We start from the raw sequence: 47284 nt of genomic DNA, 5'->3' as shown, positions 1-47284 counted from the left end.
TCTTTCGGGTCGTGTGGGCGCGCAAATGTGGGCTGGAGGCGCGGGAAAAGCGCATGGGGGTCGCGCTTTGTCAAGGCAAGGGAATGCCTCGACAGAGCGGCCTCTTTCTGCATTCTGAGGGCCGCGAAGGGACCCGACGGAATCAATGCCGAAACCCACAAAGAAGACCGCCGCCCGACCCAAATCCAGCGCGCAGGCGGTCCGGATGACCACCGGCCAGGCGGTGGTTAATGGGCTGCTCGCGCATGGAATTGACACGGTCTATGCCCTGCCCGGCGTTCACAACGATCATTTCTTCGACGCCCTCTACAAGGCCGGCAACCAGGTCCGGGTGGTCCATACCCGCCATGAGCAGGGTTGCGCCTATATGGCGCTGGGCGCCGCGCTGGCGACCGGCAGGCCGCAGACCTATTGCGTGGTCCCCGGGCCGGGACTCCTGAACACCGGTGCCGCCCTGCTCACCGCCTATTCGATGAATGCGCCGGTACTGGCCCTGATCGGCCAGATCCCGCAAAGCACGATCCGGCGCGATCTCGGCCAGTTGCACGAAATACGCGACCAGGCCGGCATCATCGAGCGGCTGGTGGACCACTCCGGCCGCATTCCGCGCGCCGCCGACGCGCCGCGCATGGTCGCGGCTGCGGTGCAAGCCATGTTCACGGACCGGCCGGGCCCCGCGGCGCTGGAATGCGCGATGGATGTCTGGGGTCGGGCCGAGCCGGTCGCGGACCATGCGCCGCTCGCCGTATTCGAGCCACCGATCGACGATGATGCCGTAACCGCCGCGGCAAAGCTGCTCGGCGCCGCGAAAAATCCGATGATCGTCTGCGGCGGCGGCGCGCAGGATGCCGTGACGGAGGTCCAGCGCCTCTCGGCGATGTTGCAGGCCCCGGTGCTGGGCTATCGCCGCGGCCGGGGTATTCTCTCAAGTCACGATCCGCTGTCGATCACGCTGCCGCTGGCGCACGAGATGTGGCGGGAGGTCGATGTGGTGATCGGCGTCGGCACCCGCCTGCTGCAACAGCTCACGGTCTGGGGCGCCGACAAGGACTTGAAGGTCATCCGCGTCGAGGCAGATCCCGATGAGCCGGAGCGCGCCGGCAAGCCGGACGTAGCGCTGATGGGCGATTCAGCCCGCGTGCTTCGCAAGCTGATCGCGGCCCTCCCCGCTCACAATGCGCGGCGCAAGTCGCGCAAGGCCGAGATGGAAGAGCGGCAGGCGAAGCTCGCCAAACGCATGGCGAAGCTCGTCCCGCAGATGGCCATCCTCGGCGCGATACGGGCCGAACTGCCCGAGGACGGCATCTTCGTCGACGAGGTGACCCAGATCGGCTTTGCGGCACGCCTTGCGATGCCGTTCTACAAACCGCGCACCTTCATCTCGCCCGGCTATCAGGACAATCTCGGATGGGGCTTCGCCACGGCGCTTGGCGTGCAGGATTCCCGGCGCGATGTTCCCGTGATCTCGATCACCGGCGACGGCGGTTTTCTCTATACCGCGACCGAGATGGCTTCGGCGGTACGCCACAAGATCCCGCTGGTGACCGTAGTGTTCAACAACAACGCCTTCGGCAATGTGAAGCTGATCCAGCAGGAATGGTATGGCGGCCGCACCATTGCAAGCGACCTGACCAATCCGGATTTCGTAAAATTCGCCGAAAGCTTCGGCGCCGCCGCCGAGCGCGTGGACAACCCGACGCAATTGCGCGCGGCACTGAAGCGCGGCTTCAAGCGCCGAGACGGGCCGACCCTGATCGACATGCCGGTCGATGCGATGCCGTCTCCCTGGGAATTCATCATGATGCCGCGCGTGCGCGGGTGACCTGCACGACATGGACTTGATCACAAGCACTCAAGACCTTCGCGCCGCCTGCGAGCGGATGGCGAAGCACCCCTTTGTCACGGTCGACACCGAATTCCTGCGCGAGTCGACCTATTATCCGCAACTTTGCGTCGCCCAGCTCGCCAGCCTGGACGAAGCAGCCGTGGTCGATGCGCTGGCTCCCGACATCGACCTGCAGCCATTTTTCGATCTGATGGGCAACGAGAGCGTGGTGAAGGTGTTCCACGCCGCGCGGCAGGACATCGAGATCGTCTGGCATCGCGCCAACCTGATCCCGCATCCGATCTTCGATACACAGATCGCGGCCATGGTCCTCGGTCACGGCGATTCGGTGTCATACGATCAGCTCGTGCAGCGCATCACCGGCGACACGCTCGACAAGTCGTCGCGCTTCACCGACTGGACGCGGCGTCCGCTGAGCAAGCAGCAAGTCGAGTACGCAATTTCCGACGTCACGCATCTGCGCGACGTCTATCTCAAGCTCAGCACCGACCTCGAGAAGCGCGGTCGCTCCGAATGGCTCAGCGAGGAAATGGACGTATTGACCTCGCCAGAGACCTACCGGATGGACCCGGACAATGCCTGGCAGCGGCTTCGCACCCGGGTCCGCAAGCCGAAGGAACTTGCGGTCCTGATGGAGGTTGCGGCCTGGCGCGAACGCGAGGCCAAGGCGCGCGACGTGCCGCGCGGGCGCGTCCTGAAGGACGATCTCGTCGCCGACATCGCGATCCAGGCGCCGACCACGATCGAGCGGCTCTCGTCGCTGCGGTCCTTGCCCAAGGGATTTGAGCGTTCGCGCTGGGGCCTTGAAATCCCGGACGTGGTCAAGCGCGGCCTCGCCCGTGACTTCAAGTCATTGCCCGTCATCGAGCGCGGCAAACCGCAACAGAACGGTTCGGCGATCGTCGAGCTCCTGAAGGTTCTGCTGCGGATGACCGCCGAGAAACACGCGGTGGCCGCCAAGGTCATCGCCACCGTCGACGATCTGGAGCGGATCGCCACCGAGGATCACGCCGACGTTCCGGCGCTGAAGGGCTGGCGACGCGAATTGTTCGGCGATAAGGCTCTGGCGCTGAAATCCGGCAGGCTCGCACTCGCGATCGAAAAGGGCCGCGTGTCGGCGATCGAGCGGGATTGAGAATCGTTTTCCGGCGCCCGACGGGTTCGGCTCAAACACAGTCACGGAACATGACGGACACACCTGCCGATCCCCCCACCGCCAAGCGCGTACCGCATGCATTCACGCACCACGGCATCACGCTCGAAGACCCGTATGCCTGGCTGCGTGATCCCGGTTATCCCGAGGTTACGGACACCGAAATCCTCGGCTATCTCCATGCGGAGAATGCGTGGTTCGAAGCGGCGATGAAGTCACATCGCGGATTGGTCGATGCCGTGTTCGCGGAAATGAAAGGTCGGATCAAGGACGATGATTCCAGCGTGCCGGTGAAGGACGGAGATTTCGTCTACTGGTACGCCTTCGACGCCGGCGGCGAATACCCGAAATGGTATCGGCGCAAATTCACCGGCGGTGCCGATGAGATCATGATCGACGAACCCGCGCTGGCCGCGGGCCACGATTATTTCCGGCTTGGCGGGCAGGCTGTCAGCCCGGACGGACGGTTGCTCGCCTATGCGGTCGATACCAGCGGGTCCGAGCGCTATGTTCTCAAGGTCCGCGATCTCACGACGGGTGACGAACTCCCCGACACGATCGAGAACTGGCGCTACGGCCTGATCTGGGCCGCCGATTCCAGGAGCTTTCTCTATACCGACGCCGACGAAAACTGGCGCTCAAAGGCGGTCTGGCACCACAAGCTCGGCGATCCACAGGGCGCCGACCGCGAAATCTATCGCGAGCAGGACCCGAAATTCACCGTCAGTCTCGGCCGCACGCAGTCGCGCCGCTTCGCGACCTTCACCACCGGGGATCACGCCACCAACGAAATCCATCTCATTCCGCTGGCTGACTTCTCCGCCGGGCCCGTCCTCGTCTCGCCGCGCATCACCGATCGCCTCTACGATCTCGACGAGCGCGAGGGCACTCTCTTCATCCGCACCAACGACACGCACCTGAATTTCCGCGTCGTCACCGCGCCGGTTTCGGAACCGGCGCAATGGACCGAGGTCATCGCCGGCAGCGACCGCCATTACATTCTCGGCCTCACCACCTTCCGGAACCTGATGGTCATCGAGGAGCGCGCCGACGGGCTGTCGCAGATCAGGCTGCGCGATTACGGCGACGGGAAGGAGCATTATGTCGGCTTTCCCGAAGCAAGCTTCGTCGCAGGACTTGGCAACAATCCGGAATATGCCGTCGACCGGCTCCGCATTCAGTATCAGTCGATGGTCACGCCGAACACGGTGTACGACTATCATCTGGCCGACGGCCGGCTCGAAACACTGAAAGTCCGCGAAATTCCGAGCGGGTATGACGCCTCGCAATACGTCACCGAGCGCCTCGTGGCACCGGCGCGGGACGGCGTGATGGTGCCGGTTTCCGTCGTCTATCGCCGCGATTTCGTCAAGGACGGCACGGGCCTTCTGCATGTCTATGGCTATGGCGCCTACGGGCACGCGATCCCGCCCGGATTTTCGACCAACCGGCTCTCGCTGCTCGACCGCGGCTTTGCCTGCGCGATCGCCCATATCCGTGGCGGCGACGATCTCGGCTATCAATGGTATCTGGACGGCAAGCTGTTCAAGCGCACCAACAGCTTCAACGATTTCGTGGATGTGACGCGCTATCTGATCGAACAGGGCTTCGCCGCTCCGGGTCGCGTCACCGCGGCCGGCGGCTCGGCCGGCGGCGAATTGATGGGCGCGATCGTCAATCAGGCACCGGACATCTACGGGGCGGTCGCCGCGCATGTCCCGTTTGTCGACGTGCTCAATACCATGCTCGACGAAACGCTGCCGCTCACACCCGGTGAATGGTCTGAATGGGGCAACCCGATCACCGACAAGGCCGCGTTCGACTATATTTTGAGCTACAGCCCCTACGACAATGTGTCCGCGCAGAATTATCCGGCGATGCTGGTCACGGCCGGGCTGAACGATCCCCGCGTCACCTATTGGGAGCCGGCCAAGTGGGTGGCGAAACTCCGCGCCACCGGGACCGGCCGCAAGACGTTGCTGCTCAAGACCAATATGGGCGCGGGCCATGGCGGCAAGTCGGGCCGCTACACAGCGCTGGAAGAGGCCGCCGAGGAAGTTGCGTTCTTTCTCGTTCAGGTGGGAAACGAAAGCGACGCAGTCGCCTAGACGAAGGCGAAGTCGCTCGCATCCAGGAGCGACACGTCCTTGATCTTTTTGAGCGTGATTGAATCGCTTCCTGCGGCGATCACGAGGTCCTTGCCGGTATCGGTGATCGCCGCCAGCACCGCGCTGAAATCCGCAAAGCGTGCCGATTCGAATTCGATCACGTCGCCTTGCCCCGCGCCGTTGCCCTGGAAATCCGTCACCACATCGTCGCCGAACCCGCCCTTGAAGACAAACCTGTCCAAGTCCTTGCCGCCCGTCAGCACGTCGTTTCCTCCCCGGCCTTCGAGCCGATCGTCGCCGCCCTGCCCCTTCAGCACATTGCTGCCGGCATTTCCGATCAGCGTATTCGCAGTATTGCCGCCGGTGCCCGAGAGTGGAGCCGTGCCGACCAACTGCAGCACCTCCACATTGCTTCCGACCTTGCAGGACCACGACGCAATCACGGTGTCGAAACCGCCCTCGGCGCGCTCGATTGTCTTGTCGCCCTTGCTGTCGACCAAATAGAGGTCGTCGCCCGTACCACCCGTCATCTTGTCGTTGCCGGGGCCGCCGTCGAGAACGTCGTTGTCGGCTCCGCCATCGAGCGCGTCGTTGCCCAGACCACCGCGCAACTCGTCATAGCCCTCGCCGCCCCGAATGACGTCGTTGCCGGCGCCGCCGAACATCATGTCGTCCCCGCCGAAGCCGTCGAGAACGTCCTTCCCGTCTGCCGATGTGACCTCCGGCGTCAGCCGGAACACTTCGCCGTCACGGCCATCGATCACATAGAGATTGCCCAAGGCATCCTGTCCGAACGAGGTGATGAAGCCGATCGATCCTGCGTCAGGGACGATCTGCCCGGTCCGCTCCGTTGCAACCCACGCGGTGCCATCGAAGCGCAGGGTGAATATCCGGCCCGACAGATCGGCGAAGAAATACTGCCCTTGCAGGCCATCACTGCCGCCGCGATACGCGTATCCGCCGGTGATCGAGACGCCGATGCTGTGGTTATAGGCGTGGATCGGATCGGTCAGAGCACCGGGACCCGGCTCCTCGCCGGAAAAGATCGCAGGCCCCTCAAATGCCCGCCATCCGTAGTTGGCCCCAAGCTGGCCCAGATTGATCTCTTCCCACGCGCCCTGACCGACATCCGCGATGTAAAATGCGCCCGTCCCGCGGTCGAAGCTGTCGCGCCAGGGATTGCGCAGACCGGTGGCGAAAATTTCGTCGGCGCCCGCAATGCCGACGAACATGTTGTCCGGCGGGATCGCATAGTTGCGGTTCGGATCGCCCGGGAAGTCGTCGTTGTTGACATCGATGCGCAGGATTTTTCCGAGCAGCGAGTCGGGGTTCTGCGCGTTGTTGTTCGGATCGCCGCTGCTGCCTCCATCGCCCGTCGCGATGTAGAGATAGCCATCCGGCCCGAAATCGATCCAGCCGGCCTTGTGATTCGTGAACGGCTCCTGCGGGATACTGATGATCAGTGTCGCACTGGACGGATCGGCAACATTGACGTCGTCGGCCGAGACCTGATAGCGGCGAATCTCCGTCGCGCCACTCGCGCCGATGACGTTGACGTAGAAGTATCCGTTGCTGCCATAGTCAGGGTCGAAGGCAAGGCCGAGGAGACCGCGCTCTCCATTGGTGAGAATGTCCGAGATCGCAAGGAAGGGACTAGCGGCAACCTCACCGGTCGCTAGGTTGATGATCTTGATCGTGCCGCCCTTTTCGACCACGAACAGGCGGGACGGGTCGCCTGCGGGCGCCACCGCGAACAGAGGAAGGCTGAGGCCGGACGCGACTCTCGTTGCGATGATTGCCGTCACATCTCCCTGAGGGCCGTCCGGGTCGAAACCGTAGATCAGGTCCGCCTGCGCGGTTCCCCCGATCGTTTCCGCCGCATCCGTTCCCGCGATAAGAGCGCGCACCGGCATGTCACAGCCTCCATATCGCCCTCTCAACGGCTGTTCGGTGGCAAATCGTTCCGCCTCCATGCGGAAAATCACCGTCGAGGATAACGCTCTGGAAGCCTGGTCCGCTCAACGTACGGAAAATTGAGTGAAACGCGTCAAGGAGCGCGCATGAAGCGCGTCACCTTTGACCTATCGCAAATCGGTGCGAGCCCGCGTTCCTAAGCTGTTTTTTTGAAACTGCTTCCGGGAGCGCCGCCGATGGGCGAACTGGTTCTGGCCGCCAAGATCACGCATGTGCCGTCGCTGATGCTTTCGGAACGCATTGAACCGCTCAAGGGCACGCGCGATGGCCCGATCAATGCGCTGAAGCTGACCGGGCAGCGCGCGCGAGAGCGCGGCGCCGACACTTTCGTGGTGTTCGACACGCACTGGATCTCGAATTTCGGCTTCCATATCAACGCCAATCCCTGGCATCGCGGCAGCTATACCAGCCCGGAAGCGCCGCACATGATCAACGATGTGACTTACGACTTTCCGGGCAATCCGGACCTCGCCGACATGATCGCCGCGGAAACAGCCAGGGACGGACCGCTGGCGCTTGCCCACCAGATTCCGACCATGCCGGTTGAATACGGCACCATCGTCCCGATGCATTACATGAATTTGGACAAGACGCTGTCGGTGGTGCCGATTGCCTCTCCGGTATTTGCATCGGTTGACGAGAATCGAAAATTTGGCGCCGCCGTGCACCGCGCGATCAAGCGGTCCAGGCACAAGGTCGCGGTGCTGGCCAGCGGTTCGCTGTCGCATCAGCTGTTCGAAAATGCAAAACTCGGGCCTGAAGCCTGGAACCGCATTTCCAGCGAGTTCAACCGGCAGATGGATTTGCGCGTGCTGGAGTTATGGCGCGACGGGCGGTTCGCGGAATTCTGTGCAATGCTTCCGGACTATACCCGCAAGTGCAACGGCGAAGCCCTGATGGCCGATACCGTGATGCTGTTCGGCGCGCTGGGCTGGGACCGCTACGACGGCAAGGCCGAGCAGCTTTGCGACTATTTCCCGTCGAGCGGCAGCGGACAGGTCGCTGTCGAATTTCATCTGAACGCGTAAGACCACGTCGGGCCCGCTGCTCCGGGGCCGGCCGCGCATGGCCGCCCCCGGGGGGCATCAGGATAGCATCAGCGCCCTGCGCCTCTGCACCTCTTGCAACTCATGAATGGGCGCGAGGCGCTGAAGAATGCCCTTTGCATCCGCCAGCGTAGCCGCGCTGGCGAGTGTTATTCCTCGATCACCAGCGGTTCGCGTCCGATCAGCCGCGCCAGCGTACGCATCCGATTGGCGACGCGCTCGCCGTTGAGCGCAGCGTTGGGGCCCCGGAGCCGCAGGACCAGCGTGCCGCGCTCCACCCGAAGCGGAGTCTTCGGCAACACCCCGGGCGTCGATGCCGACACCATATAGGCAACCCGCATCGCCGCACCGAGAATACGCGCACGATCGAGCATGCGGGTCGAGGCGAGTTCCCTCAGCCGCGGCGACAATTCGTCGTCATGGGTGATGCCGACATGGCGGAAATACACGGCGAGCGCGAGATAAGCGCGTCCGGCATGATCAAGCGCCACGAAATCCGCGTGCGCGATCAGGTTCAACGATTGTTCGCCGCGATAGTCCGGATGCGTCCGCCAGCCGACATCTGCAACGAGACAGGCGGCATGGCGCAACCGCCGTTCATCCGCGGTCTCGTCGATACCGCTCGAATCCATGAAGCGGTCGGTCCATGTCACCAGTTCATCGCCGTGTTGCGGCGAGCGCGAACGCAACAGATTGAGATTGCGGGCGGCGTCGATCAGTGCGTCCTTCCTTCTCTCACGGTCACGGAGCAGCGAATAGAGCAATCCCTCCCGGACGCCGAGCGCCGACACGACGACGCGCGCTGGCCTGACCTTGCGGATCAGCCGGCCGAGTACCACCGCGGCATAGCCGAGCAGCGGACGCCGTGCTGTTGCCACCACCTCGATGTTCGACAGGGTCTCGGGATCGACGCGCTCCACCAATTCGCAGAATTCGAGCGCCTCGCGTGCGCGCAGCGTATAGCCGTGCATGACGTGCAGTGGATAGCCGGTCTGCGCCATATGCAGGCTGGCAAGCGCGCGCCATGCGCCGCCCACGGCATATAGCGTTCGCGCCTTGCCGGACTTCAGAAACGGTATGTCCGACAATTCCTTCGCGACGATCTTCTGGGCGCGTTTCAGCGATTGGCCTGAGACGTCCTTCAGGGCGAGGCCGCCGAGCGGAAGCGTTACACCGCGCCTGATCTTCTGGCCGCGCACGTCGATCAGTTCGAGCGATCCTCCGCCGAGGTCGCCGGTGATCCCGTCCGGCTGATGAATCCCGGACACGACGCCAAGCGCGGCAAGCTCGGCTTCCCGCTTGCCGGACAGAATGTCGATTCTGATCCGGCAGATTCGCTCAGCCTCTTCGATGAAGGCCGGTCCGTTCTGGGCGTCGCGGCAGGCGGCAGTGGCAATGCCAAAGACGCGTCCGACCCTCAGGTTGTCACAAAGTGCGCGGAACCGGCGCAAGGCCAGCAGGGCCTCGGTCACCGCATCGGGGGCGAGCAGACCGGTGGATTGCACCTGGCGGCCGAGGCCGGCCAGTACCTTTTCATTGAAGATTGGCGTCGGACTGCGGGTCAACCCTTCATAAACCACGAGCCGTACCGAATTCGAGCCGATATCGATGACCGCGACAGCCGGTCCGTGATCGAGCCTGCCTTGTGCGGTCTCCGCCAGCGGAAAGGCCTCGATCGGCATTTTTTTCGGTTTGCGGGGTTCCGCCCGGCCCCGCGCAGACCGGGCCTCCTTGTTGCGGCCGGTCCCGCCGGCGGCGGTCCTGCTAGCGGCGGTCCTGGCGGCGGCTGAGGCGGCGCGGCGTTGACTCTTTGAGCGATTTTCCACGGCCCGACAGGCTCGGATTGGTCATGAAGTATTTCTGAGCATTGAAAGGCTCTTCGCCTTTCGCGGGCCTTATGCGGGTTGCGGTGCCGTCAGGCAAGACTTTCCAGCTCTGCTCGTTGTCGTTGAAATTGACCACCATGATCTGGTCGAGCACCTGCTCATGCACGGTGGGATTGGTGATCGGGCACAGAACCTCGACCCGACGGTCGAGATTGCGCGGCATCATGTCGGCTGAAGAAATATAGACGACAGCCTTCGGGTGCGGCAGCCCATGGCCCGCCCCGAAGCAATAGATGCGCGAATGCTCGAGAAAACGTCCAACGATCGACTTGACACGGATATTGTCGGAGAGGCCCGGCAGTTCAGGCCGCAGGCAACAGATACCGCGCACCACGACGTCTATGGCAACGCCGGCCTGCGAGGCCTGATACAGCTTGTCGATGATGCCCGGATCAACCAGCGAGTTCATCTTCAGCCAGATCGCAGCGGGACGTCCGGCCTTTGCATGTTCGATCTCGGCGTCGATATGCTCGTAGATTCTCTTGCGCAGCGAAACCGGCGAGACCGCCATCACTTCGAGTTCGGCGGGCTCCGCATAGCCGGTAATGAAATTGAAGATGCGCCCGACGTCACGCGCGATCACAGGATCATCAGTGAAGTAGGACAGGTCGGTATAGATGCGCGCGGTGATCGGATGATAGTTTCCCGTCGCCACATGCACATAAGTCGCGAGCTTCCCGCTCTCGCGCCGCACCACCAGCGACAGCTTGCCGTGCGTCTTCAGTTCGATGAAGCCGAACACCACCTGCACGCCGGCGCGTTCGAGGTCGCGCGCCCAGCGGATATTGGCCTCCTCGTCGAACCGCGCCTTCAGCTCGACCAGCGCGGTGACCGACTTGCCGGCCTCGGCTGCCTCGGCGAGCGCCTTCACGATCGGCGATTCCGCAGAGGTCCGATAAAGAGTCTGCTTGATCGCAATCACATCCGGATCGCGTGCGGCCTGCTGCAGGAACTGCACGACCACATCGAATGACTCGTAGGGATGCTGCACCACGAAGTCCTTTTGCCGGATCGCGGCAAAACAGTCTCCACCGTGATCGCGAATGCGTTCCGGAAACCGTGGATTATACGGGACGAACAACAGATCGGGCCGGTCGATCGAAACCACTTCCTTCAAGTCGTTGAGCGCCAGCATGCCCTCGACCAGAAAGGTTTCATCCTCGCTCACGGCCATCGCGCGCCGCACGAAGCGCCGCAGGTCTTCCGGCATCGCGTGTTCGAGTTCGAGCCGGATCACCGAGCCGCGGCGGCGGCGCTTGAGCACGGTCTCGAACGAACGCACCAGGTCTTCGGCTTCTTCCTCGATTTCGATTTCCGAGTCCCGGATGACCCGGAACGCGCCGACGCCGTTCATGGCGTATCCCGGGAATAGCTGTCCGATATACAGACACGCCACCTGCTCGAGCGTGATCAGCCGCAGCGCCCCGTCGGCAGAGCGCGGCAACGCCACGAAGCGTTCGATCTTGTGCGGGACGCGTATCAGCGCGTTCATCGCCTTGCCGTCGCTGATCCGCGACAGTTGCAGAGCCAGGGTGAAGCCGAGATTTGGGATGAACGGGAACGGATGTGCCGGATCAATCGCGAGCGGCGTGAGGACCGGGAAAATGGTGGACAGGAACTGCTCTTCCAGCCAGTCATGCTCCTGCTTGTTCACGCCCTGCGCCTCGACGATGACGATGCCGTTGGCGGCAAGTTCCTCGCGCAGCTCGCGCCAGCGTGTCTGCTGATCGCTGGCCAGCACCGAAACGACTTCGGCAATCCGCGCGAGCTGCTCGGAGGGCGTCAATCCGTCGGGGGAGCGGTCGGTAACGCCCTCACGCACCTGCCCCTTGAGGGCAGCGACGCGCACCATGAAGAATTCGTCAAGGTTGTTCGCGGAGATCGAAAGGAAGCGCAGCCGCTCAAGCAGCGGGTGATTGGGATTGGCCGCCTCGTCGAGAACCCGGCGGTTGAAGTGCAGCCACGACAATTCACGGTTGATGAAGCGCTCGGGGCTTTCCATCAGGCTCTGAGCCCGGACCTCGGGGGGCCGCGTGGAAGCAGAGGATTCCTGTGTCAGAGCAATGGCTTCCGCGCGATCTTGCATGGTAATGATCCGAAAAGACCGACCCTAAGACGAATTCGTGACTATGCCGTGACGCATGGTAGGCGAAATCGCCTGGGATGGTTAGGAGGGTGGATCCCGGAACAGCGTGGCGGCAAGAGCGCGGTTGACTGGCCTTTTTCGCTGCAACGCCTCCCGGTCCAGCGTCTGCACCGCCTCCTGCACGGCGGCGAAGGATCGTCCGACGCGGGTGAGCAGATAGCTGACAAGATTTTCGTCCACCGCGAGCTGACGGTCTGCGAACAGTTTGACCATCACCGCACGCAACAGCGCATCGTCCGGCATGGACAGCGGAATTGCCGGCATGGCGCGGAGCCGTGACGAAAGGTCCGGCAGCGCAACCTCCCACAAGGTGGGCACCGTCCGCGCGGTCATGAGCAGATAGCCCTTCTGTTCGCGCACGAGATTGAGCAGATGAAAAAGGGCCCGTTCGTCAAAGCCGCCAGGCGCGCAATCTTCAAGGACGAGCGCGCCGGTCGCCAGCGCGTCGGGCAGCATCGGCGTCTGCATGGCACGGGCCGACAGAATGCGGGCGCCGGACAGAGCTGCCCAGATGGACGCAACATGGCTTTTGCCACTGCCTGCCGGGCCGGCAATGGCAAGCATGCCGACCGGCCAGTCCGGCCAGCGCTCGATCGCGGCAAGCGCGACCTCGTTCGACGGACCCGACAAGAAATCTTCGCGCGACAGCCTTTCACCATGATCGAGCGCGAGCGCAAGCTGTCGCGGCGGCGACGCCATGGCCTCAGCCCAGCTTGCCGCCCGTGTAATAAGAACTCGCCAGATATTGCCGCAGCAGGAACCGGATCAGGACGCCGATCGCAGCGGCGACCGGAACCGCGACCAGCAGCCCGACAAAGCCGAACAGATAGGCGAAGGCAATCAACGAGAACATCAGCCAGACCGGGTGCAATCCGATTTCCTTCCCGACCAGCTGTGGCTGCAGGATGTTGCCCTCGACGAATTGTCCGATCAGGAAAATTCCCGCGGCCAGGGCGGGCATGTGCCAGTCCGGCCAGAACTGCGCGGTTGCCACCCCGACCGCCAGCAGGAAGCCCGTAATGGTGCCGACATAGGGCGCAAATCCGAGAATGGCTGCGGTGATACCGATCAGCAGACCGAAATTCACGCCGATCAGCATCAGTGAAATGGCATAGAAGGTGCCGAGGATCATGCAGACGATGGCCTGGCCGCGGACAAAACCTGCGATCGCCCGATCCATCTCCCGCGCAAGTCCGCGAACCGTTTCACGGTGATGGACCGGCGTCCAGTTGTCGATCGTCTTGAGCATGCGCGGCCAGTCGAGCAGCAGGTAGAATGCAACAATCGGCGTAATCACCACAAGCGAGATGACCGAGATCAGCGCCCTTCCACCGGTCCAGATCGATCCAAGGACCGTGCCGGCCCAACTGGCCGCGGTGGCAGCCACATTTCCGGCAGAGGCTTGCGACTCCGGCATTTTTTCGCCGAGATATTTGCCGATCCAGCCCTGGCTCGCCTCGCTGATCAGTTGCCTCAGTCTTTCGACATAGGTCGGAATGCGCGCTACGAAATCCGCAATCTGCTCGGCGAGAACCGGCAGCAGCAGAATCAGCGCCAGCGCGATCAGACAGATGAAGACCATCACCACCACGACCGACGCGATCGCGCGGTTGAGGCCAAGGCGCTGGACCTGACGTACCAGCGGATCGAGCAGATAGGCCAGCGCCATGCCGGCGATGAACGGCATCAGTACATCGCCAAGGAGCCAGAGCAGCGCGATGAAAACCACCAGCGCGCCGGTCCAGAACATGAGCTGGCGCCGCAGCGTGAGCGGGCTACCGGTCAGTTGCGGCGGCGGACCATCGGTCGGACCCGTCGTCGTGGTGTTCATGTGATGGCCGTCCCTGCCCTGGCCGCTAGTGCGCGGTCCCATTCGTACCGAAATGGCGTATCCATTCGGCGACATAGAAGCCGATCGAAAGCAAGGTCAAGATCGTGACCAGCCCCATCAGCACCGGCAAGACCATGCCGGCGTCGAAATTCAGCCCGAGCGAGCCCAATGCCACTCCCGCGAGGAGGATTTGGGCAACGGTATTGAGCTTGGAGACCGGATGCGGCCGGACCGCCATCGGGCGATTGATCAGCATGGCCAGAAGGAAGCCGCCGACGATCAGGATGTCCCGCGACACCACCAGGATCACGATCCAGCGAGGCAGTGCCTCCGTGAAGCCCAGCGCCACATAGATCGACACGATCAGCGCCTTGTCCGCCAGCGGATCCAGCAGGGCGCCCAGTTCTGTCGCCATGTTGAAGCGCTTGGCGAGGAAGCCGTCGACCGCATCGCTGATCCCGGCAGCCAGAAACAGGAGAAAGGCCGGTAGCATGTGACCGGACGTGATCGTCCAGACGATCAGGGGCACGCACAGAATGCGCGCCATGGTAATCAGATTGGGCAGACTCAAGGCGATAGGTCCCGGCAGGAATCAGGCCGGTGCAGCCGGCCATTTCGGACAGTATAACCGCGCTCAAGGCATTGCGCATAATGCGATTTCCGCGCTACCACGCGGCGAAATCAACGCACCGATGCGACGGGGCTCGATAAGCATGTCCGGCAACAAGCGCGGCCTGACCTATGGCGAAGCCGGCGTCGATATCGATGCCGGCAACCGCATGGTCGATCTGATCAGGCCGTTGGTCCGCGCCACCGCTCGCGCCGGCGCCGATGCCGAAATCGGGGGCTTTGGCGGCCTGTTCGATCTCGCGCGCGCCGGTTTCAAGGACCCGATCCTGGTCGCGGCGACCGATGGCGTCGGCACCAAGGTCAAGATCGCCATCGAGACCGGCCGGCATGACACCATCGGCATCGATCTGGTCGCCATGTCGGTCAATGACCTCGTCGTTCAGGGCGCCGAACCCTTGTTCTTTCTCGACTATTTTGCCTGCTCCAAACTCGACCCGGCGGTCGGGGCGAGCATCGTTGCGGGCATCGCCGAGGGCTGCCGGCTCGCGGGCTGCGCCCTGGTCGGGGGTGAGACCGCCGAAATGCCGGGGCTCTATCAGGCGGGCGATTACGATCTGGCCGGATTCGCGGTCGGCGCCGCAGAGCGCGGCTCGGTGCTCCCGCGCGCCGATGTCGCCGCGGGCGACGTAGTGATCGGACTTGCCTCCTCCGGCATTCACGCCAACGGATTTTCGCTGGTGCGGCGCGTGGTCGACCTGTCGGGACTGAAATGGGCCGATCCTGCGCCATTTGCACCGGAACGGCCGCTCGGCGAAGCACTGCTGGTGCCGACGCGGCTCTATGTGAAGAGCTGTCTTGCCGCCATCCGTCAGACGCGAGCCGTGAAGGCTCTCGCCCACATCACCGGAGGCGGCTTTCCCGACAACATTCCGCGCGCGCTTCCGCCGTCCCTCGGCGTGGACATCGACCTGTCGCAGGTGACGGTCCCTGCGGTGTTCAAATGGCTTTCGGAAATGGGCGGAATTCCCGTCCACGAAATGCTGCGGACGTTCAATTGCGGAATCGGGATGGTGTTGATCGTCGAGCCTGACAAGGTGGAAGCCGTGCTGGCGATCCTGCGCCAGCACGGTGATTCCGCGACGCAGATCGGCAAGGTCGTGCCGGCCCAGCCTGACGCCCGCGTGACCTACGAGGGCGTGCTCGACCTGTCACTCTAGCCGATCGGGGCTCGGAGAGCCACGTATGACCCGCAAACGCACGGCCATCCTGATTTCCGGCCGCGGCTCCAACATGTCAGCGCTGATCGCGGCGGCCAGCGACGCCGGCTACCCAGCCGAAATCGCCCTGGTCGGGTCGAACCGGCCGGAGGCCGCCGGCTTGCAGCGCGCGGCGGAGGCCGGAATTCCGACGGCGATCGTGGATCACACGATTTACGGCAAGGACCGCACGGCCTTTGAGCGCGCGCTCCACGACGTCCTGCTGCAGCACCGCATCCAGATCATTTGTCTTGCCGGTTTCATGCGGCTTCTATCGCCCTGGTTCATCGCGCAATGGCCGAATCGGATACTGAATATTCATCCTGCGCTACTGCCGTCCTTCAAGGGTCTCGACACGCATCGACGCGCGATCGAGGCAGGCGCAAGCGAGCACGGCGCAACCGTGCATTTCGTCGTTGCGGAGATGGATTCCGGGCCGGTCGTGGCCCAGGGTCGCGTACCGTTATTTCCCGACGACACCGAAACGGCACTCGCCGCACGCGTGCTTGCGGTCGAACATCGAATCTATCCTCTGGCATTGAAACTCGTTGCTTCGGATCGGGTGCGCGTGGACGACGGACGATGCATTGTCTGCGGCGCCGTCAGCGCGGAGGAGGCAACGCTGCTTCCCCGGCACCCGGCGCATTAAAAAAGCCCCGTATTCCGGGGCTTCGAAGCAAGTCAACGCGGACGCGCCGCGCTCATGAAAATGGACTAAGCCACTTTGAGATTTTCCGCGGATGCCTTGCCGCGGTTTGTCACGAGTTCGAACTCAACCGTCTGTCCCTCGTTCAGGGTCGAAAGCCCTGCACGCTCGACAGCCGAAATGTGAACGAAAACGTCCTTGTCGCCGGTGGTCGGCTTGATGAACCCGTAGCCTTTGGTCGGGTTGAACCATTTGACGGTACCCTTCGGCATCGTCTGTCTCCTGGGTCTGGTCAGTCAGAGATGACGCCCGCAACTTCAGCCGCACCGGCGCCACAACCTAAGCTTTTGGGGGATCCGAACGATCACGTCGCGACGAGGCGGAGCGGGAGGCGAAGGAACCAAAGTCAGATTGCCGCTTGAGCCAACCGAAGAAATGCGGCTGAAGCAAGACAGTGGCAGGTGCTGATCTTTGACCAGCGGTCGCACATGTTGAGCCGAATCTTAAGGAAAGGCGACCCTGCGGATCATGACCGGCCCGCGATCGGGCGCAGGCGCCACCGTGCAAGCTTTTCGATTTCGAGCACAACGAAGAACACGACACCAAGCATCACGATCGCGACGCCGTCCGCGAGCGAGACCGGACGTGTCTCGAAGATCCGCTGCATGAACGGCGCATAGGTGAAAACGAACTGCGCTGCCGTGATGCTGCCGATCCCAACCAGTACCGCCGGCGTGCCGGCAATTCCGGTCCAGGTGAAGGAGGTGCCGTGCAGGTAGCGGACGCTGAACAGATAGAAAATCTCGAGCACAACGATCGTGTTGACCACGATGGTGCGTGCCTCCTCGATCGGCGCTCCCCGCGCACGGGCGAAGAAGAACATCCCAAACGCGCTGACGACGAACAGCAGCGACACGAAGATCACCCGCCAGACCAGCAGCGCGGACAGGATCGGCCGATCGGGCAAACGCGGCGGACGCCGCATGGCATCGGGTTCCGTCGGCTCGAAGGCCAGCGTCAGGCCGAGACCCACGGCGGTCACCATGTTGATCCACAGGATCTGAACCGGTGTCATGGGCAATGCGAGGCCAAACAGGATTGCGATGACAAGCGCCATCGACTCCCCGCCGTTGGTCGGCAATGTCCAGCCGATCACCTTGCTCAGGTTGTCGTAAACCGTGCGACCCTCGCGCACCGCCGCGACGATCGAAGCGAAATCATCGTCGGCGAGCACGACTTCGGCGGCCTCCTTCGCCGCCTCCGTGCCCTTGCGGCCCATCGCAATGCCGACATCCGCGCGCTTCAGGGCCGGCGCATCGTTGACGCCGTCCCCGGTCATCGCAACCACGGCGCCATCTGCCTGCAGCGCTTCGACCAGATGCAACTTGTGCTCGGGGGTCGTTCGCGCGAATACGGTGGTGTCGTGCGCGACCTCGCGGAAGCTCGCCTCGTCGAGCCCCTCGAGCCGGTCCCCGGTAACCACGGCGCGATGGTTGGGCAAGCCGAGTTGCGCCGCGATGGCGCCGGCTGTGGCCGCATGATCGCCCGTGATCACCTTCACGCCAATTCCGGCTTCGGCGCATTCGCGGATCGCCACGATCGCTTCCTCGCGCGGCGGATCGATCAGGCCGACGAGGCCAAGCAGGACAAGGCCTGCCTCGGCATCCTTGAAGGTGAGATCGCGACTGCCTTGCGGCATGGTCTTCATCGCAAGCGCCAGCACGCGCTGGCCGCGCGACGCCAGCGCCTCAATTTCACGATCCCACCGCTCGCGCACGAGGGCCTGGGTGCCGCTGGAGCAGAGCGCGCTCCCGCACATGCCGATCACATTCTCCGGCGCGCCCTTCAGATACAGCACCGCACCGCCTTCATGGCCGTGATGCAGCGTCGCCATGAAGCGATGGCGCGCATCGAACGGGATTTCGTCGGTGCGCGGATACTGCTTGCGGGTGACGGCAACGTCGTAACCTGCCTTCGCGGCGAAGCTGACGAGGGCGCCCTCCATGGGGTCGCCGTCGACGATCCAGCCATCCTGCTTCCGCCGCAAGCTCGCATCGTTGCAGAGCAGCGCCGCGCGCACGAGTTCACACAACACTGCGTCTTCCATCGGATCAATCGTGCCGCCGTCGCGTGTGAATGTGCCTTTCGGCTCATAGCCATTTCCGCCGACCTCGATTTCGCTCGATGCGATGACCGCCGATCGCACCATCATTTCATTGCGCGTAAGCGTGCCGGTCTTGTCGGAGCAGATGATCGAAACCGATCCAAGCGTCTCCACGGCGGGCAACTGGCGGATGATCGCATTGCGCGCCGCCATCCGTTGCACGCCGATGGCGAGCGTGATGGTCATCACCGCCGGCAGCCCTTCGGGAATGGCTGCGACCGCGAGCCCCACCATCGCCATGAAGGCCTCCGCCCAGGCGTAGTCGCGCACGAACACCGCGAACACGAACACCACTGCGCAGATCGCGAGGATGACCGCGGTCAGCTGACGCGCGAACCGGTCCATCTGCCGAACCAGCGGCGTGGTCAAGGTTTCGACCGCTCCGAGCATGGCGCTGATGCGACCAAGCTCGGTTGAAAGCCCGGTCGCCACGACAACCCCGAAGCCCTGTCCGGCGGCGACCAACGTGCCGGAAAACGCCATCGAGATGCGGTCTCCCAGCGCAGCATTGGCATCGACCGGCATCGCGCCCTTCTCCACCGGCAAAGATTCGCCGGTGAGGATCGCTTCCTCCATTGTCAGATTGCGCGCGCGGATCAGACGCAAGTCCGCAGGAACGCGATCACCCGCTTCGATGATGACGATGTCGCCTGGGACGATGTCGTCGGCCCGGACCGTGGTGCGGTTTGAATCACGAAGCACCGAGGCCTGAGCCGTGATCATCGTGCGGATGGCGTCGAGCGCCTGTTCGGCGCGCCCCTCCTGAACAAATCCGATCGCGGCGTTGAGCAGGACAACGGCGAAGATCACTGCGGCGTCGACCCAATGGCCAAGCAGCGCAGCCATGATGCCGGCCACCAGGAGGACATAGATCAGAAGATTGTGGAATTGCGCGGCGAACCGCGTCAGCGCCGAGCGCGGCCTGGAGGTCGGCAGCCGGTTTGGCCCAAATTTCGCGAGCCGCCGCGCGGCTTCGTCCGACGAGAGCCCGTCTGACTGCGTATCCAGACGGTGCAGACAATCCTCAACCGTGGCGGCGTGCCAGGCGAAGGGACCGCCCGCGCCGGACAGGGCGGATGTTCTAAGCGGCGTGGTATCGGGCGAAGCGGTCATCGATCCTCGGGTCAACTCGCCGGGCCATGAACCGCGCTTCTATCTGCCACTCGACAGGCGCGCTTGATGCGCCGCAAATCAGACCTGCGACAAACGAACCCACACCTTGTTGTCATGAAACGCCGCCCCGCCGAACGGTGCGATGGCATCCGCACCGGTCAGCGAGTTGATGCCGCAGCCGTCCTCGTAGGCGGAATTCGGCCAGATCGATTCCGCGATCACGACGCCTCGCCGCACGCCCTCGAACAGCTTCGCGTGGAGTTTCACCTTGCCGCGTGTGTTTCCGACAATAATGCGGTCACCATCGGCGATGCCGTGAGCCGTGGCGTCTTCCGGATGCATCATCAGCGTTGGACGCCCTTCCCGCTTCACCGACACCGGCGTCTCGTTGAAGGTCGAGTTCAGGAATTGCCGCGCCGGCGAGGTTGCCAGCCGGAACGGATGCTCGGCGTCGGCGCTCTCCGTCACCGCCCAGTGATCCGGCAGAACCGGCATCTGCGCGACCGGACCCGCGGTCCAAGGCGACTTGAACGGCACCGTCGGCCAGTCCGGCTTGAAGCGGAACTTTCCATCCGGCCACTTGAAGCCGTCGAGGTAATGCGCCTTCTCGAATGGCGGCTGGCAATCGATCCAGCGCTCACGTTCGAGCCGCTCCAGATCGCCCCAGCCGGATTTTTTCAGCGTCCAGTCGATGATCTCGCGCGGCGTCAGGTCGAAGCCTTCATGCTTGACGCCGAGTCGCTGCGCGAGACCGCAGATCACTTCGTGATTGCTGCGGCACCCGCCGGGCGCGTCGACCAGCTTCGGTCCGAGCAGAATGTACTGGCTGCCGCCGGCCTGATAGACGTCGTCGTGCTCCATGAACATGGTCGCGGGCAGGACGATGTCGGCCATCGCGGCGGTTTCCGTCATGAACTGTTCGTGCACGCACGTGAACAGGTCGGCGCGCGCAAAGCCGCGCTTCACCACATTCTGGTCGGGTGCGACCGAGACCGGATTGGTGTTCTGGATCAGGAGCGCCGTCACCGGCGGCCCGCCGAACAGCGCGTCGCGGTCGCCGTCGAGGATCGGGCCGATCTTCGACTGATCGAGCATGCGCACCGACGGATCGGTCAGCTCCGGCGCCTCGATCATGTCCTTGTTCCAGTGATAGATCGCGCCGTTATTGTGGAAGGCGCCGCCGCCCTCGTATTGCCAGGCGCCGGTCACCACTGGAATGCAGCTCGCCGCATGCATGTTGACCGCGCCGTTGCGGGAGCGCGAGAAGCCGTAGCCCAGCCGGAAGAACGCGCGCCTGTTCTCTTTCACCAGCGCTGCGAATTCCTCGATCGTCTCGACCGGACAGCCGGTGATCGCGGATGCCCATTGCGGACTGCGCGACTTTACATGAGCTTCCAGTTCGCGCGGCGCGTCGCTGTAGCGGTCGAGATAGTCCCAGTCGGCGGCGCCGTCGCGAAACAGGCAATGCATGATCGCACAGGCCAGCGCGCCGTCGGTGCCCGGCTTCACCAGCACCGGCAGGTCGGCCTGCTCCATGGTGCCGTTCATGTAGATATCGATGGCGACGATCCTGGCGCCGCGCTCCTTCCGCGCCCGCGTCGCATGCGTCATCACATTGACCTGCGTGGACACCGGATTGGTGCCCCAGATCACCACCAGGTCGGACTTCGCCATCTCGCGCGGATCTGCGCCGGCGAGCTTTCCGGTGCCGGCGATGAAGCCGGTCCAGGCGGGGTTGACACAGATCGTGGTCTGGAAGCCGGAATATTTCTTTGCATGCCGCAGCCGGTTGATACCGTCACGCATCACGAGGCCCATCGTGCCGGCATAGAAATACGGCCACACGGTCTCCGAGCCGTAGCGCGCTTCCGCTTTCAGGAACTGCTCGGCGACGATATCGAGCGCGTCGTCCCAGCCGATCTCCTCGAACGCGCCCTGGCCTTTCGGGCCCGTGCGCCGCAGCGGCTTCGTCAGCCGGTCGGGATGATGAATGCGGTCGGCATAGCGCGCGACCTTGGCGCAGATCACGCCGGCGGTGTAGGCGTTCTTATCCGCGCCCCGCACCCGGCCGATGCGCACGCCGTCATGCACCTCGACCTCCAGCGCGCAGGTCGAGGGACAGTCATGCGGACAGGCCGAAGCCCGGACGGCCAGGGAGACAGGGTGATGAATGTTCATTTGTCCTCAGCCTAGAACGACATCACACAATGAACCAGTTGCACTTTTGTGCACCTGGATATCCGCTCGCACAACAAGGTGTACAGTGTTGCTTGACATTCTCGAGGAGTTGTCTAGTATCACTAGACATGATCCGCTCGTTCAGAAGCAAGTCCCTCCGGCGGTTTGCCGAACGTGGAGATGCTTCGAAATTGAGCGTCCAGAACCCGGACCGCATCCGGCGCATTCTTGCCAGACTGGATGCTGCGATGAAGCCGGAGGATATGGACCTTCCCGGTTTTCGCTTTCACGGTCTCAAGGGCAGGAACAAGGGCCGATATGCCGTGGACGCCAGCGGAAACTGGCGGATCACATTCGGATGGCTGGATGGCGATGCCGTCGACGTCGACCTGGAGGACTATCACTGATGAGCGGCAACCCTCTCCTGAAAGGTCTCAAACCGACCCATCCCGGGGAATTCCTGCGGGAGGATGTGCTCCCTGCCCTCGGTATTCCCAAGACCGAGTTTGCCAGACGGCTCGGCATTTCGCGCGCCATGCTTTACTCAATTTTGAACCAGCAAGCCCCCATCACCCCGGCGATGGCGCTTCGTCTTGGCAAACTACTCGGCACCACCCCGGAATCCTGGCTCAACATGCAGCGCGACTATGATCTGCGTTTGCTGGAACGGGAGATGTCCGACGAGTTGAACGAAATCGATCCGGTCGCCGCATAGTCCGACGTGGGCTGCGCGCGCCCCGCCGCAGAAAGCGGCCCGCAAGCGAAACGCGGCGCTTCCTGGGGAGGCGCCGCATTCAAACTCACCGCTTGTGCGGAAACTCCTCGGGCCCGGGCGGATCGACCACCAGCGGCGCCTCCAGCATCTTCTTGTGCTGGTATTGCCGCAGCCAGAAGCCGAACGCGACCACGAACAATGCGCCGGCCGCCGCGGCCCAGTAGTGCAGCGCATGCATCTGATCCGGCGTGAGGATGCGCGCCAGCGCCGGATCCTTTGCCATGATGTCGCCGGCGACCCAGCCGAGCAGAGCCGCGCCGGCCCAGACCAGGATCGGGTACCGGTCCAGCAGCGACATCAGCAGCGCCGAGCCCGCGACAATCAGGGGGATCGAGGTCACCAGACCAAAGATGATGAGCGCGGTCTTGATCTGCTCGGCATGCGCCGGATCGACCCGGATGCCGGCCGTTTCCGCCGCCGCGGCGATTGCGATCACGTTGTCCAGGCTCATCACGATGTCGGCGATGGCGACGATCCGGACCGCGCGCCAGAGATTGTCCGCCGCCGCGACCTTGCCCTCGCCGTGATCCTCCTCGGGAACCACCAGCTTGATGGCAACCCAGATCAGAAGAATGCCGCCGATCAGCTTCAGGAACGGGTAGCCCATCGCCTGCGCCACCACCAGGGTGAAGAGGATGCGCAGCAGCACCGCGACCCCGGCGCCGAGAATCATGCCCCAGAACCGCTCTTTGGGCGGCAGCATCCGGCAGGCCAGCGCGATCACCACCGCGTTGTCGCCGGACAGGATGATGTTGATACCGATGATCTGCCCCGCCGCGACCCAGAAGGCCGGCGACAGCATGTCCGCCCACAGCGATCCCACCCCAATACCCCATGTTGGCCCTGACGATCGCGGGTTCTACGACCGTATTATTACAGGGGCAACAGGGCGCGCATGTCAGGCGATAGAAAAGTCCTATCAGCCGACGATCTCGTTTCCCGAAAAGAACTGGGCAATTTCCTTGGCCGCGGTGTCGGCAGCATCGGAACCGTGCACCGAATTCTCGCCGACCGACTTCGCAAACAGCTTGCGAATGGTGCCGTCGGCGGCTTTGGCCGGGTCGGTCGCGCCCATGATCTCGCGGTATTTCGCAATGGCGTTTTCGCCCTCGAGCACCTGCACCACCACCGGCGCAGAGGTCATGAAGGTCACCAATTCGCCGAAGAACGGGCGCTCTCGATGCACCCCGTAGAAGGTCTCGGCCTGCGCCTTCGACATGTGGATGCGCTTCTGGGCCACGATCCGCAGACCTGCCTTTTCAATCACTGCGTTGATGGCACCGGTCAGGTTTCGCGCAGTGGCGTCCGGCTTGAGAATCGAAAAGGTGCGCTCGATCGCCATGAGTGACGTCCTCTGAAGGTGCAGGGAATGAAGCCCGATATGGGCGCGAGCGGCTTATAGCCATGCCCTTCCGCCGCGGCAAGGCGGAGCCGCGTCGTCCGGCCGCACCCTTACAAATCCGTAACACTATGAATTCGCGCGGCTTTCCGGCGCACCGCGGATCGAACCTTTTGCGGATGGGGCGCGACTGACGAACAGGATGTGAGGATCACATCCGTCACAGGAGAGAAACCATGTTCCGCAAGACCATCCTTGGCCTGGCTGCCGGTGCGGCGCTCGTGACTGCTGCGCTCGCCCCGACTGCCGCTTCGGCCCACTATTACGGCGGTTACGGCTACAAGTCGTACTACAAGCCCTACTACGGCTATCGCTACTACAAGCCGTACTATGGCTATCGGTCGTACTACCGTTCCTACCGCTATTACTAAGCACGATGCGCCTTCCGGCGCCGTGCTGAACCCGGCCTCGCATCGAGGCCGGGTTTTTCGTGTCCGCACCCCGGCGCTCGACCGCAGGCGTGGTGCCAGGCGCTTCAAGAATGCGACTTTGCCGGGATGCAATCTGCCGGAACGCAGGCCTGCTGGAATGCAAGTCTGCTGGAATGCAAGTCTGTGAAGAGCGCGTTCGGTCGAACCTTTGCACACATGTCGCAGCATTCATTGCACAAGTTTAATCGGCATCCGCGAACGCCCAGCTCTCGATACGCGACTGATCTGCACAGGATGCACTCAAGCATCCGACTGAAGGAGAGTTGAAATGCTTCGCATGACTGCCATCGCATTCGCCGCTGTCGCCACCGTCGGCATCGCGTCGCTCGCGACCCCCTCTTCGGCCGAAGCCGGCTGGAAGGGCCATCATCATCACCGTCATTGGCACGGTCATCGCCACTTCCGCCCGATCCATTATGGCTGCTGGCGCAAGGTGTGGATCAACCTGCCGTATGGCGGTGGCTTCTTCAAGCGCGTTAACGTCTGCTACTGATCTCACCTCAGTGCGGACTTTATGCCGGGAGGCAGAGAGCCCCGGATCCCGCAAGGGACCGGGGCTTCTTTCTTTTCGGCAGGCGCGCGCTGCACCAGCGTGGTCGGCAGCAGCCACTTTCAATTAAAGACCGAATGGTCTATATATCGTGGATGAGCCGCCAACCCGCAACGCAGCCGGCCCGCGGCCGCCCCCGGAGCTTCGACACCGAAGCCGCTGTCGAACGTGCGATGAATGTGTTCTGGTCGCACGGTTATCACGCCACGGCGCTGCCTGACCTTCTTCGTGCGACGAAGCTCTCGCGTGGCAGCCTTTACGCCGCCTTCGGCGACAAGCACTCGCTCTTCCTGCGCGCACTCGATCGCTACATCGCCGATGCCCTGACACGGATGGATATCGAACTCGCTCCCGGCAGAGATCCGGTCGACGGCCTGCGAGCCTACCTTGCCGGCTATGTCGAGCGCACCAGCGGTGCCAAGGGCCGGCGCGGATGCCTGCTGGTGGCGACAGCCATGGAAATGGCCGGCCACGATCCCGAAGTCGATCGCCGCATTGCGGGCTTCTTCAATGCCATGGAGTTGAGGGTGGCCGATGCTTTGTCCCGCGCGAAAGCTGCGGCCAAGCTGGCCGATGGTGTCGAGCCTTCGAGCGCCGCCCGCATCATCGTCTGTTTCGTCGAGGGACTTCGGGTGACTGGCAAAACCGGACCGGCGCGAACCACGTCGCAATCCACCGCCGACGCCCTTCTCGACCGCTTCATCAAGTAGAGACAACAATGGACGCCAGCGCCCTCAGCTCGACTATATCTGGACCAAATGGTCTTGAAAGAAGGATATCATGACCGCTCTCCAGATCGTCTGCGCGGTGGCCGTGCCCTTGCTCTGGGGCTATCAGTTTGTGGCCATCAAGGTGGGCGTTGCGGAGTTTCCGCCGCTCTTCTTCCTTGCGCTGCGTTTCCTGGTCATCGCACTTCTGCTCATCCCGTTCGTCAAGCGGCCCACACGCCGACAATTCGGCCCTGTCGCAGCGATTTCGGTGTTCCTTGGCGGACTGAACTTCGGACTCTTCTATGTCGGGCTCGGGCTCGGCTCGGGAAGCATGTCGGCGATCGCCTATCAACTCGCCACACCCTTCACCATCCTGCTGGCCTGGCCGCTGCTCGCGGAACGGCCATCTCTAACGACATGCGCCGGAGTGGTGATTGCATTCGCCGGCGTGGTCGTGCTGACGGCGGGGCCCGGACTTACGGCCAACGCGCTTCCGCTGCTGCTTGTGGTGGGAGCAGCCTTCGCGTTTGCGATGTCCAACGTACTGACCAAGCGCTACGGCCCGTTCGACCCGTTGATGCTGATGGGCTGGTCGTCGCTGCTCACGGTGCCGCAGGTCATGCTGATGTCGCTGGTCCTTGAACAGGGACAGACCGCGAGCATGGTCACGGCGGACATGCGTGGCTGGCTGGCTCTCGCCTACACGATTTTCATCGGTGGAATTGTCGGATTTGGCCTCTGGTTCTGGCTGATTGGCCGTTGCTCCATGAGCCGCATTGCACCGTTCGGCCTGCTGCTTCCGGTATTCGCCGTGATGTCGAGCGTTTCGTTTCTCGGCGATCCTGTGACCTCAGCCCTGATCGTCGGCGGGCTGCTCGCGATCTCGGGCGTCGCGATGACGCAGTTCGGAGCCAGGGCGCCATCCATCTGAGCCCGACGGACCCGTTGTGACCTCTGGGTCGCGCTACACCAGCGCGATCAGCCGCACCGGTCCGCCGGTCGCATCCTTCACTTTCGGCATGCCGACGACGAGCGTCGCGCCCGCCGCTGGGACCTGGTCGAGATTCGCGACATTCTCCAGTCCCCAGCGGCCGGACGGCAGCCACAGGTAATGCGTCCTGAAGTCCTTCGAGGCACCGTGGTCGAGCGACAAGGTATCGACCGCAAGTCCGATGGCCTTGCGCTCGGTCATGAGCCATTGCGCAGCATCCGGCGAGAAGCCGGGAAAGTGAAAGACTCCTGCCGCGTCCTTGCCGGTGTATTTCGCGCCGTCGGCAGCGTAGCGCGCCCAGCCGGAATGCATGGCGACGCAAGCATTCTCGGCAATGCGCCCGTGCTTCTTCTCGTAAGCCTCGAGGTCGGAACGCGTCACCTGATAATCAGCATTTTTCGCCGCCTGCTGTGACACATCGACTACGGCGAGCGGCACGACGAACGACGCCGCATCGATGCGGTCCGCGGTCGCGCCGCTTTCGGAAAAATGAATCGGCGCATCGAGATGCGTTCCGGCATGCTCCATGACGTGCCAGACATAGGCGTTGAATCCGTCAGGCTTGAGCGAGGCCTGCCGCTCCATCGCGATACCCGGCTTGCCGAAGAAGGTCGGGAAGTCTGCCGACAACGTGTGTGTCAGATCGACCACGCCCTTGAAGCGGCGCTCCTGCGCGCGGCCTTGTTCGGGCACCACGGCCGTCGCGGCAAACGCGGTCGCCGCCGCGGCGCCCCTGAAGAATCCACGCCGGCTCAGCGCCGCGCGCACTGCTTCTTCACATCCGGGAACGCACATGACGAACTCCTCTGGTCGATGACGGCGCAACTGCGACTGCAAGAATTGCGCCTTCGCGCACCGGTGGCAATCCACAAGACGGCGCCGCCCATTCTGCTGCTGCATCCAACGCGTCACGATGTCGCGATCCCCGCTGCACAGCGCGAGCGGAATACTCGAATCGTGAGCCGGGCCAAAGAATCACGCAAGATGTCGGCACGGTGAGGGAGCATTGGATGGCGATGAAGCTGAAGGTCGGGGCAACCGCGGCGATAGCTTGCGCGGCCCTGTTCATGTCCGACATCCGCATGACCGCTGACGCGCACGGCGTGCATCGTCCGCGGATCGGCGCCAGCCACAAGACGCCGAGCGGCGCGCCGGAGACCTGGGGCACCTATTGCATTACCGAGCTTGCGCCGCTGTTTCGCGAGGCGATCTTGCTGGCGCAGGCCAACCAGCCGGCGCCTGGGACGAGCGCACCAGCCCCGGCGGCGGATGCCGTGACAAGCCAGCCACCTGGAACGGTCAATATCAAGCCGCTTTACCCGGTGCCGACGCAGGCGGCCACGCCGCAGCCGTCAAACATCCCGCTGCTGAAGCCGCTGCCGCCGTCGATGTCAGACAAGCCGCAGCAGACCACCGAGAAGATGACGATCTTCGTCGCGCGCAAGATCGTCACCATGGATCCAGGCTGGCCGACCGCCACCGCGGTCGCGGTCAAGGATGGCCGCATTCTGTCGGTCGGCACCCTGGAAGACCTGCAGCCCTGGATGAAGCGCTTCCCGTACGACATCGATCGCCGCTTTGCCAAGCAGGTGATCTATCCGGGCTTCGTCGAGGCGCACGGCCATCCTGTGATGGGCTCGGTCGCGATCAGTCTGCCGCCGCTGACCTATTTCCCGCTGCGCAATCCCTATGGTCCGGATTTTCCCGGCGTGAAGACGCGGGACGACGCGACAAAGCTGCTCAGGAAATACGTCAAGGAAGCCAAACCCGGCTCAACGGTGCTGACCTGGGGCTATGACGTGGTGGCGATGGGCGGCGATCTGCTCAATCGCGACGATCTCGATGCGATTTCAAAGGATCAGCCGATCATCGTCTGGGATGCATCCGAGCATTACGTGTTCGCCAACAGCGCCGCGATCCAGAAATATGGCATCACCAACGAACTGGTGGCCAAGACCATCGGCGCCGGCAAGAATCCGGACGGCTCGTCCAACGGACAATTCCTCGGAACCGAAGCCGCCAAGATCATCATGCTGAAGCCGCTGGCGGAAGTTCTCACGCCGGAAGAAGGCATGCGGCGCCTGCGCTATCTCGGCGCGCTGATGCAGCAGGCCGGCATTACCGCCACCGGCGACCTGTTCTATGGCGGCGTCAATCTCGAACTCGAAAACCTGCTGACCCGGCAGTATTTCGGCCAGCCTAACTCGATCGCACGCATCGTGCATGTGGCGGATGGCGCAACCTTCTCCGAATTGTATGGCGAGCGCGCCGTCGCGGAGGCCATCAGGCTGCGCACCACCAGCAACGAGCGTCTGATCTTCAACGGCGTCAAGTTCTACGCCGACGACGCATTCGTCTCGCTCGGCATGGAGTTGCAATTTCCCGGCTACATCGACAACAAGCGGTTCAAGGGCCTGTTCATGTATTCCTCGAAGGAGGCCTTCCTGGACGCGATGCGGCCGTGGTGGAATGCCGGCTTCCAGATTCACGTGCATTCCAACGGCTCCGGCGGCAACCAGATCACACTCGACGCCCTCGCCGCGCTGCAGGCGGAGACGCCGCGCTTCGACCATCGCTTCTCGTTCGAGCATTTTGGAATTTCGAGTGTCGCCCAGGCCCGTCAGGTCAAGGCGCTCGGCGCGGTGATCTCGACCAATCCGTATTATGTCTCGGAGCGCGCCGACCTGAATGCCGACTATATCGGCACCGATCGCGCGTCGCTTGCCGCGCGCATGAACACGATCCTGAAGGAGAATATCGTTCTCTCCCTGCACTCCGACACGCCGGTCGGGGTGCCAAGCCCGCTCTACGAGGTCTGGACCGCCGTCAACCGCATTGGCGAATTGTCGGGGAAAATCCATGCCCCGGCCGAGCGCGTGCGCAACGTCGAACGAGCGATGCGCATGGTCACCATCGACGCCGCCTACACGCTCGGCGTCGACGACCGGATCGGCAGCATCGAGGCCGGCAAATACGCCGACTTCGTCGTGCTCGACAAGGACCCGCAGGAGGTAAGCGCCAAGACCATCAAGGACGTGAAGGTGATCGCCACCATCACCGCCGGCCGCGCGATGCTGACCTCGCAGACCCGCAAGCCGGACTGGTCGCTTCCGCCGCTGTGACGGGGCGGAAGCCGACCGCGAGGTCGCAAAAAGCATTCGGCCCGGGAGGAAGGTCTCCGCCCGGGCCGATGTAAACTCTACTTCTTTTTCTTCTTCGCTTTTTTCTTCTTGGCCTTCTTCGCCATAGCGTCCTCTTTCAGGTTTGAGGTGAAAACGCCACTCGAGCCGCCGGAGGGCTGGCCCCGCATCAATTTCAAGTGATTCGTTCAAAGAGTCACTGTCATCAATGCGTCTTGAGTCGTCCCCGTTATTCTTTTCCTCATCCAAATGACGTCTTCACGCTGGACGGTGCCGGAATCGGCAAGAACCGCGGACCGGCATCGGCACCTTGCATGGAAGTTGATCTCTCGCGGCGTATTCGCCACAACGCGCGACCATGCTGACCATTGAAAATCTGTCCGTCCGCGTCGCCGGACGCCTGCTGATCGACGAAGCCTCGGTGCGCGTACCGGCCGGCAGCCGCACCGGCCTTGTCGGCCGCAACGGTACCGGCAAGACCACGCTATTCAACGTCATCACCGGCGACCTCGCGTCGGAATCCGGGAGCCTGACCGTGCGCCAGCGGTGCCGGGTCGGGCGGCTCCTGCAGGAGGCGCCGAGCGGGCCGGACAGCCTGATCGACATCGTGCTGGCCGCCGATCTCGAACGCGCTGCGCTGCTGGCCGAGGGCGAGCACGCCACCGACCCGGAGCGGATTGCCGACATCCACATGCGGCTCGCCGACATTGACGCGCATTCGGCGCCGGCGCGGGCCGCCGCGATCCTGTCGGGCCTCGGCTTCTCGACCGCGGATCAGGCGCGCGCGGTGTCGGAATTCTCCGGCGGCTGGCGCATGCGGGTGGCGCTCGCGGCCACCCTGTTCGCCGCCCCCGACCTCCTGCTGCTCGACGAGCCGACCAACTATCTCGACCTCGAAGGCACGCTCTGGCTGGAAGACCACCTGGCCCGCTACCCGCACACCGTCATCGTCATCAGCCACGACCGTGATCTGCTCGACAGCGCGGTCGATTCCATCCTCCATCTGGAGAACGGCAAGCTCACCTTCTATCGCGGCGGCTATTCGTCGTTCGAGCGGCAGCGCCGCGAACGCCAGATGCTGGACGCCAAATTCGCCAAGAAGCAGGAGGCGCAAAGGAAACACCTGCAGGCTTTCGTCGACCGCTTCCGCGCCAAGGCGTCGAAGGCACGGCAGGCGCAGTCGCGCCTGAAAATGCTGGCGCGGCTGGAGCCGGCTGCGGCGATGGTCGCCGACGACGTCCGGCCGATCGTATTGCCGGCGCCGGAGAAGACATTGTCGCCGCCGATCCTGGCGCTGGACGGCGTGTCGGTCGGCTACGAGCCGGGCAAGCCGGTGCTGCGCAACCTGTCGCTGCGGATCGACGACGATGACCGCATCGCGCTGCTTGGCGCCAACGGCAACGGCAAGTCGACGCTGGTCAAGTTGCTCGCGGATCGTCTCGCTCCCATGAGCGGCCGGATCACCCGCGCCGACAAGCTGCGGATCGCCTATTTCGCGCAGCACCAGCTCGACGAATTGCGTCCCAAGGACAGCGTCTACGACCATGTCCGGCGGCTGATGCCGGACGAGCCTGAGGCCAAAGTCAGGGCGAAGGCGGGCGCCATCGGCTTTTCCGCGCAGCGCGCCGACGCGGCGGTCGAGACGCTGTCGGGCGGCGAGAAGGCGCGGCTGATGCTCGGCCTCGCCACCTTCGGCGGGCCGCATCTCGTCATCCTCGACGAACCGACCAACCATCTCGACATCGACAGCCGTGCGGCATTGATCGAGGCCATCAACGATTATCCGGGCGCGGTGATCCTGGTGTCGCACGACCGTTATCTGCTGGAGGCCAGCGTCGACCGCCTCTGGATCGTGCAGAATGGCGGCGTCGCGAGTTACGATGGCGATCTCGACGACTATCGCCGGCTGATCCTCTCCGGCAAGGCCAGCGACACCCGCAACCATGCCGAAGCATCGGAGCGGAAGCCCGGTGCAGAAGCACGCAAGACATCCGGAGAGAGGCGCGCCGAGCTGGCGGCGTTGAAGAAGCGCATCACCGTGGCCGAGGACCTGACAAGAAAACTTGCGGCCGAGATCGACAACATCGATGCGAAGCTCGCTGAACTATTCGCAAGCGATCCCGGCAAGGCCGCGCAGCTTGCGAAACTGCGCACGGAAACCGCCGGCAAGCTCGCCCAGGCGGAAGAGGAATGGCTCGACGCAAGCACGGCCTATGAGGCAGCGCAGGCGTGAACGCCCGCTATTGCTGCGCACCGCGCAGCGGCATTGGCATCGGCTGTGATTTCGGCGCGGCTTTTCGTGTCTTGGCCGATCTGACCGGCTTCGGCGGCGGCGGCACGTCGACCCGCTCAATTGATACGAGGCGTCCGCCGCGGAAACGATAGAGACCGGGCCAGGCGCCGCGCAGCACCGTCATGGTCGTGATGCGCTCGGTGCCTTCTGCGGAGATGTTGAAAGTATCGGGAAATCCCGCGCGCTGGACCACCTGGCATTCGGTCATTCCGAGCCCCACGCCCCCGGCGAGCGTCGGCAGCGGACCCTGGCCGGCGAGTGCCTCGCTTCCGTCGGGCGATGGCGAAGCTGCACCGTCGGTCGCGGGGGCAACGGCGCAGGATCCGTCCGGATTCATCAGATCATTTTGCGTGACGGCACGGGTGGTCGTCGCGCGGGCCTGGTTTCCTTTCGCCCATTCTGGGGTCGCAAACACGTCCGACAACTTGGTATTCGGCTGGGTAGTGTCCGGCGCGGCGCAGGCGGACAAAAGGAGGAGCGCGGCGAAGCCTGTCGCCGCATATGAAATTCTCCTCGCCTGAACGCGACCGCGCAACGCTTTCCCCCGGCTTGATCCGTCATCCGGAACAAACAAGCCCGGATTGTTAGTCAGCAACATGGCGAGGATCAACGAGCAGCCGCGTGAAAATGCGAGCCTCGTTAATGCGAGAGCGCAGGTCGCAGTCGGAGCCAGCCATGCCTTGCCGCCTTGCGGGGCTTCCGGCGCCGTGCTTATGTGTCACAATGTCGCACCCGAGGATCGACCGGGTCAGCGGAGGTAAGCATATGAAACTGCTCGCAATTTACACGCTCTTGGTGATTGTGGGTGAATCCGCCGCGGTCGGTCTGGGAGAACTCGTTGAGCTCACCTATCCGGGCGCAAGCCTGCTCAGCTTCCTCGGCCTGTTCTTCCTGATGTTGTGGGTCGCCTGGCGCGTTACGCTGTTGATCGCGCGCGAATGAGCGTCCCTCAAGCCTTCTGCACCCAGCGCCCGCTGTCATCGGGTTGCCAATAGCTCGCCTCGAAGCCCTGCGCCTTTGCCTGCGACCATTGCTCACGTGCGCGTACGACCGCTTCATCGTTGGTGCCGTCGAAGATCAGGACCAGCCGGTCGTAACGCGAGGCGTCTTGTGGAATCGGCGCGCCGTCGATCAGAAAGCGCACATTGGCGTCGTTCGCATTGCCGTCGCCCGTGGTCAGAAGGATCGGCTGATCGGCGGCATGCGCATCGCGCGAAGTGCCATGCGGCAGAAAGCTTTCCTCGCGATAGGTCCACAGATGGGCATCGAGCGCCTCGATCCTTTCATCGGAATCAGCCTGGACCACGATACGCCAGCCGCGGTCCAGCGACACCTCGAGAAGCTGCTGCAGCACGCGTTCGAGCCGCTGCTCCAGCAAGTGATAGAAGCGGATTTCGGTCACGGCTGCGCTGCCGATGCGCGGAAGAATCGTTCTGCATCGCGCCGGAATTCCTGCCGCGACTCGTCGCGACTGTAGAACATATGCCCGCCACGATAATTGCGCTGTTCGATGCGTCCGCCGAAATCCGGAAGCTGCGCGAGGATCAGCATGCTCTCGAAATACGGCGTCTGCAGATCGGAATAGCCATGCGCCACCAGAACGCGCAGGCCCCGGTCCAGCGCCAGCATCCTGCGCAAGGCGGTGACGGCTTCCGGCATGCCGTGCCCGTTGCTCCAGCGCCAGTTCTCGAAGACGACATCGTTCGACACGACATATGGCAGCGGCGGCGCCTTGCCGTTGCCGCGAAGCAGATTTCCCATGGCCGTGGTCAGCGGCGGCTTCAATGCCGCGAGAAACGGATCGGCAAAATCCGGGCGCGGCGTCGTCGGATCGGGATCGTCTCCGGCAACGGCCGGATCGTAGGACGAGATGACCTTGCCATCGCGCCGCGCCGCCTCGCGTACGAACAGGGTTTCGTCGATCCGTCCCCGTGCGGCTTCCACCACCGTTTTCGGCAATCCGGTAATCGCAGTGACGCGAATGACCATGCGCTGCAGCGCCTCGCGGTCGCGCGGGCCCTTGAGATAATCGTCGACGAAAGCGGTTCTCGCATAATCCTGCACGGGACCGAGCTTCTGCGGGTCGAATGCGCCTTCGCTTTCCATGCGGGCGGCGGCGAAAGACGGCAGCAGCGTCATGAACGACACCGGCGACCAGCGCGCATGATAGCGCCAGCCGTAATCCAGCACCGGCGACACCAGGATCAGTCCGTTGAGTGCGACGCCATGCTTGCGATGCAGCGCGTCCGCAATGCGCGGCGCGCGCAAGCCGCCATAGCTCTGGCCGACAATGACCTTCGGCGCACCGGAGCGGTCATGCTGGCGCAGCCAGGTCGCGATCGCGTCCGACAGCAGTTCGATGTCGCCGTCGACCGACCACACGCGCTCTTTCGTTTTGGCGTCGTTGCGAACCAGACGTCCCTGCCCGGTGCCGGGCGGATCGAGGAAGACCAGATCGGTAAAGGCGAGCCAGCTTTCATCGTTGGCGAGCAATGGCCGCAATGCGGAAGCCGCGCCCCCGAAAGCGATCCGCGACGGACCGAGCGCGCCGAGATTGAGATAAGCCGACGACGTGCCCGGGCCTCCGCCGATGACGAAGGCAATCGGCCGCATTCCGGCACCGCCGGGGCGCGTGAAGGCCACAAGGCCGACCTCGGCATCGACGCGTCCGGAATCGTTGCGGACCGCAATGCGCTCCGCCAGCAACCGGTCAATCGGAGCTTCCGCCTGCGCCGGGAGCGATAGGACAAGCAGCGCAGCAAGCGGTGCCGCATATCGGCGCACGGCCCGCGCGCTCCTACTTCTCGTAGGAATCGGCCACCAGCCGGTCGAGCAGGCGAACGCCAAAGCCGGATCCCCAGCTCTTGTTGATGTCGGATTGCGGCGATCCCATACCGGTGCCGGCGATATCGAGATGCGCCCAGGGTGTCTTGTCGACGAAGCGCTGCAGGAATTGCGCCGCGGTGATCGCCCCGCCCATGCGTCCGCCCGTATTCTTCATGTCCGCGAACTTCGAATCGATCTGCTTGTCGTATTCGGGGCCGAGCGGCATCCTCCAGACACGCTCACCGCTGAGCTTCCCGGCTTCTACGAGCCTTTCCGCGAGCTTGTCGTTGTTGGAGAACAGCCCGGCATATTCGTGCCCGAGTGAGACGATGATGGCCCCCGTCAGCGTCGCCAGATCGATCATGAATTCCGGCTTGTGGGTCTTCGCCACATACCAGAGCACATCGGCGAGAACCAGACGTCCTTCCGCATCGGTGTTGATGATCTCGATGGTCTGGCCCGACATCGAGGTGACGATGTCCCCCGGCCGTTGCGCGTTGCCATCGGGCATATTCTCGACCAGTCCGATGGCGCCGACCGCATTCACCTTGGCCTTGCGCGCAGCCAGCGAATGCATCAGCCCAACGACGCAGGCCGCGCCCGCCATGTCGCCCTTCATATCCTCCATCCCGGCGGCCGGCTTGATGGAGATGCCGCCGGTATCGAAGGTCACCCCTTTCCCTATGAATGCCAATGGCTTGGCGCCCTTCTTGCCCCCGTTCCAGCGCATGATGACAACGCGGCTCTCGCGTACCGAACCCTGGCCGACACCAAGAAGCGCCTTCATCTTCAGCTTCGCGAGGGCCTTGTTGTCGAAAACCTCGACCTCGACACCGAGTTTGCGCAGGGTTGCCGCCCGGCGCGCGAATTCCTCCGGATAAAGCACGTTCGCCGGCTCGTTGACGAGGTCCCGGGCGATGATCACGCCCTGCGATATGGCCTCCCGTGTGGCGAAAGCCTTGCGTGCCTTGTCCGCCGAAGCGGTGCCGATCGTTAGCCGCCGCGGCTTCGGGGCCGGCTCGGCGTCCTTTTTCTTGGTCTTGTAGCGGTCGAAGGCATAGGCCCGCAGGGTCGCTCCGAGGGCCAGGTCGGCCGCCTGATCAGGCGTCAGGGCGCGATCCGGGAACTCTGCGGCGATTGCAACCTCCGCGGCGACGGCCGGCGCCCGCCCGAAGGCGAGGCCGCCAAGCTTGACCATGTCCCCCGGCTCGGCACCGGCCTCCGCACCGACCCCGACCACGATCAGCCGGGACACCTTCAGTCCTTGCGGCGCGATCAGATCAAGGGCAGTCCCGCTTTTGCCCTTGAAGCCGTCAGCGGCTGCCGCGCGGGACACGAAGTCACCGGTCGGCGCCAGCAAAGTCCGGGTCGCGGAACCAAATGCGAGGTCGGTCCCTGCAAAAACAATCAGAACGCCCTTTGATGGCGCCGAGTAGGATGAAAATCCAACCTTGAGACCGCCAGCCATCGGTTCACTGTCCTGTCAATTTTCCGGCCCATGGGAGTTCTCCCTTTACGGCGCGGAACACAGCTGCGCCAACGAAATGTGCCGAGCGATCCCGCCGGTGCGTTTTCCAGGCTCCGGCACTGGTCTGACGGCCGACTGTTAACCATAATGGAACCTGACCGCCGATGGATCGTGATCCGGAAGCCACAGGCGCGTAAATCTTGCCCCCGGATTAACTTTTTTCGATGCATTTTCAACAGCTTTGCCTTGGCTGAGCCATGTTGTGAATCGAGTATGAATGCTCCATGGAGATGGCTTGGGGAGCCACTGCTCCAGGGGCGTGCCGAAGGTCCCTCGGGACCCGCGGACGGTATCAGGGGGAATGTCGGGCCGCATGGCTTCGCTCGGGTCGGGATCGTTGAAGCTGCCGTCTTTCCGGCTGCGCTTGCCGCGCATGCCGGCACGGTGGCCGCGTTTTCCGTTCCGGATGCCGGAGCTGCGCGTTCCCGGCTTCGGCGCCATCAACCGGTACATTTTCGGATCCACTTTCGGCGCCTTCGCGATCGTGCTGTTCAGCCTGACGTCGGTGATCTGGATCACCCAGGCGTTGCGCGACATCGACCTGATGACCAGCCGCGGACAGACCGTGCTGGTGTTCCTCGGCATCACCGGGTTGGTCATCCCGATGCTGGTGCTGGTGATCGCCCCGATCGCTCTCATGATCGCGGTCATGCATGCCATCGGCCGGCTGTCGAACGACTCGGAATTGATCGTCATGAATGCGGCCGGGATGTCCCCCTGGGCGCTGTTCCGGCCTTTTCTGCTGATGTCCATCCTGGTTGCCGGCGTCATGACGGCGATCGGGGCCTGGCTCGGGCCGCTCGGGCTGCAGACCTTGAACCACTGGGCCAATGAGGTGCGCGCCGACCTTGTCACCAACGTGGTGCAGCCCGGCCGCTTCAACGGTTTCGAGCGCGGCCTTGTCTTCCACATCCGCGAGCGGCAGGCGAATGGCGTGCTGCTCGGCGTGTTCGTCGACGACCGCCGAAATCCCAAGGAGCGCGCCACCTTTCTTGCCGAGCAGGGGACGATCCTGAAGGACGAACGCGGCACTTTCCTCGTACTCGAGAATGGCAGCGTGCAGCGGCTGGAAATCGTACGCCGCAAGAAGCGCAAGAAAGGCGAGGCCCAGCCGGAGGTCAAGGAGAAAGACCCGGCCATCGTAAAGTTCGAGCGCTACGCGCTCGACCTTGCCCAGGCTCCGACGGATCAGCAGGCGCAACGTGCTTCCGCGCGCGACCGGTTCATCTGGGAATTGGTGACCGACGATTCCGAAACTGCAAAACTGTCCGCCGGTCAGGTGCGCGCCGAATTGCACGACCGGATTTTCGCGCCGCTCTACCCGATTGTCTTCACGATCATCACTTTTGCGTATCTCGGGGCGCCGCGCACCACCCGCCAGGGTCGCGCGATGTCGATTGCCGGTGCGGCCATTGCCATTGCGACCATTCGGCTCGTCGGCTTTGTCGTGATCGTGTTGTGCATCCGCTATCCTTGGGTGCTTGCGATCCAGTATGCGCTGCTGGCGACGGCGACCGGCCTTGGTCTGTACGCGATCCATCGCGGGCTCGAAATCGAGCCTCCCGCCTTCGTCATCAAAGCGGTCAACACGACCGTTTCGCAGATGTCGCGCCTGATGCGCGTCGCTCGTCCGGCGACATGACGGGGGGGACGACGTTGCGCGTATCCATGACCCTCGGACGCTATTTCGGGACCCGGTTCCTGGTGACGGCGCTCGCCGTCTTTGGCGGCGTGGTGTTCCTGGTTGCTCTGCTCGATGCGGTCGAACTGATGCGCCGAACATCCGGCAACGAGAACGCGACCGCGCTCGCAGTGATCCGCATGTCGTTCTTTCGGGTGCCGATGACGGCCGAACGAATCATGCCGTTCTGCGCATTGATCGGGGCGATGTCATGCTACCTCAATCTGTCGCGTCGCAATGAGCTCGTGGTGGCGCGTGCAGCAGGCGTCTCGGCATGGGAATTCACTGCGCCAGCGGTGATCGTGGCGCTCATCCTGGGACTGCTCGCAACCCTCGTCTACAACCCGGTTGCGGCCAATCTGCAGGAGCGCTCCAAGCGCTACGAAATCGAGATATTCGGGCAGCGCGAATTCGGGCAGCAGGAATCCGGCTTCTGGGTGCGCCAGCGCAGCGCCGACGGCCAGTCGATCATCAACGCGCGCAACAGCCGCGAGCAGGGGCTGCGGCTGGCCGGCGTCACCGTCTTTACGTTCGATCAGCAGGGGCGCTACCAGGACCGCATTGAGGCGGCTAGCGCCGTCCTCAAGGACGGGGCCTGGGAATTGTCGGATGCACGCGTCTATCCGAGCAATTCTCCGCCGAGCGTCCATGCCACCTACGCACTCAAGACCAACCTGTCGCGCGAGCAGGTCCGCGAGAATTTCGCGACGCCGGAAACCCTGACGGTCTGGGAATTGCCGGAATACATCCGGCTCGCCGAGAATGCCGGCCTCGCCGCCGCTGGCTATCGCCTTCAATACCACAAGTTGTTGTCGCGCCCCTTCCTGCTCGCATCGATGGTGCTGCTCGCCGCCGCCTTCAGCCTGCGCTTCGCCCGCATGGGGGGCGTGCAGAAAATGGTGCTCGCCGGCGTGCTGTCGGGCTTCCTGCTTTATGTGCTATCGAAAATCACCGAAGACATGAGCAAGACTGAGCTTCTGTCGCCGGCGACGGCTGCGTGGGCACCGGTTCTGATCGGGGGGCTGACGGGGTTTTTGGTGCTGCTTTATCAGGAAGACGGGTGATGGCGTTGCGTATTCCGCCCCCTCCCCGATCGTTGGGCCGCGCCCTGTCTGTCGCGGCGCTGGCATGGTTTGCCGTGGCCCTGACCGGGCTCGCGACGATGACGCCTGCCTCCGCCCAGACCGACTTCTTCCGGTTCGAGCAACGTCCGACATCGAAAGCCAAGCCGGCGGCACGCCCCTCGTCGCAAGGCGACAAGCAGATGATGGTGCAGGCGACGGAGGTTCAGTACGACCACGTCAACGAGCGCGTGTCGGCGGTCGGCAACGTCCAGATCTATTACGACGGCTCGACCATCGAGGCCGACAAGGTCACCTACAACCAGCGCACCAAGCGATTGCGGGCGGAAGGCAATGTCCGGCTCACCGAGCCGGGCGGCAACATTACCTACGGCGAAATCCTCGAGCTGAACGACGATTATCGCGACGGATTTGTCGATTCGCTGCGGGTCGAGACGCCCGATCAGACCCGGTTCGCCGCCGCGCGCGCCGACCGCTCCGACGGCCGCTATTCGGTGCTCCAGAGCGGTGTCTATACCGCATGCGAGCCATGCAAGACCGACCCGCGCAAGCCGCCGCTCTGGCAGGTCAAGGGCGCGCGCATCATCCACGATGAACAGGAGAAGATGATTCATTTCGAGCAGGGCTCGTTCGAACTGCTCGGAATGCCGATCGCGTATTTCCCCTACTTTTCGACGCCCGACCCCACGGTGAAGCGCAAGAGCGGCTGGCTGATGCCGGTCTTCTCGACCAGCTCGAAACTCGGTTTTGTTGCCGAGGCTCCCTATTTCTGGGCGCTGGCGCCCAATTACGATCTGACCCTGACGCCCAGCGTGTCGACCAAGCAGGGCCCCTTCATCCAGGGCGAGTTCCGCCACCGGCTGATGAACGGCGCGTACGCCATCCGCGCCGCCGGCATCCGGCAGTTCGACAAGGACGAGTTCGTCCACACCAACGGCCAGCCAACGCCCGGCTACCGCGACTGGCGCGGTTCGATCGAATCGAACGGACAATTCGGGCTTAACCAGCGCTGGGTCTGGGGCTGGGACGCGCTCCTGATCTCCGACAAGACATTCTATCAGGATTACCGGGTCCAGACCTTTACCAACGACGTGCGCAATCCGTTCCGCAACACCAACATGGAGCGCGTGTCGCAGCTCTACCTCGTCGGCCGCGGCAACCGCGCCTTCTTCGACGCGCGCACCATCTACTATTACGGCTTCTCCGAATTCGACCAGCAGAAGCAACTGCCGATCATCCATCCGGTGATCGACTACACCTATGTGGTCGGGCAACCGGTCCTGGGCGGCGAACTGAGCTTCCGGTTCAATCTGACGAGCCTGTCGCGCGATACCGCCTCGTTCGATCCGATCAACAAGACCGCGGAAGATTCCAATTTTTGCGGCCCCACCACGGCGGACCCTGCGGTCAAGAACACCAATAACTGCCTCCTGCGCGGCGCTCCGGGCAATTATTCCCGCTACTCGGCAGAAGCGACATGGAGAAAGACCTTCACCGATCCGTTCGGGCAGGTCCTGACGCCGTTCTTCTCGCTGCGCGCCGACGTCGCCCAGGTCAACATCGAGAACGAACCGGGCGTCGCCAATTTCATCGACACCAGCGACACCACGCGCTTTCGCGGGATGCCGGTGGCCGGGCTCGAATATCGCTATCCGCTGATCAACATACAGCCCTGGGGCACGACGACGATCGAGCCGATCGCGCAGATCATTGCGCGCCCGAACGAGCCCAGCATCGGCAAGCTCCCGAACGAGGACGCGCAGAGCTTCGTGTTCGACGACGGCAACCTGTTCCGCGTCGACAAGTTCGCCGGCTGGGATCGCGTCGAAGGCGGCGGCCGCGTCAATTACGGCATCCAGGCCACCACCCAATTCAATCACGGCGGCTATGTAAACGTGCTGTTCGGACAGTCCTATCAACTGTTCGGGGCCAATTCCTTCGCCGCCGGCGATGCGACCAATACCGGGCTCAACAGCGGCCTCGACACCCGCAAGTCGGATTATGTGGCCCGTTTCGCGTATCAGCCCGACCGCATTTTCACCTTCACGACGCGCTATCGGTTCGACGAAAAGAATTTCGACATGCGTCGTTTTGAGCTGGAAGGCCGGGCCAATTTCGACCGGCTATCGCTGCAGGCCTTGTACGGCATCTATGACAAGCAGCCGGAACTCGGGTTCCTGGCGCGCCGCGAGGGCATCCTCGGCGGGGTTTCCTACAAGGTCAGCGAGAACTGGGCGATGCTGGCCGCCGCGCGCTACGACATCGACGCCGACAAGTTCGACCAGACCCGATTTGGTGTCGGCTATATCGACGATTGCCTTATCTTGGCCCTGAATTACATCACCAGTTACACCTATAGCGGCAATCCGACGAAGGACCATCGGCTGATGCTGCAACTGAGCCTGCGAACGCTGGGCACGACTTCGGGGTCCTCCGGGGTACCCGGTATCGGCGGGCTTTAGGCTGCGGCGGAACAGCGCCATCCGCAGGGTTTGACGATCCATGACGCGAGACCTGAAAACGAGACGAGTTGCAAAATCGTTTGCTGCGCTGGCTGCGGGAGCGATTGCGCTCGCCACGCTGATGCTGTCGCCCGCGCAGGCCCAGATCGTACTTTATGTGACCGGACAGCCGATCACAGCCTATGACATCGAGCAACGCGGAAAGCTGCAGACGCTCGGCGGAGGCAAGGCAAAGTCCCGCCAGGAAGTCATCGACGATCTGATCGACGACAAGCTCAAAATCCTCGCGGCCAAGCGCTTCAATTTCGAAATGTCGCAGACCGATGTGGACAACGCGTTCAACAATATCGCGCGCAGCACCGGCATGACCGCCGATCAGTTCGGCAAGATGCTGCAGAGCAGGGGCGTCAATCCAAATACCCTCAAGGCGCGGCTGAAAGCCGACCTCACCTGGAACCAGATGGTGCGGGGCAAGTTCAGCCAGCAGCTCACGCCGTCAGAGAAGGATATCTTTGACGCCGAGCTGCAGGGGACCGACCAGGGGGAGGCCGGCGTCGAATATACCTTGTATCCGATAACTTTCGTGGTCCCGCGTGGGTCGCCCGCCAACCTCGTGGAGGCACGCAAGCGCGAGGCGGAGGCGCTGCGCCAGCGATTTCAGTCGTGCAGTTCGGGGCTCGCCTTTGCGCGTGCGCTGCGCGAAGTGGTGGTGCGCGCGCCGGTTCGGCGCAATTCGGCGGATTTGAGCCCGGCATTGCGCGACATTCTCGCCAAGGTCGAGGTCGGCAAGGTCACCCCGCCGGAAGTGACCGCAGGCGGCGTCGATATCTTCGCGCTGTGCGACCGCAAGGAGACCAATTCGGATTCTCCGAACAAGAGAAAGCTGCGCGACGAGATTTTCCAGCGCCGGTTTCAGAGGCATTCCGATCGCTATCTCAAGGAGCTGCGGTCGCAGGCCATGATCGAATACAAGCAGCCGCAATGAGATGCGCGCGCTCGCGCTGACGATCGGGGAGCCGGCCGGAATCGGCTGCGACATCGCGCTCGCCGCGTGGCGTCTCAGGCGCGAGCAATATCTGCCGGCGTTCTACCTCGTCGCCGATCCCGCTCATGTTGCCGCCCGCGCGCGCCGGATCGGCCTGTCGGTCGCCGTCGACGTGGTGACGCCGGAGGAAGCCTCGGCCTGCTTCGACACCGCCCTGCCGGTGGTGCCGCTCGAGGAAACGGCCACCGCCGAACCCGGCCACCCGGACGGATCTAGCGCGGCAGTGTCGCTTGCCTCGATCCGGCGGGCGGTTTGCGACGTCATCGACGGCCGCGCCACCGCCATCGTAACCAACCCGATCGCCAAATCGGTCCTCTATCGCGCAGGTTTTGCGGATCCCGGACACACCGAATATCTTGCGCGACTCGCCCGCGATCTCATGGGAGTCGCAGCCATGCCGGTGATGATGCTGTGGTGCGAAGATCTGGCGGTGGTCCCGGTGACGATTCATGTGCCGCTGCGGGAGGTTCCCGCGTTGCTCACTGCGGATCTCATCTACGAGACCGGCCGGATCGTGGCGCATGATCTGATCGAGCGTTTCGGCATTCCGGCGCCTCGCCTCGCCATCGCGGGGCTTAATCCGCATGCCGGCGAAGACGGTCTGATCGGCGATGAAGAGCTTCGGGTAATCCGGCCCGCGGTTGCACGGCTCGCAGCTTCCGGTATCGCGGCACGCGGCCCCCTGCCTGCCGACACCTTGTTTCATGCGGCCGCGCGGCGTTCCTACGACGCCGCATTGTGCATGTATCACGACCAGGCACTGGTCGCGATCAAGACCCTCGCCTTCGATGAAGCGGTGAATGTCACCCTTGGCCTGCCCTTCGTGCGCACCTCGCCCGACCACGGCACGGCGTTCGACATTGCCGGTACCGGTCGTGCCAATCCCGCAAGCCTGATTGCATCGCTCAAGCTTGCGGCGCGGCTTGCGGCGCAGGCGCCGGTGTCGCTGTCGGCAGCCTGATGGCCGGGCTTGACGATCTGCCGCCACTTCGCGAAGTCATCCGCCGGCACGATCTGATCGCCAAAAAATCGCTCGGCCAGAATTTTCTGCTGGATCTCAATCTCACCGGCCGCATCGCGCGCGCAGCGGGACCGCTCGCCGGCGTTACCGTGATCGAGATCGGGCCGGGCCCAGGCGGGCTGACGCGCGCGCTGCTCGCGCATGGCGCAGCCTGTGTCATCGCCGTCGAACGCGACCGCCGCGCGATCGCAGCCCTGCACGATATCGCGGCTCATTGTCCGGGCAAGCTTATCGCAGTGGAAGCCGATGCGCTCGATTTCGATCCCGCGCCCTTCATCGGATCGGGTCCGGTCCGCATCGTTGCCAATCTGCCTTACAATATCGCAACGGTGCTGCTCACCGGGTGGCTCGAGACCGAGACCTGGCCGCCCTTCTATGACCGCCTCGTGCTGATGTTTCAGCGCGAAGTGGCGGAGCGGATCGTTGCGCGGCCCAACACCAAGGCCTATGGCCGCCTGTCGGTGCTCGCGCAGTGGCGAACCCAGCCGAAAATCCTGTTCGACATCGCGCCATCCGCCTTCGTACCGCCACCGAAGGTCACCTCATCGGTGGTCGAACTGATCCCCCGGACTTCGCCCGATGGGTGCGAGCGCACCGCGCTCTCGCGTGTCGCCGAAGCCGCCTTCGGCCAGCGGCGCAAGATGCTGCGCCAAAGCCTGAAATCGCTCGTGCCGGATCCTCTGCCCCTGCTGGATGCCGCCGGCATCGCACCGACCGATCGGGCCGAGGATATCCCGATTGCCGGATTTGTGCGGCTGGCTCGGGCCTACGCCGCACGCGGGTAGCCGTTACGACGACAGCGCTCGCAAGTCGGACAGCAGCGTGTCCACGAATGCCTGGATGTCGTCCTTGTGCACCCGCTTGAGCCGTTCGGCGGTGAGGATTCCGCGCAGGCGCATGAAACTCTTTTCGAGGTCGCGATTGACGAGGACATAGTCATATTCCTCCCAATGCGGGATTTCCTCGGCGGCATTCTTCAGGCGCCGCGCGATGATTTCCGGCGTATCCTCCGCACGCCGTTCCAGCCGGAGCTTCAACTCATCAGCGGTCGGCGGCAGCACGAACACGCTGACGACATCCGCGCGCATGGTCTCGTAAAGCTGCTGGGTCCCCTGCCAGTCGATGTCGAACAGCACATCACGGCCTTCTCCCAGCGCTGTTTCGACCGGTTCGCGCGGGGTACCATAGAAGTTTCCGTGAACCTCAGCCCATTCCAGCAATTCGCCCCCATCGCGCATCAGTTCGAATTGCCGCCGCGTGATGAACTTGTAGTGGATGCCGTCGATCTCGCTCGACCGCCTCGGACGCGTGGTCACGGAAATCGACAGACTGACATTTTCCTCCTTTTCGAGAAGGTTGCGGGTCAGGGTAGTCTTTCCCGCCCCCGAAGGCGACGACACGATCAGCATGATGCCGCGGCGGGCAATGTCGATATTTGCGCTCATTCGAGGTTCTGGACCTGCTCGCGAAACTGCTCGACCACGCTCTTCAGCTCAAGCCCGATATTCGTCAGCTCGACGTCGTTGGATTTGGAGCACAGCGTGTTGGTCTCGCGATTCAGTTCCTGCGAGAGAAAATCGAGTCGCCGGCCGATCGCGCCGCCGCCGGCCATCAGTTTGCGCGCCTGCGCGATATGTGCGGCGAGCCGGTCGAGTTCCTCGCGAATGTCCGCCTTGGTCGCGAGCAGGATCGCCTCCTGATGTAACCGGTCGGGGTCGAAGCGGTTCGACGCTTCCAGCAGAACGGCCACCTGGTCCGCAAGCCGCTTCTTGATGGCATCCGCCTGGCGGCCGGGCGCCGCATCGGCGCGCGCTGCAAGCGCCGCCATCTCGTCAAGACGCGTGCCGAGTATCTTGGCGATCGCCGCACCTTCATGCCGTCGCATGTCAGCGAGACCCTTCAGCGCGGCAACAAAGCCTGTGACGATGGCCTCTTCGGCGGCGGCCTTCTCGTCGGCCGATTCTTCGGCGTCGGCGACGTCAATCACGCCCTTCAGACCCAGGAGGCCGTCGAGTCGCGGCTTTTCGGCGTCGACCTTCCCGACCAGATTGCCGACGGCGTCGATGAAGGCGTTGAGCACAGGCTGGTTGATGCGAACCACCGGCGCGATACCCTCACGATTCACGGTCAGGGTTGCATAGACATTGCCGCGCGAGAGCATCTCAGCCGCGCGCCCGCGCACCGCGACCTCGACCGCATCCAGGCCCGGTGGCAGCCGCAGCCGCAATTCGAGGCCTTTGGCGTTGACCGACTTGATCTCCCACGACCAGGCATAACTCCCGCTCGCACCATGGCTGCGGGCGAATCCGGTCATGCTCGATAGCGTCATCGCCACACTTGAAGAAAGAGGAACCGGGACCGACAGGAATCGGAGGCGCACAGACCTTATCGCGCTGCGCGCAATGGCGCTATTGCGCCCGAGTGGTGCTCGGCGCGGTCTGGTTGCGCTGCGCAGCACCCTGCTTTTGCGGGTTTCGTTGCCCCGCGGGGGCCGGTCGGACCGGCTGCACCGCCGTGGTTGGCCGCTGGCCGGGAGCGGGCGCAGCCGGACGCGCAGCTTGCGGGGCCCGCGCGGGACGCACAGGTGGAGTCGGGGTCGGCGTTGCGCTGGCTGCGGGGCTTGCTGCCGGCGCCGGGGCTGCCGGTGCCGCAGCCTCGGCAGCCGCATCGCGCGCATCCTTTTCGAGGCCGCGCAGTTTCGCCACATGCTTCTGGTGCTGGTCGTAGGTTTCCGAGAAGGCGTGACCGCCGGTTCCATCCGCAACGAAGAACAATTCGCGGGTACGGGCCGGGTTGGCAGCAGCTTCGATCGAGGCGCGACCCGGATTGGCGATCGGCCCGGGCGGCAGCCCTTCGATCACATAGGTATTGTAGGGCGTAGGCTGGGTGATTTCGCTCTTGAGGATGCCGCGACCGAGCGAGCCCTTGCCGCCGACCAGACCGTAGATGATGGTGGGGTCGGATTGGAGCTTCATCTTGCTCTTCAGCCGGTTGACGAAGACCGCAGCCACCCGCGTACGCTCGTCCGGCTTGCCGGTTTCCTTCTCGATGATCGACGCGAGAATGAGAAGCTGATCTGGATTCCTGACCGGCAGATCGGGCGCACGCCGGTCCCATGCCTCCTTGAGGATGCGCGCCTGGGCCGCCTGCATCCGCTTGATCATATCGTCTCGCGTCGTGCCGCGGTTGAAACGATAGCCGTCCGGCAGAAGCGATCCCTCCCGCGGAACCTCGCGGACGTCACCGGTCAGCTTGTCGTTTTCCAGCAATCGCGCGACGATCTGCTCGGAGGTCAGTCCCTCGGCGACAGTGAACTGATGCTGCACGACCTTGCCTTCGTTCATGGTCTCGGCAACCTCGCGCGGGCTAGCGCCCTTGGCGAACTGGTACTCGCCGAATTTGAGGTCTGCGCCGCGAATTTTCATCACGGCGG

At 63.5% G+C, this 47284-nt stretch carries 40 protein-coding genes; 21 read left to right on the top strand and 19 right to left on the bottom strand.

The window, feature by feature from the left end; all coding sequences use genetic code 11:
* Positions 1-145: 145 nt before the first annotated feature.
* From AB7F49_RS21625 to AB7F49_RS21615, 3 genes are read left to right on the top strand one after another with little or no spacing between them, the layout of a single operon-like run.
* Positions 146-1822, top strand: coding sequence for a thiamine pyrophosphate-dependent enzyme (locus AB7F49_RS21625; protein WP_428526149.1), 1677 nt, complete (start codon positions 146-148; stop codon positions 1820-1822).
* A gap of 10 nt (positions 1823-1832) precedes the next feature.
* Positions 1833-2981, top strand: a complete 1149-nt coding sequence (gene rnd / locus AB7F49_RS21620) for a ribonuclease D (protein ID WP_428526147.1) — start codon at positions 1833-1835, stop codon at positions 2979-2981.
* A gap of 50 nt (positions 2982-3031) precedes the next feature.
* Complete coding sequence (locus AB7F49_RS21615) at positions 3032-5107, top strand: S9 family peptidase (protein ID WP_428526145.1); 2076 nt, start codon at positions 3032-3034, stop codon at positions 5105-5107.
* Here the strand turns inward: AB7F49_RS21615 and AB7F49_RS21610 are convergent.
* Positions 5104-7020: a PQQ-dependent sugar dehydrogenase gene (locus AB7F49_RS21610; protein WP_428526143.1), complete on the bottom strand. Its 1917-nt coding sequence runs from the start codon at positions 7018-7020 to the stop codon at positions 5104-5106. The genes AB7F49_RS21615 and AB7F49_RS21610 overlap by 4 nt on opposite strands.
* 237 nt (positions 7021-7257) lie before the next feature.
* Between AB7F49_RS21610 and hpaD the strand changes: the two genes are divergently transcribed.
* Positions 7258-8109, top strand: a complete 852-nt coding sequence (hpaD, locus tag AB7F49_RS21605; protein ID WP_428526141.1) for a 3,4-dihydroxyphenylacetate 2,3-dioxygenase — start codon at positions 7258-7260, stop codon at positions 8107-8109.
* Positions 8110-8276: 167 nt separating this feature from the next.
* Here hpaD and ppx read toward each other — a convergent pair whose 3' ends face one another.
* From ppx to AB7F49_RS21580, 5 genes are all read right to left on the bottom strand, one after another.
* The gene (gene ppx, locus AB7F49_RS21600) at positions 8277-9809 is read right to left on the bottom strand and encodes an exopolyphosphatase (protein WP_428526139.1); all 1533 of its coding nucleotides are present in this window, start codon (positions 9807-9809) and stop codon (positions 8277-8279) included.
* Positions 9810-9891: 82 nt separating this feature from the next.
* Positions 9892-12099, bottom strand: a complete 2208-nt coding sequence (locus tag AB7F49_RS21595) for an RNA degradosome polyphosphate kinase (RefSeq protein WP_428526137.1) — start codon at positions 12097-12099, stop codon at positions 9892-9894.
* An 81-nt stretch (positions 12100-12180) separates the two neighbouring features.
* A complete protein-coding gene (locus AB7F49_RS21590; protein WP_428526135.1) occupies positions 12181-12858 on the bottom strand; it encodes a chromosomal replication initiator DnaA in 678 nt (225 codons plus the stop codon).
* A gap of 4 nt (positions 12859-12862) precedes the next feature.
* Positions 12863-13990, bottom strand: a complete 1128-nt coding sequence (locus AB7F49_RS21585) for an AI-2E family transporter (RefSeq protein WP_428526133.1) — start codon at positions 13988-13990, stop codon at positions 12863-12865.
* A gap of 25 nt (positions 13991-14015) precedes the next feature.
* Complete coding sequence (locus tag AB7F49_RS21580; RefSeq protein ID WP_428526131.1) at positions 14016-14561, bottom strand: CDP-alcohol phosphatidyltransferase family protein; 546 nt, start codon at positions 14559-14561, stop codon at positions 14016-14018.
* Positions 14562-14703: 142 nt separating this feature from the next.
* Here AB7F49_RS21580 and purM point away from each other — a divergent pair, with 142 nt between their 5' ends.
* On the top strand, positions 14704-15777 hold the full coding sequence (purM, locus tag AB7F49_RS21575; RefSeq protein ID WP_428526129.1) for a phosphoribosylformylglycinamidine cyclo-ligase: 1074 nt from the start codon (positions 14704-14706) through the stop codon (positions 15775-15777).
* Positions 15778-15802: 25 nt separating this feature from the next.
* The gene (gene purN / locus AB7F49_RS21570; protein WP_428526127.1) at positions 15803-16465 is read left to right on the top strand and encodes a phosphoribosylglycinamide formyltransferase; all 663 of its coding nucleotides are present in this window, start codon (positions 15803-15805) and stop codon (positions 16463-16465) included.
* A 65-nt stretch (positions 16466-16530) separates the two neighbouring features.
* Here the strand turns inward: purN and AB7F49_RS21565 are convergent, their stop codons facing one another.
* The 3 genes from AB7F49_RS21565 to AB7F49_RS21555 all read right to left on the bottom strand — a co-directional run bounded on the left by AB7F49_RS21565 (position 16531) and on the right by AB7F49_RS21555 (position 21917).
* The gene (locus AB7F49_RS21565) at positions 16531-16734 is read right to left on the bottom strand and encodes a cold-shock protein (protein WP_428526125.1); all 204 of its coding nucleotides are present in this window, start codon (positions 16732-16734) and stop codon (positions 16531-16533) included.
* Positions 16735-16988: 254 nt separating this feature from the next.
* A complete protein-coding gene (locus AB7F49_RS21560) occupies positions 16989-19739 on the bottom strand; it encodes an HAD-IC family P-type ATPase (protein ID WP_428526123.1) in 2751 nt (916 codons plus the stop codon).
* A 78-nt stretch (positions 19740-19817) separates the two neighbouring features.
* Positions 19818-21917: a molybdopterin-containing oxidoreductase family protein gene (locus tag AB7F49_RS21555; RefSeq protein ID WP_428526121.1), complete on the bottom strand. Its 2100-nt coding sequence runs from the start codon at positions 21915-21917 to the stop codon at positions 19818-19820.
* A 29-nt stretch (positions 21918-21946) separates the two neighbouring features.
* Between AB7F49_RS21555 and AB7F49_RS21550 the strand changes: the two genes are divergently transcribed.
* Together AB7F49_RS21550 and AB7F49_RS21545 are read left to right on the top strand one after the other, a co-directional pair.
* Positions 21947-22324 carry a type II toxin-antitoxin system RelE/ParE family toxin gene (locus AB7F49_RS21550; protein WP_428526119.1) on the top strand — a complete coding sequence of 126 codons (378 nt, stop codon included), beginning with the start codon at positions 21947-21949 and terminating at the stop codon, positions 22322-22324.
* Complete coding sequence (locus AB7F49_RS21545; protein ID WP_428526117.1) at positions 22324-22632, top strand: HigA family addiction module antitoxin; 309 nt, start codon at positions 22324-22326, stop codon at positions 22630-22632. The genes AB7F49_RS21550 and AB7F49_RS21545 overlap by 1 nt, the downstream gene beginning before the upstream one ends.
* An 85-nt stretch (positions 22633-22717) precedes the next feature.
* Here the strand turns inward: AB7F49_RS21545 and AB7F49_RS21540 are convergent, their stop codons facing one another.
* Together AB7F49_RS21540 and ndk are read right to left on the bottom strand one after the other, a co-directional pair.
* The gene (locus tag AB7F49_RS21540) at positions 22718-23494 is read right to left on the bottom strand and encodes a TerC family protein (protein WP_428526153.1); all 777 of its coding nucleotides are present in this window, start codon (positions 23492-23494) and stop codon (positions 22718-22720) included.
* A 117-nt stretch (positions 23495-23611) separates the two neighbouring features.
* A complete protein-coding gene (ndk, locus tag AB7F49_RS21535; RefSeq protein WP_428526115.1) occupies positions 23612-24034 on the bottom strand; it encodes a nucleoside-diphosphate kinase in 423 nt (140 codons plus the stop codon).
* A 233-nt stretch (positions 24035-24267) separates the two neighbouring features.
* Between ndk and AB7F49_RS21530 the strand changes: the two genes are divergently transcribed.
* The 4 genes from AB7F49_RS21530 to AB7F49_RS21515 all read left to right on the top strand — a co-directional run bounded on the left by AB7F49_RS21530 (position 24268) and on the right by AB7F49_RS21515 (position 26713).
* A complete protein-coding gene (locus AB7F49_RS21530; RefSeq protein ID WP_428526113.1) occupies positions 24268-24462 on the top strand; it encodes a sulfur globule protein precursor in 195 nt (64 codons plus the stop codon).
* A 337-nt stretch (positions 24463-24799) separates the two neighbouring features.
* Positions 24800-25015, top strand: coding sequence for a hypothetical protein (locus AB7F49_RS21525; RefSeq protein ID WP_428526111.1), 216 nt, complete (start codon positions 24800-24802; stop codon positions 25013-25015).
* Between the two features lie 152 nt (positions 25016-25167).
* Positions 25168-25782 (top strand): TetR/AcrR family transcriptional regulator, encoded by a 615-nt coding sequence (locus tag AB7F49_RS21520; protein ID WP_428526109.1) that lies wholly within the window; start codon positions 25168-25170, stop codon positions 25780-25782.
* A 70-nt stretch (positions 25783-25852) separates the two neighbouring features.
* Positions 25853-26713, top strand: coding sequence for a DMT family transporter (locus tag AB7F49_RS21515; RefSeq protein ID WP_428526107.1), 861 nt, complete (start codon positions 25853-25855; stop codon positions 26711-26713).
* Positions 26714-26746: 33 nt separating this feature from the next.
* On the opposite strand, the gene AB7F49_RS21510 is transcribed toward AB7F49_RS21515, so the two are convergent.
* Positions 26747-27568 carry a cyclase family protein gene (locus AB7F49_RS21510; RefSeq protein WP_428526105.1) on the bottom strand — a complete coding sequence of 274 codons (822 nt, stop codon included), beginning with the start codon at positions 27566-27568 and terminating at the stop codon, positions 26747-26749.
* 215 nt (positions 27569-27783) lie between these two features.
* Between AB7F49_RS21510 and AB7F49_RS21505 the strand changes: the two genes are divergently transcribed.
* Positions 27784-29895, top strand: a complete 2112-nt coding sequence (locus tag AB7F49_RS21505) for an amidohydrolase family protein (protein ID WP_428526104.1) — start codon at positions 27784-27786, stop codon at positions 29893-29895.
* Between the two features lie 376 nt (positions 29896-30271).
* Positions 30272-32146 carry an ABC-F family ATP-binding cassette domain-containing protein gene (locus AB7F49_RS21500; protein WP_428526102.1) on the top strand — a complete coding sequence of 625 codons (1875 nt, stop codon included), beginning with the start codon at positions 30272-30274 and terminating at the stop codon, positions 32144-32146.
* Between the two features lie 7 nt (positions 32147-32153).
* On the opposite strand, the gene AB7F49_RS21495 is transcribed toward AB7F49_RS21500, so the two are convergent.
* Positions 32154-32621 carry a hypothetical protein gene (locus tag AB7F49_RS21495; protein WP_428526151.1) on the bottom strand — a complete coding sequence of 156 codons (468 nt, stop codon included), beginning with the start codon at positions 32619-32621 and terminating at the stop codon, positions 32154-32156.
* 350 nt (positions 32622-32971) lie between these two features.
* Here AB7F49_RS21495 and AB7F49_RS21490 point away from each other — a divergent pair, with 350 nt between their 5' ends.
* The gene (locus AB7F49_RS21490) at positions 32972-33148 is read left to right on the top strand and encodes a hypothetical protein (protein WP_428526100.1); all 177 of its coding nucleotides are present in this window, start codon (positions 32972-32974) and stop codon (positions 33146-33148) included.
* Between the two features lie 7 nt (positions 33149-33155).
* Here AB7F49_RS21490 and AB7F49_RS21485 read toward each other — a convergent pair whose 3' ends face one another.
* The 3 genes from AB7F49_RS21485 to AB7F49_RS21475 are packed head-to-tail and all read right to left on the bottom strand — an operon-like array spanning position 33156 to position 36500.
* Positions 33156-33608, bottom strand: a complete 453-nt coding sequence (locus AB7F49_RS21485) for a DNA polymerase III subunit chi (RefSeq protein ID WP_428526098.1) — start codon at positions 33606-33608, stop codon at positions 33156-33158.
* Positions 33605-34990, bottom strand: coding sequence for a S10 family peptidase (locus AB7F49_RS21480; protein WP_428526096.1), 1386 nt, complete (start codon positions 34988-34990; stop codon positions 33605-33607). Before AB7F49_RS21480 ends, AB7F49_RS21485 begins: the two co-directional genes overlap by 4 nt.
* A 13-nt stretch (positions 34991-35003) precedes the next feature.
* Positions 35004-36500, bottom strand: a complete 1497-nt coding sequence (locus AB7F49_RS21475) for a leucyl aminopeptidase (protein ID WP_428526094.1) — start codon at positions 36498-36500, stop codon at positions 35004-35006.
* A gap of 373 nt (positions 36501-36873) precedes the next feature.
* Between AB7F49_RS21475 and lptF the strand changes: the two genes are divergently transcribed.
* From lptF to rsmA, 6 genes are read left to right on the top strand one after another with little or no spacing between them, the layout of a single operon-like run.
* A complete protein-coding gene (gene lptF, locus AB7F49_RS21470) occupies positions 36874-38202 on the top strand; it encodes an LPS export ABC transporter permease LptF (RefSeq protein ID WP_428526092.1) in 1329 nt (442 codons plus the stop codon).
* Positions 38203-38228: 26 nt separating this feature from the next.
* On the top strand, positions 38229-39305 hold the full coding sequence (lptG, locus tag AB7F49_RS21465) for an LPS export ABC transporter permease LptG (RefSeq protein ID WP_428526090.1): 1077 nt from the start codon (positions 38229-38231) through the stop codon (positions 39303-39305).
* Entirely contained in the window at positions 39305-41785 is a 2481-nt protein-coding gene (locus AB7F49_RS21460; RefSeq protein WP_428526088.1) for an LPS-assembly protein LptD, read from the top strand. Before lptG ends, AB7F49_RS21460 begins: the two co-directional genes overlap by 1 nt.
* 40 nt (positions 41786-41825) lie before the next feature.
* Positions 41826-42770, top strand: coding sequence for a SurA N-terminal domain-containing protein (locus tag AB7F49_RS21455; protein ID WP_428526086.1), 945 nt, complete (start codon positions 41826-41828; stop codon positions 42768-42770).
* A 1-nt stretch (position 42771) separates the two neighbouring features.
* The gene (pdxA, locus tag AB7F49_RS21450) at positions 42772-43791 is read left to right on the top strand and encodes a 4-hydroxythreonine-4-phosphate dehydrogenase PdxA (protein WP_428526084.1); all 1020 of its coding nucleotides are present in this window, start codon (positions 42772-42774) and stop codon (positions 43789-43791) included.
* On the top strand, positions 43791-44636 hold the full coding sequence (gene rsmA / locus AB7F49_RS21445; RefSeq protein ID WP_428526082.1) for a 16S rRNA (adenine(1518)-N(6)/adenine(1519)-N(6))-dimethyltransferase RsmA: 846 nt from the start codon (positions 43791-43793) through the stop codon (positions 44634-44636). Before pdxA ends, rsmA begins: the two co-directional genes overlap by 1 nt.
* 3 nt (positions 44637-44639) lie before the next feature.
* Here the strand turns inward: rsmA and gmk are convergent, their stop codons facing one another.
* The 3 genes from gmk to mltG all read right to left on the bottom strand — a co-directional run.
* Positions 44640-45296, bottom strand: coding sequence for a guanylate kinase (gmk, locus tag AB7F49_RS21440; protein WP_428526080.1), 657 nt, complete (start codon positions 45294-45296; stop codon positions 44640-44642).
* Positions 45293-46180, bottom strand: coding sequence for a YicC/YloC family endoribonuclease (locus tag AB7F49_RS21435; RefSeq protein ID WP_428526078.1), 888 nt, complete (start codon positions 46178-46180; stop codon positions 45293-45295). The genes gmk and AB7F49_RS21435 overlap by 4 nt, the downstream gene beginning before the upstream one ends.
* A gap of 79 nt (positions 46181-46259) precedes the next feature.
* The coding region (gene mltG / locus AB7F49_RS21430) for an endolytic transglycosylase MltG (RefSeq protein ID WP_428526076.1) at positions 46260-47284 on the bottom strand (1025 nt) is incomplete at its 5' end.

Source organism: Pseudorhodoplanes sp. (assembly GCF_050250235.1).
Lineage (GTDB): Bacteria > Pseudomonadota > Alphaproteobacteria > Rhizobiales > Xanthobacteraceae > Pseudorhodoplanes.
Note: the sequence above shows the minus strand (reverse complement) of the source record. Positions and strands in the feature narration are given on the sequence as shown.

Excerpts from the sequence above, each read along its gene's own strand:
- AB7F49_RS21625 (WP_428526149.1), top strand. The coding sequence starts at position 146 with ATGCCGAAACCCACAAAGAAGACCGCCGCCCGACCCAAATCCAGCGCG.
- rnd (WP_428526147.1), top strand. The coding sequence starts at position 1,833 with ATGGACTTGATCACAAGCACTCAAGACCTTCGCGCCGCCTGCGAGCGG.
- AB7F49_RS21615 (WP_428526145.1), top strand. The coding sequence starts at position 3,032 with ATGACGGACACACCTGCCGATCCCCCCACCGCCAAGCGCGTACCGCAT.
- AB7F49_RS21610 (WP_428526143.1), bottom strand. The coding sequence starts at position 7,020 with ATGCCGGTGCGCGCTCTTATCGCGGGAACGGATGCGGCGGAAACGATC.
- hpaD (WP_428526141.1), top strand. The coding sequence starts at position 7,258 with ATGGGCGAACTGGTTCTGGCCGCCAAGATCACGCATGTGCCGTCGCTG.
- ppx (WP_428526139.1), bottom strand. The coding sequence starts at position 9,809 with ATGCCGATCGAGGCCTTTCCGCTGGCGGAGACCGCACAAGGCAGGCTC.
- AB7F49_RS21595 (WP_428526137.1), bottom strand. The coding sequence starts at position 12,099 with ATGCAAGATCGCGCGGAAGCCATTGCTCTGACACAGGAATCCTCTGCT.
- AB7F49_RS21590 (WP_428526135.1), bottom strand. The coding sequence starts at position 12,858 with ATGGCGTCGCCGCCGCGACAGCTTGCGCTCGCGCTCGATCATGGTGAA.
- AB7F49_RS21585 (WP_428526133.1), bottom strand. The coding sequence starts at position 13,990 with ATGAACACCACGACGACGGGTCCGACCGATGGTCCGCCGCCGCAACTG.
- purM (WP_428526129.1), top strand. The coding sequence starts at position 14,704 with ATGTCCGGCAACAAGCGCGGCCTGACCTATGGCGAAGCCGGCGTCGAT.
- purN (WP_428526127.1), top strand. The coding sequence starts at position 15,803 with ATGACCCGCAAACGCACGGCCATCCTGATTTCCGGCCGCGGCTCCAAC.
- AB7F49_RS21565 (WP_428526125.1), bottom strand. The coding sequence starts at position 16,734 with ATGCCGAAGGGTACCGTCAAATGGTTCAACCCGACCAAAGGCTACGGG.
- AB7F49_RS21560 (WP_428526123.1), bottom strand. The coding sequence starts at position 19,739 with ATGACCGCTTCGCCCGATACCACGCCGCTTAGAACATCCGCCCTGTCC.
- AB7F49_RS21555 (WP_428526121.1), bottom strand. The coding sequence starts at position 21,917 with ATGAACATTCATCACCCTGTCTCCCTGGCCGTCCGGGCTTCGGCCTGT.
- AB7F49_RS21550 (WP_428526119.1), top strand. The coding sequence starts at position 21,947 with ATGAACCAGTTGCACTTTTGTGCACCTGGATATCCGCTCGCACAACAA.
- AB7F49_RS21545 (WP_428526117.1), top strand. The coding sequence starts at position 22,324 with ATGAGCGGCAACCCTCTCCTGAAAGGTCTCAAACCGACCCATCCCGGG.
- AB7F49_RS21540 (WP_428526153.1), bottom strand. The coding sequence starts at position 23,494 with ATGCTGTCGCCGGCCTTCTGGGTCGCGGCGGGGCAGATCATCGGTATC.
- ndk (WP_428526115.1), bottom strand. The coding sequence starts at position 24,034 with ATGGCGATCGAGCGCACCTTTTCGATTCTCAAGCCGGACGCCACTGCG.
- AB7F49_RS21530 (WP_428526113.1), top strand. The coding sequence starts at position 24,268 with ATGTTCCGCAAGACCATCCTTGGCCTGGCTGCCGGTGCGGCGCTCGTG.
- AB7F49_RS21525 (WP_428526111.1), top strand. The coding sequence starts at position 24,800 with ATGACTGCCATCGCATTCGCCGCTGTCGCCACCGTCGGCATCGCGTCG.
- AB7F49_RS21520 (WP_428526109.1), top strand. The coding sequence starts at position 25,168 with ATGAGCCGCCAACCCGCAACGCAGCCGGCCCGCGGCCGCCCCCGGAGC.
- AB7F49_RS21515 (WP_428526107.1), top strand. The coding sequence starts at position 25,853 with ATGACCGCTCTCCAGATCGTCTGCGCGGTGGCCGTGCCCTTGCTCTGG.
- AB7F49_RS21510 (WP_428526105.1), bottom strand. The coding sequence starts at position 27,568 with ATGTGCGTTCCCGGATGTGAAGAAGCAGTGCGCGCGGCGCTGAGCCGG.
- AB7F49_RS21505 (WP_428526104.1), top strand. The coding sequence starts at position 27,784 with ATGGCGATGAAGCTGAAGGTCGGGGCAACCGCGGCGATAGCTTGCGCG.
- AB7F49_RS21500 (WP_428526102.1), top strand. The coding sequence starts at position 30,272 with ATGCTGACCATTGAAAATCTGTCCGTCCGCGTCGCCGGACGCCTGCTG.
- AB7F49_RS21490 (WP_428526100.1), top strand. The coding sequence starts at position 32,972 with ATGAAACTGCTCGCAATTTACACGCTCTTGGTGATTGTGGGTGAATCC.
- AB7F49_RS21475 (WP_428526094.1), bottom strand. The coding sequence starts at position 36,500 with ATGGCTGGCGGTCTCAAGGTTGGATTTTCATCCTACTCGGCGCCATCA.
- lptF (WP_428526092.1), top strand. The coding sequence starts at position 36,874 with ATGGCTTCGCTCGGGTCGGGATCGTTGAAGCTGCCGTCTTTCCGGCTG.
- lptG (WP_428526090.1), top strand. The coding sequence starts at position 38,229 with ATGACCCTCGGACGCTATTTCGGGACCCGGTTCCTGGTGACGGCGCTC.
- AB7F49_RS21460 (WP_428526088.1), top strand. The coding sequence starts at position 39,305 with ATGGCGTTGCGTATTCCGCCCCCTCCCCGATCGTTGGGCCGCGCCCTG.
- AB7F49_RS21455 (WP_428526086.1), top strand. The coding sequence starts at position 41,826 with ATGACGCGAGACCTGAAAACGAGACGAGTTGCAAAATCGTTTGCTGCG.
- pdxA (WP_428526084.1), top strand. The coding sequence starts at position 42,772 with ATGCGCGCGCTCGCGCTGACGATCGGGGAGCCGGCCGGAATCGGCTGC.
- rsmA (WP_428526082.1), top strand. The coding sequence starts at position 43,791 with ATGGCCGGGCTTGACGATCTGCCGCCACTTCGCGAAGTCATCCGCCGG.
- gmk (WP_428526080.1), bottom strand. The coding sequence starts at position 45,296 with ATGAGCGCAAATATCGACATTGCCCGCCGCGGCATCATGCTGATCGTG.
- AB7F49_RS21435 (WP_428526078.1), bottom strand. The coding sequence starts at position 46,180 with ATGACGCTATCGAGCATGACCGGATTCGCCCGCAGCCATGGTGCGAGC.